Consider the following 42570-nt stretch of genomic DNA (forward strand, 5'->3'; position numbering starts at 1 on the left):
TTCGACTGCGCCGGAAGTGGTGCGAATTATAGACATCTGAAATTCGCCGTCAACCCCTATTTTCATAAATCTGTCATATCGGTCAAAAAAGTCCGAAAACGCAAAGGCCGACCTTAATAGGTCGGCCTTCGTTGCACGGCACTACTTACAAGCTAGGGAATGCAAACTGCGAAGCCTCATGACTCGCACGCTGCGGCCAGCGCTGGGTGATTGCCTTGCGACGGGTATAGAAGCGTACACCGTCCGGGCCATAAGCATGCAGGTCGCCAAACAGCGAACGCTTCCAGCCACCGAAGCTGTGGTAAGCCACCGGCACCGGCAACGGCACGTTGACGCCGACCATGCCGACTTCGATCTCGTCACAGAACAGACGCGCTGCTTCACCGTCACGGGTAAAGATACAGGTACCGTTGCCGTATTCATGATCGTTGATCAGTTGCATCGCCTCTTCCAGGCTGTTCACTCGGACGACGCACAGCACCGGCCCGAAGATCTCTTCTTTATAGATGCGCATCTCTGGGGTGACGTTGTCGAACAGGCAGCCGCCGAGGAAGAAGCCTTCTTCATGCCCTGTCACGCTCAGACCCCGACCGTCGACTACCAGGGTCGCGCCCGCTGCCACGCCGTCATCAACATAACCGCTGACTTTGTCGCGTGCCTGACCGGTTACCAGTGGGCCCATGTCCAGACCACACGAAGTGCCTGCGCCGATTTTCAGCGCCTTGATCTGTGGAACCAGTTTGGCCACCAGCGCATCCGCAACCTGATCGCCGACACACACAGCAACCGAAATCGCCATGCAGCGTTCGCCGCAGGATCCGTACGCCGCGCCCATCAGTGCGCTGACCGCGTTGTCCAGATCGGCATCCGGCATCAGCACCGCGTGGTTCTTCGCGCCACCCAGTGCCTGAACGCGTTTGCCGCGCTTGGTGCCTTCGGCATAGATGTATTCGGCAATCGGCGTCGAGCCAACGAAGCTCAGCGCTTTGACTTCCGGCGCTTCGATCAGTGCGTCCACCGCTGTCTTGTCGCCATGCACGACGCTCATCACGCCTTTCGGCAGACCAGCCTCCAGCAACAGTTGGGCAATCAGCAGTGTGGAACTTGGATCACGCTCGGACGGTTTGAGGATAAAGCAGTTGCCACAGACGATTGCCAGCGGGTACATCCACAGCGGCACCATGGCCGGGAAGTTGAACGGCGTGATGCCGGCAACAATGCCCAACGGCTGGAAGTCCGACCATGCATCAATGTTCGGGCCGACGTTGCGGCTGTACTCGCCCTTGAGGATTTCCGGGGCGGCGCAGGCGAACTCGACGTTCTCGATACCGCGTTTCAGTTCACCGGCGGCATCTTCCAGCGTCTTGCCGTGCTCTTCGCTGATCAATTGCGAGATGCGCGCTTCGTTCTGCTCCAGCAGTTGCTTGAAGCGGAACATTACCTGTGCACGTTTGGCCGGCGGGGTATTGCGCCATGCCGGGAACGCAGCCTTGGCAGCATCGATCGCTTTCTGGATGGTTGCCTGACTGGCGAGTGGCAGTTTGTGGATAGCCTGACCGGTGGACGGGTTGAACACATCAACCGCGCGACCGTTCTCGGTCACCAGTTCGCCATTGATCAAATGCGGGATAACGCTCATCGAAAACTCCTGAATTCTTGTCCGCCGACGCCCGCGAGGGCCGTCGGCTGTTTGTACTTATATATAGAGGGAAAAATCAGTCGAGCTTGTTCAGCACTTCGCCGACCGCGTCGAACAGACGATCAAGGTCTTGTGGCTTGCTGTTGAAGGTTGGGCCGAACTGCAGGGTGTCTCCGCCGAAGCGCACGTAGAATCCGGCTTTCCACAGGGCCATGCCCGCTTCGAACGGACGCACGATCGCATCGCCGTCACGACCGGCAATCTGGATCGCACCGGCCAGACCGTAGTTGCGAATGTCGATCACGTTCTTCGCACCTTTCAGGCCGTGCAGGGCGTTTTCGAAATGCGGCGCGACTTCGGCCACGCTCTGCACCAGGTTTTCCTTTTGCAGCAGGTCGAGTGCCGCCAGGCCAGCAGCGCAAGCCACCGGATGCGCCGAGTAGGTGTAGCCGTGCGGGAATTCCACGGCGTACTCAGGTGTCGCCTGATTCATGAAGGTCTGGTAGATCTCGGAGCTGGCAATCACCGCGCCCATCGGGATCGCGCCGTTGGTGACTTGCTTGGCGATGCACATCAGATCCGGAGTCACGCCGAAAGTGGTGGCGCCGAACATGGTGCCGGTACGGCCGAAACCGGTGATCACTTCGTCGAACACCAGCAGGATGTTGTGCTGATCGCAGATCTCGCGCAGACGTTTCAGATAACCCTGTGGTGGGACCAGTACGCCAGCTGAACCGGCCAGAGGCTCGACGAACACGGCGGCGATGTTCGACGCATCATGCAGCTCGATCAGTTTGAGCAGTTCGTCAGCCAGGGCGATACCGCCCTGCTCCGGCATGCCACGGGAAAATGCGTTGCTGGCAAGCAGAGTGTGCGGCAGGTGATCGACGTCCATCATCGACTGGCCGAACAACTTGCGGTTGCCGTTGACGCCACCGAGGCTGGTGCCGGCGATGTTCACACCGTGGTAACCACGGGCGCGGCCGATCATTTTGGTCTTGGTCGACTGACCTTTCAGACGCCAGTAGGCACGCACCATTTTCACCGCGGTATCGGCGCACTCGGAGCCCGAGTCGGTGAAGAACACGTGGTTCAGGTTACCCGGAGTCAGATCAGTGATCTTTTCCGCAAGCTGAAACGACAACGGATGGCCGTACTGGAAGCCCGGCGAGTAGTCCAGCGTGCCCAGTTGTTTCGAGACCGCTTCCTGAATTTCCTTGCGGGTATGCCCGGCGCCACATGTCCACAGACCGGACAGCGAGTCGTACACCTTGCGCCCCTTGTCGTCGATCAGCCAACTGCCTTCGGCGCCAACGATCAGGCGCGGGTCGCGCTGGAAGTTACGGTTGGCGGTGTACGGCATCCAGTGCGCGTCCAGCTTCAGTTGGCTGGCCAGTGGCGACGACGCGTTTTCAGGCATGTTCATCGGGCAAAACCTCGCAGGGCATAAGCTTCAGGGAGATAGAAAGCGTTGTTGCAGCTAAATTGCCACGGCGATAAAGTCGGTGAAATTCAACTTTTCTAACCTTTAGTTAGAAACCTGCTAAACATTGAGAATAAAAACATGAGCAGCCGCCGCCCCGATCCGCTGGCCCAGGTAAGTGACTTTGATATTCGCCTGCTGCGGATTTTTCGCAGCGTGGTGGAATGCGGCGGCTTCTCGGCGGCGGAAACCGTGCTGGGTGTCGGTCGCTCGGCGATCAGCCAGCAGATGAGCGATCTGGAGCAGCGCCTGGGCCTGCGCTTGTGTCAGCGTGGCCGTGCGGGCTTTTCGCTGACCGAAGAAGGTCGCGAGGTCTATCAATCAGCGCTGCAACTATTGAGTGCGCTGGAAAGTTTTCGCACCGAGGTCAACGGCCTGCACCAGCATTTGCGTGGCGAACTGATCATCGGCCTGACCGACAACCTCGTCACCCTGCCCCACATGCGCATCACCCACGCCCTCGCCCAATTGAAGGAGCGCGGGCCGGATGTGCAGATTCAGATTCGCATGATCGCGCCGAATGAAGTCGAGCAAGGTGTACTCGACGGGCGCCTGCATGTCGGCGTGGTGCCGCAGGCCAGTGCCTTGTCAGGCCTGGAGTATCAGCCGTTGTATAGCGAACGCTCACTGCTTTACTGCGCGGTCGGCCATCCACTGTTTTATGTCGATGACAAACAACTCGATGACGAACGCCTGAACAGTCAGGACGCAATCGCGCCGACATTCCGTTTGCCAGCCGATATCCAGGCGCATTACCAGGCGCTCAATTGCACCGCCAGTGCTTCCGACCGCGAAGGCATGGCGTTTCTGATTCTGACCGGGCGCTACATCGGTTATCTGCCGGATCACTACGCCAGTCTGTGGGTGCAGCAGGGACGCCTGCGTGCACTGAAAGCATCGACGCGGTTTTATGACCTCAGCCTCGCATCGGTCACGCGCAAGGGCCGGCGCCCCCATTTGGTGCTGGAAAGCTTTCTCGAAAGCCTGGCGGCGACACGCTGAAAAACCCTGAAGACCTCAGCCACATTGGGCCTCACAGACAAAACAGCGAAATAACCTGAGCAAGTGGACAGCTTTTTGCAAAGCAGGAACGACCCCGATCCTTCAACAAGAAGTCCATGCCCATGCAGCCAGATTCCGCACCGTCCAGCGACCTGATCTACGGCCTCGATGACCGCCCCAAACCCCTCGCCGCAATACTCGCGGCACTGCAACACGTGCTCGCCAGTTTCGTCGGCATCATTACACCGCCGCTGGTGATTGGCTCGGCGCTCGGGCTGACCGCGCATTTACCCTACCTGATCAGCATGGCGTTGATGGTCTCGGGCGTCGGCACGTTTATACAGGCGCGACGGCCGTTCGGCATTGGCGCCGGAATGATCTGTTTGCAGGGCACCAGTTTCGCCTTTCTCGGTGCAGTGCTGTCGGCCGGGTTTCTGGTCAAGCAGCGCGGCGGCAGCCCGGAAGACATTCTGGCGATGATCTTCGGCGTGTGTTTTTTCGGTGCAATCGTGCAGATCGTCCTCAGCCGCTTCATCGGTCAATTGCGCCGAGTGGTTACGCCGTTGGTGACCGGGATTGTCATCACGCTGATCGGCATCAGCCTGATCAAGGTTGGCATCACCGATCTGGGCGGCGGTTTCAATGCGCCGGACTTCGGCGCGCCGGGCAATCTGGCGTTGGGTGTGTTCGTGTTGCTGACGATCATTCTGCTCAATCGCTCGAACACGCCGTGGGTGCGGCTGTCGGCGATCATCATAGGCCTGCTGCTCGGCAGCCTGGCGGCTTGGTTCAGCGGCAAACTCGTGCCGCAGCCATTGCCTGACCTACCGCTGATGAGTCTTCCTACACCGTTCAAGTTCGGATTCAGCTTCGACTGGACGGCTTTCCTACCCGTCGCGCTGATTTATCTGATCAGCACCATCGAAACCGTCGGTGACCTCACCGCCAACTGCATGCTCGCTCGCCAACCGATCAGCGGCCCTTCTTATATAAGTCGCTTGCGTGGCGGCGTGCTCGGTGATGGCGTGAGCTGCATGATCGCCGCCACCTTCAGCGCCTTTCCCAACACAACCTTTGCGCAGAATAACGGCGTGATCCAGTTGACCGGGGTCGCCAGCCGTTACGTTGGCCTATACATCGGCGCGATTCTGTTCTGCCTCGGCCTGTTCCCCATGATCGGCGCTGTTCTGCAACAGATCCCGAAACCGGTGCTCGGTGGTGCCACGTTGGTGATGTTCGGCGCGGTGGCGGCGGCAGGGGTGCGCATTCTCGCGCAGTCGCCGCTGGACCGGCGCAGCATGTTGATCATCGCCACCTCGTTCGGCGTCGGCCTGGGCATCGCCGCGCAACCGAACCTGCTGCACCTGCTGCCGAAACTGGTGCAAAACCTGTTCGACTCGGCAATCACCAGCGGCGGGTTGACCGCAATCGTGCTCTGCCTACTGCTGCCCGAGGCCAAAGCAGACACCGTGGAATCGCATGCGCCACTGAACAAGATCGAACAGGCGTAACGGTTTATTGCTTCAGGGCTTGCCGGATGCCTGTGGGTGCGTTATCAACGCAACTGGTTGCACCCACAGACAAACCCGGAAGTGCCTATGACCTTTGAAGTCCCAGCTCATGGCGGCAAACCCGCCAGCCGCATTCGTCAAAAGAACGAAGAGACCATCCTCAAAGCCGCCGAAGACGAATTCGCCCGTCACGGGTACAAAGGCACCAGCATGAACACCATCGCCCAGAATGCCGGGTTGCCCAAGGCTAACCTGCATTACTACTTCACCAACAAGTTGGGGCTATACATAGCGGTGCTGAGCAACATCATCGAATTGTGGGACAGCACCTTCAACACCCTCACTGCCGAGGACGATCCGGCCGAAGCGCTGACCCGCTACATCCGCGCCAAAATGGAATTCTCCCGACGTCAGCCACAGGCCTCGCGGATCTTCGCGATGGAAGTGATCAGCGGTGGCGAATGCCTGACCGAGTATTTCAACCAGGACTATCGCGCCTGGTTCCAGGGCCGCGCGGCGGTGTTTCAAGCCTGGATTGATGCGGGCAAAATGGACCCGGTCGACCCGGTGCACCTGATCTTTCTGTTGTGGGGCAGCACCCAGCACTACGCCGACTTCGCCACGCAGATCTGCCGGGTCAGCGGTCGCAGCAAGTTGACCAAGCAGGACATGGAAGACGCCGGCAACAACCTGATCCGTATCATTCTCAAAGGCTGCGGCCTCACTCCTTCTATTTAAGACGTCTATGCCTTTCACCCTCAGCGACTTTTGCGAGTACCGCGAAGAGATTCGCAAAAGCCGCTTCATCACCTTCGCCACGCCAATCGGCAGCCCCGCCGACGCGCAGGCGTTCTTCGAACAACACAGCGACTTGAACGCCTCGCACAATTGCTGGGCGTGGAAACTCGGCGATCAATATCGCAGCAACGATGACGGCGAACCCGGCGGTACGGCCGGGCGACCGATTCTGGCCGCGATCGAAGCGCAGGATTGCGATCAGGTCGCGGTGCTGGTGATCCGCTGGTACGGCGGTATCCAGTTGGGCACCGGCGGTTTGGCCCGGGCCTACGGTGGCGGCGCGAACAAGTGCCTGCAAACGGCGGCGAAAGTCGAGTTGATCAGCCGGGTGCCGCTGCGTTGCGCCTGCGGTTTTGCGGAGTTGGCGCTGGTGAAATTGCGCGTAGCAGATCTCGGCGGCCTGGTTGTGGAGGAACACTTCACCGCCAATGGCGTCGAGTTACAGCTTGCGGTGGCAGAAGCGCAAATAGAACGGCTGCAAAACCAACTGGCGGATTTGAGTCGCGGGCGAATTCTGCTGCAGCGCTAATGGCTGCAATGTTTTGGGGCAATCGCGGTTTTGCTTATTCCCGTCACTTGCCCACATCTGCTGTGCACCCGACTGTGGATAACCTGAGTACATAACGCTGTAACCCTTCTGTCACGCGGGTTTGCGCGGTTTGCTCACTTTTCGTTCAATTCATCCTTTCTCACAATAATTTCAAGCAGAAACAATCAGTTAGCTTGGTTTATCACCATTAGTAGAAAGCACTAGGATGCTTATGCCCATGCGGGTGGCTTGCGCACAATAACTGTGGAGCAACCTGTGGATAACCCGTTCATGGCTGGCGCAGTTGCAGGTGCTGCCTAGGCCGTGACGCTTTGTGCATTTTTTGATCAGTTGCCGACGGGCAAAACTGGAGCCCGATCAACGGCTTTGCTCTGAATTGGTGCCGTGGATTAGCCCGGTTTCTGCGCAACGTCTCTGGATTGCGCGCCGCCATGCCCGGCAGTTGAAGGTTCCTGACTCAATGGCCAGGAAATTGCTTTATCCACAGGCACAACTTCAAGTCAGTCGAGCCTGTCATGCCCATCCCGTCTCCCACCCCGCGCCTGCAACTGCGCCATATCAGCAAACGCTACCCCGGTTGTCTGGCCAACGACGCCATCGACCTGAGCATCGCGCCCGGAGAAATTCACGCCTTGCTCGGTGAGAACGGTGCGGGCAAGAGCACATTGATGAAGATCATCTACGGCGTCACTCAAGCCGATGCGGGCGAGATGCTCTGGCAAGGTCAGCGTGTAAACATGCGCAATCCGGCGCAGGCACGGCAGTTGGGCATCGGCATGGTGTTTCAGCATTTCTCGCTGTTCGAAACCCTGACCGTGGCGCAGAACATTGCCCTGGCGATGGGCGCAAAGGCCGGCACACCGACACAGCTGGAGCCGAAAATTCGCGAGGTGTCGCAACGCTACGCAATGGCGCTGGAGCCTGCACGACTTGTCCACAGCCTGTCGATTGGCGAGCGCCAGCGGGTGGAAATCATCCGCTGCCTGATGCAGGACATTCGCCTGCTGATCCTCGATGAACCCACTTCGGTGCTGACGCCGCAGGAGGCAGACGAATTGTTCGTTACCCTGCGCCGCCTCGCCGCCGAAGGCTGCAGCATTTTGTTTATCAGCCACAAACTCGCCGAGGTGCGCGCGTTGTGCCACAGCGCCACGGTGTTACGGGGCGGGCGCGTGGCCGGGCATTGCCTGCCGGCGCAATGCTCGGATCAACAACTGGCGCAAATGATGGTCGGCGAAGCGGCGGCGTTGATTGGCGATTATCCGAAGGTCAGCGGTGGCACGGCGTTTTTGCGGGTGCGCGGTTTGAGCTGGCACAACCCGGATCCGTTCGGCTGCTCGCTGAGCGACATAAACCTGCAGGTGCGCAGCGGTGAAATCGTCGGCATCGCCGGGGTGGCGGGCAATGGTCAAGATGAATTGCTCGCGCTGCTCAGTGGTGAACAAACCCTGCCCCGCCCCGAGGCTGCAACCCTACGATTCGGCGAAATAAACGTCGCCGATTTGCGTCCCGATGCCCGACGCAAACTTGGTCTGGCGTTCGTACCCGCCGAGCGACTGGGTCACGGTGCGGTGCCAGAGTTGAGTCTGGCGGACAACACTCTGCTCACTGCCTTCCAACAAGGATTGGTCAGCAACGGCTTGATCGAACGCAGCAAAGTCGAAGCCCTCGCCGAGACAATCATTCAGCGCTTCGGCGTGAAAACCCAAAGCACACAAACCGCCGCGCGCAGCCTGTCCGGCGGCAATCTGCAGAAATTCATTCTCGGCCGGGAGATTCTGCAACAGCCGAAACTGCTGATTGCCGCGCACCCGACCTGGGGCGTGGACGTCGGCGCCGCCGCGACCATTCATCGTGCGCTGATCGCGTTGCGCGATGCCGGCGCGGCGATCCTGGTGATTTCCGAAGACCTCGACGAACTGTTCCAGATCAGCGATCGCCTCGGTGCCTTGTGCGGCGGGCGTCTGTCAGCGCTGCAGAACACTGCGGATACACAACTCAGCGATGTCGGCGGCTGGATGGCCGGTCAGTTCGACGCCCCTCAACAACACGCCACGGTTTAACGGAGTTCTCAACATGCTGCTTTCCCTCGAACCCCGTGGCCAGCAATCGCAGCTGATGCTGTGGTGCTCGCCGTTACTGGCGGCGGTGCTGACACTCGGCTGCGGCTCGCTGCTGTTTATCGCCCTCGGCCACGACCCGCTGCAAACCCTGCACACGTTGCTGATCGCGCCGGTCAGCGACGTGTATGGCGTCTCCGAGTTGCTGGTCAAGGCCCTGCCGATTCTGCTTTGCGCCCTCGGTCTGGCGGTGGCTTATCAGGCGCGCATCTGGAACATCGGCGCCGAAGGCCAGTTGCTCCTCGGCGCCCTGGCCGGCAGCGCGTTGGCGGTGAACATCATCGACATCCAGAGCCGTTGGGCGCTGCTGTTGATTCTGCTCACCGGCACACTCGCCGGTGCGGCGTGGGCCGGGTTGACGGCGTGGCTGCGCACGCGTTTCAACGCCAACGAAATTCTCACAAGCATCATGCTCAATTACATCGCGCTGAACCTGCTGCTGTTCTGCGTGCATGGTCCGTTGAAAGATCCGGCCGGGTTCAACTTTCCCGAGTCGGCGATGTTCGGCGACGCCAGCCGTTTGCCGTTGTTGCTGGAGGATGGCCGCGTGCATGCCGGGGTGTATTTCGCCCTGCTCGCACTGGTCGCGGTGTGGGTGTTGCTGCAGAAAAGCTTTGTCGGTTTCCAGATCAAAGTGTTGGGGCTGGACAAGCGCGCGGCAGGTTTTGTCGGCTTTCGCGAGAAGCGTCTGATCTGGCTGGCGCTGTTGATCAGTGGCGGGCTTGCCGGGTTGGCCGGGGTCTGTGAAGTCACCGGGCCAATTGGCCAATTGGTGCCGCAGGTGTCGCCGGGTTATGGCTACGCGGCGATTACTGTGGCGTTTCTCGGGCGCCTGAATCCGCTCGGGATTCTGTTTTCCAGTCTGTTGATGGCGCTGCTGTACATCGGTGGCGAGAGCGCGCAAATGACCCTGAATCTGCCGCAGGCGATCACCCAGTTGTTTCAAGGAATGATGCTGTTCTTCCTGCTCGCCTGCGACGTGCTGATTCTCTATCGGCCACGCCTGAAACTGCGCTGGACACGGCGTACTTCGACCACCGCCGTAACCGCCGGAGCGCTGTGATGGATATCGATCTGCTGAGCAATATTTTCTACGCCATGGTGCGTTGCGGTACGCCGCTGCTGTTGGTGGCGCTGGGGGAACTGATCTGCGAGAAGAGCGGTGTGCTCAATCTCGGGCAGGAAGGGATGATGCTGTTTGGCGCGGTGACCGGTTTTATCGTTGCCTTCAGCACCGGCGATCTGTGGCTCGGCGTTGTGCTCGCAATGCTCGCCGGGATGCTGCTGTCGTCGCTGTTTGCTCTGGTGGCGCTGGTGTTCAATGCCAATCAGGTGGCGACCGGGTTGGCGCTGACGATTTTTGGCGTGGGGCTGTCGACCTTCGTTGGCGCGGCGTGGGTCGGTAAACCATTGGCCGGGTTCGAGCCGTTGGCTATTCCGTACTTGAGTGAAATCCCGCTGATCGGGCGGATGCTGTTTGCTCAGGATCTGCTGGTGTATCTGTCGTTCGCACTGTTTACGCTGGTGGCGTGGGTGATCGTCAAAAGCCGTGTCGGCTTGATCATTCAAGCGGTTGGCGAGAACCCCGATGCGGCCAGTGCGATGGGCTTGCCGGTGTTGACCGTGCGCACGCTGGCCGTGTTGTTCGGCGGCGCGATGGCCGGACTGGCCGGGGCATATCTGTCGCTGGCGTACACGCCGATGTGGGCAGAAAACATGACCGCCGGGCGCGGCTGGATTGCACTGGCATTGGTGGTGTTCGCCAGTTGGCGCGTGTGGCGGTTGTTGCTCGGCGCCTACCTGTTCGGGCTCGCCAGTATCCTGCACCTGGTGGCGCAGGGACTGGGGCTGGCGATTCCGTCGAGTCTGCTGGCGATGCTGCCATACGTGGCAACCATTGTGGTGCTGGTGTTGTTGTCGCGCGATGCGGTGCGTACGCGGTTGTACGCGCCGGTTTCGCTGGGGCAGCCGTGGCAGTCAGGGCATTAAAGGGTTGCTGAGCGGGCCTCTTCGCGAGCAGGCTCTTGAACAGGCAACACTTGTGCAAAGCCCCACGCCAGCTCGAAGACCAGAAAAACCAGCAAGATCGAACTGGTACCGTGCATCAGCGCATAGCCCTGCCAAGCCGCAAACAGAAACCGCGCCACCGCGTCATAACGGCCATAAAGCGCCTGCGGATCGCGAATCCGCAGCACCGCCCACACGCACACCACTGATCCCAACAGGTTCGCCATCAGCACATGCGCAGGCTGGAATTCCGGCAAGTCACCCGGCAAATTCAGCGCGGTCAAAAAACCATGCAGTGCGGCAAAACTCCACGGTGTGGCAAAGGCTGCCGTCACGATCAGGTCATACCAGGCACTGCCGCGCACCACGTTTCGATACTGCTGCGAAGTCCACATCATCCATGCTCCAGAAATTTGAGGAGCAGGCACGGTAAAGCCTGGAGTATGCTCCAGGGTCAAGACCTCTTTTGTGAGCCAGCATGCGCATCGGTGAATTGGCCCAGGCCAGCGCAGTCAGCCGCGACACTTTGCGTTTCTACGAGCAGCGCGGGTTGATCGCGGCGCAACGCAGCGCCAACGGTTATCGCGACTATCCGCCGGAGATGGTGCAACTGGTGCTCTACATCAAGACCGCGCAACGGCTGGGCTTTACCCTCGGCGAGATTGGCAACAGCGTCGCCGCCCTGTGGAATGCACCCGACCCGGATAACGCCGTGGCGCAGTTGCTGCGCGACAAATTGCAACTGATCGAAACCCGCATGAGCGAACTCGACGACTTGCGTCATGATTTGCAACAACGGCTCGGTCAGGCGTGTCCATTGAATCCGTGAACCGTAACTTTCAAGGAATCCCATCATGTCCCAGGCAAAAAACGCACTGATCATTGGCGCCTCCCGTGGCTTGGGCCTCGGGTTGGTGAAAACCCTGCTGGCTGACGGCTGGCAAGTGACGGCCACCGTGCGCAATCCACAAAAGGCCGAGGCGCTGCAAGCGCTGGGCAAGGTGCGCATCGAGAAGCTGGACATGGACGACCAGCAAGCAGTAATCGCCTTGAGCCAGCAGCTCAAGGGCGAAACCTTCGACCTGCTGTTCGTCAACGCCGGGGTCAAAGGCCCGGACGTGCAGACGCCGGGCGGGGCGACGCTGGCCGAAGTCGGACAGCTGTTTTTCACCAACGCCGTGGCACCGATCAATCTGGCCCAGCGTTTTGTCGGGCAGATCCGCGATGGCAGCGGCGTGCTGGCGTTCATGAGTTCTGTGCTGGGCAGCGTAACCATGCCGGACGCGCCGGAACTGGCGTTGTACAAAGCGAGCAAGGCTGCGCTGAACTCGATGACCAACAGTTTCGTCACTCAGTTGGGTGAGCAGAAACTGACTGTGCTGTCGCTGCACCCGGGTTGGGTGAAGACCGACATGGGTGGCGAAAATGCCGAGATCGATGTCGAGACCAGCACGCGCGGTTTGATTGATCAGGTCGAAGCGTTTGCCGGCAAGGGCGGCCATCACTTCGTCAACTACAAGGGTGAAACCATTCCCTGGTAAACCCACAAATCCCCTGTAGGAGTGAGCCTGCTCGCGATAGCGGTTTGTCAGATACAAATCATTCGACTGACACACCGCTATCGCGAGCAGGCTCACTCCTACAAGGGCATTGTGTTGTCCGGTCGGGCGGGGCTTGCCCGATGCGGCGTTTTGTTTGAAACTGCGCACCTCGTCCTTCGCGGCGACCCTGGATCAGCAGACAGGGCATCACTGAGCTGGCAACCCTGAACCCCACTTTCAGAGGAGCCGGCAAAATGCCCGCGACCCGTACCTGGTTAAAAAATCCCCTCGCTATTTTCACCTCCAACGAGCTTGATGCCCGTGGCGGTCTTGTGGTGCAAGACGGTGTCATCGTCGAAGTCCTCGCTGCCGGTCAACAGCCGTCCGCGCCATGCAATGAAGTGTTCGATGCCCGCGAACACGTGATCCTGCCGGGCCTGATCAACACCCACCATCATTTTTATCAAACCCTGACTCGCGCCTGGGCGCCGGTGGTCAATCAGCCGTTGTTCCCGTGGCTGAAAACCCTGTATCCGGTGTGGGCACGCCTGACCCCCGAGAAACTCGCCCTCGCCACCAAAGTCGCGCTGGCAGAACTGCTGCTCTCCGGTTGCACCACCGCTGCCGACCACCACTACCTGTTCCCGGACGGCCTGGAAAACGCCATCGACGTGCAAGTCGAGACCGTGCGTGAACTGGGCATGCGTGCCATGCTCACTCGCGGCTCGATGAGCCTCGGCGAGAAGGACGGCGGTCTGCCGCCGCAGCAGACCGTGCAGGAAGGTCAGGTGATTCTCGACGACAGTCAGCGCCTGATTCACGAGTACCACGAACGTGGCGATGGTGCGCAGATCCAGATCGCGCTGGCGCCTTGCTCGCCGTTCTCGGTAACCCCGGAAATCATGTCGGCCAGCGCCGAACTGGCGAACAAACTCGATGTGCGCCTGCACACGCACCTCGCCGAAACCCTCGATGAAGAAGACTTCTGCCTGCAGCGTTTCGGCCTGCGCACCGTGGATTATCTGGACAGTGTCGGCTGGCTCGGCCCGCGCACCTGGCTGGCTCACGGCATCCACTTCAACCCGGACGAAATCGCCCGCCTCGGTCAGGCCGGCACCGGTATTTGCCATTGCCCAAGTTCGAACATGCGCCTGGCCTCCGGCATCTGCCCGAGCGTCGATCTGACCGACGCTGGCGCTCTGTTTGGCCTGGGCGTGGACGGTTCGGCGTCCAACGATGCCTCGAACATGATTCTTGAAGCGCGTCAGGCCCTGTACATCCAGCGCTTGCGTTACGGCGCCGAGAAGATCACCCCGGAGCGTGTACTCGGCTGGGCAACCAAGGGTTCGGCGAGCCTGTTGGGGCGTACCGACATTGGTGAACTGGCGGTCGGCAAGCAGGCGGATCTGGCGTTGTTCAAGCTCGATGAACTGCGCTTCTCCGGCAGCCACGACCCGATCTCGGCATTGCTGTTGTGCGGCGCGGACCGGGCGGATCGGGTGATGGTCGGCGGCAAGTGGCGTGTGGTTGACGGGCAGGTTGAAGGTCTTGACCTCAAGGGGCTGATCGCCGATCACAGCCAGGCGGCTCGCCAACTGATCGCCGGCACCTGATCCAACACCATCCCTGTAGGAGTGAGCCTGCTCGCTCCTACATTAGCTTTGTGGTGGCATCAAAGGCCCAGCAGCGACAGCATGATGAACGTCGCGAACAGCACAAAGTGCGTCATGCCCTCAATGGCATTGGTCTCGCCGTCATTCAGGTTGATCGCGCTGACGATCAGCGTGATGAAGATCATCACCGTCTGCACCGGTGTCATCGCCATCTGAAATGGCTGGCCGGTGTAGAGCGCCATCGCCTCCATCACCGGCACGGTCAGGATCACCGTCGACAGTGACGCGCCCATCGCAATGTTGACCACCGACTGCATGCGGTTGGCCAGCGCCGCGCGCAACGCGGTCAGAATCTCCGGCGCTGCAGATATCGCCGCCACCAGAATCGCCGTGATTACCGGCGGTGCGCCCGTCCCTTCCAGACCCAGATCGAGGGTTTTCGACATCACCTCGGCCAGTGCGCCGATCACCACCACACCGAACACCAGAATGCCGATAGACAACGCCAGGCTGACCGGTTTCGGCTCCTCTTGCGCGGGCTCTTTCTTGCGGCGTTTGTCCGGGTAGCTGTAGCTGAAAAAGTAACTGTGCGGGCCGACCTGCATGCGCAGGAACAACGCATAAAGCACCACCATCGCGCCGATGGTAAATGCTGAATAAACCTTCCAGTTGGCCTCTGGAATAAACTCCGGCACCACCATCGACACGCCCATCGCGGTGAGGATCATCACACTGTAACTGCGCGCCGAGTCGTCGTTGTAGGACTGCTCGCCGTGCTTGATCCCGCCCATCAGTGCGGCGAGGCCGAGGATGCCGTTGATGTCGAGCATCACCGCCGAATAAATCGTGTCGCGCACCAGCGTCGGCGAGGCTTCGTTGCTCATCATGATCGCCAGGATCACCACTTCCACCAACACGGCGGCCAGCGTGAGAATCATCGTGCCGTAGGGGTCGCCGACTTTTTCCGCGAGCAACTCCGCCTGATGGGCGACGCGCATCGAGGCAGCGACGATGAAAGCGATCAGCACCAAACCAGAGATCAGCGCAACGATCTGGCCGCTGTGCAGCATCCAGTGTTCCAGCGGCCAGGCGACGCACGTGGCAATGACGGCCAGCAGCAGAAAGCTTTCTTGCTTGAGAATTGAGAGCATGGCGGGCCTTTTGCCGAGAGAGTCGAATGAGCTACTGACTGCGGGGCGGCGCTAACGTTTCGTTACACCTTAGCGCACCAGTGGATGGCAGCCGCTTTCAGGCCTGCACTTTTATTGGCCTTGAGGGCGTTATCGCGAGCAGGCTCACTCCTACAGGGGAACGCGTTCCCCTGTAGGAGTGAGCCTGCTCGCGATGGCCGTTACGCGGTTTTGGAAGGTTTGTTGTCCTGTTGGTCAGCAATTTGCATTGACCCTGACCACACACAACAAAATGGAGCTCCAATTCATGCAAATACGTCCGCTGCACAAACTGCTGTGCGCCGCCATCGGCCTGGGGATCAGCCTGAGCGCCAGCGCTGCCGATCCGTTGAAGGTCGGTTTCGTCTACATCGGCCCGATTGGCGACCACGGCTGGACGTATCAGCATGAACAGGGACGCAAGGCACTCGCGGAAAAATTCGGCAATCAGATCACCACCAATTACGTGGAGAACGTCGCCGAGGGCGCCGACGCCGAGCGGGTGATCCGCAACATGGCCAAGGACAAGTACGACCTGATCTTCACCACGTCCTTCGGCTACATGAACCCAACGGTGAAAGTCGCCAAGCAGTTTCCCAAGGTGACCTTCGAGCACGCCACCGGCTACAAGCAGGACAAGAACCTCGGCACCTATCTGGCGCGCACCTATGAGGGCCGCTACGTCGGCGGTTTCCTCGCGGCGAAGATGACCAAAACCAAAAAGATCGGCTACGTCGCTTCGTTCCCGATCCCTGAAGTGATCCGCGACATCAACGCCATTCAACTGGCCCTGAACAAGTACAACCCGGGCACCGAGATCAAAGTGGTGTGGGTCAATTCCTGGTTCGATCCGGGCAAAGAGGCCGATGCCGCGAACGCGCTGATCGATCAGGGCGTCGACGTGGTGTTCCAGCACACTGACAGTCCAGCGCCGATTCAGGCGGCCGAGCGTCGTGGCGTATATGCCGTGGGTTACGCCTCGGACATGGCGCACTTCGGCCCGAAAGCGGTGCTGACTTCGATCGTCAACGACTGGGCGCCGCATTACATTCAGGCGACGCAAAGCGTGATCGACCACACCTGGAAACCCCAGGATTACTGGGGCGGGTTGAAGGAAGGCACGGTTGAACTGCCGATCAGCGATCTGGTGCCGGCACCGGTGAAAGCCGAGGCCGAGCAGATCATTGCCGATATCAAGAGCGGCGCGTTGCAGCCATTTACCGGGCCGATCAAGGATCAGAGCGGCGTGGAGAAGATCCCCGCAGGCGTTAGCGCTACCACGGCAGAACTGGCGTCGATGAACTATTACGTTGAAGGCATGAAGGCCGAGATGCCGAAGTAATCCCGGGCCAATCTCCTTCCCCTGTAGGAGTGAGCCTGCTCGCGATAGCGGTGTGTCAGTCGACGTATCTGCATCTGACACACCGCTATCGCGAGCAGGCTCACTCCTACATTTGATCTTCAGCGCTCTCAAGGATTGTGTATGGATCAGCTTCCGATCATCGACATCTCACCGCTCTACTCCGACAACGAAAACGCCTGGCCCGCCGTCGCCGAACAGATCGACCACGCCTGCCGCGAATGGGGCTTTTTCTACATCAAGGGCCACCCGGTTTCGCCGCTGCGCATCGCCGAACTGCTGGATCACGCGCAACGTTTCTTTGCCCTGCCCGCCGCCGAAAAACTCAAGATCGACATCACCCGGACTCGCCACCACCGCGGCTACGGCGCCATCGCCACGGAACAACTCGACCCGAGCAAACCCAGCGACCTCAAGGAAACGTTCGACATGGGCCTGCACCTGCCGGCCAACCATCCCGAGGTGCTCGCAGAAAAACCTTTGCGCGGGCCGAACCGTCACCCTGCGCAAGCAGGATGGGAAGCGTTGATGGAGCAGCATTACCTTGACATGCAGGCTCTCGCACAAACCCTGCTGCGCGCCATGACGCTTGCGCTGGGCATCGAACGGGATTTCTTCGACAGCCGCTTTCATGAGCCGGTCAGCGTGTTGCGCATGATCCATTACCCGCCTCGCCACACCGCCAGTTCCGCCGAGCAGCAAGGTGCCGGCGCACATACCGATTACGGCTGCATCACTCTGCTGTATCAGGACGCCGCTGGCGGCTTGCAGGTGAAAAACGTAAAAGGCCAGTGGATCGACGCACCGCCCATCGACGGCACGTTCGTGGTCAACCTCGGCGACATGATGGCGCGCTGGAGCAATGACCGTTATCGCTCGACACCGCACCGGGTGATCAGCCCGCTCGGGGTGGATCGCTACTCGATGCCGTTCTTCGCCGAGCCACACCCGGACACCCGTATCGAATGCCTGCCAGGATGTCAGGACGCACAGCATCCGGCGAAATATCCGACGACCACCTGCGCCGAATTCCTGCTGTCGCGCTTCGCCGATACCTACGCTTATCGACGCGAACAAGAAGTAGTGTGATGGATCGCTTGGTCAGGTTTTGCCAATTGTTTCGGCGAGCATCTGTAGAATGCCGTCATTGCACCTGATGAGAAAAAAATATGTACGACTGGCTCAACGCCTTGCCCAAGGCTGAACTGCACCTGCATCTGGAAGGCTCGCTGGAGCCCGAGCTGCTGTTCGCCCTGGCCGAACGCAACAAGATCGCCCTGCCGTGGAACGACGTCGAAACCCTGCGCAAGGCCTACGCCTTCAACAATTTGCAGGAATTCCTCGACCTGTATTACCAGGGCGCCGATGTGCTGCGTACCTCGCAGGACTTCTACGACCTGACCTGGGCCTACCTGCTGCGTTGCAAAGAACAGAACGTGATTCACACCGAACCGTTTTTCGACCCGCAGACCCACACCGACCGGGGCATCCCGTTCGAAGTGGTGCTCAACGGCATCGCCGCCGCGCTGAAGGATGGCGAGCAACAACTGGGCATCACCAGCGGTTTGATCCTCAGTTTCCTGCGCCACCTCAGCGAAGACGAAGCGCAGAAAACCCTCGATCAGGCGCTGCCGTTCCGTGACGCGTTTGTCGCGGTGGGTCTGGATAGCTCCGAAATGGGTCACCCGCCGAGCAAGTTCCAGCGCGTGTTCGACCGTGCTCGCCACGAAGGTTTCCTGACCGTCGCCCACGCTGGCGAAGAAGGCCCGCCGGAGTACATCTGGGAAGCCATCGACCTGCTGAAAATCCAGCGCATCGACCATGGCGTGCGCGCCATCGAAGACGAGCGCCTGATGCAGCGGATCATCGACGAGCAGATCCCGCTGACCGTGTGCCCGTTGTCGAACACCAAACTCTGCGTGTTCGATCACATGTCGCAGCACAACATCCTCGACATGCTCGAGCGCGGCGTGAAGGTCACGGTGAACTCCGATGACCCGGCGTACTTCGGGGGTTACGTGACCGAGAACTTCCATGCGCTGCACGAACACCTGGGCATGACTCAGGATCAGGCCAAGCGCCTGGCGCAGAACAGCCTGGATGCGCGCCTGGTAAAACCGTAAGCCTCAGCGCATAACCCTTTGTAGGAGTGAGCCTGCTCGCGATAGCGGTGTGTCAGTTGGAACATTTGTATCTGACACTCCGCTATCGCGAGCAGGCTCACTCCTACAATTGGATCTGTGTTTAGCCTGAGATATCGGTTTCAGTCAGCTCTTCCAGGGTTTTCCCGCGCGTCTCCATCCCGAACAGCCACACCACACCCGCCGCAATCGCAAAGCACATCGCCCCCAGCGCAAACACTCCGCCCTGCCCGGTTATCGGGAACACCAGCCCGGTCACCAACGGCCCGAGCAGCGAACCCACGCGGCCAATCGCCGAGGCGAATCCCGAGCCAGTCGCCCGTGCCGACGTTGGATACAACTCCGGCGTGTAGGTGTAGAGCACCGCCCACATACCGAAGAGGAAGAACTGCATCAGCAGCCCCGTGCCGATCAACAAGGCAACGTTGCCGCCGAACACTGCGCTTTGCCCGTAGAGAAACGCCATCACCCCGCCGCCGAGTAACGTGACAATGCACACCGGTTTGCGCCCCCAAAGCTCAACCAGCCACGCCGCCATCAAGAATCCGGGGATCCCGCCCAGGGAAATCAGCACCGTGTAGTACACCGACTGGGTCACGGCGAAGCCCGACTGTTGCAGCAACGCACTCAACCACGACGTCAGCCCGTAAAAACCCAGCAACGCAAAGAACCACAGGCTCCAGATCATCGTTGTGCGCTGGCGATACTGTGGCGACCAGATCTGTTTGAGCGCCGAGAAGAAGTTACCCGGTGGCGTCACGGTTCGGGGCAAACGCACCGGCGCGGGCAACGCGGCACCGCCGAGTGACGCACGCACGCGGTTTTCGATGCCGTTGAGGACTTTGTCCGCCGCCTCATGCCGCCCGGCCTGCTCCAGCCAGCGCGGAGATTCGGGAATGAAAAAACGGATCGCCAACACGAACACCGCCGGCACCGCCAGCACCAGAAAGATGTCGCGCCAGCCAATTACCGGCAGCAAAAAGTACGAAAGCACACCCGCCGCAACGAAACCCAGCGGCCAGAAGCCATCCATCAAGGCGATGTAGCGCCCACGTCGCTGCGCCGGGATCAACTCCGAGAGCATCGACTGCGCAATGGGAAACTCCATGCCCATGCCGATCCCCAGCAAAATACGAAACAGCGTCAGCGCCTCGACCGTTTGCGCCGTCGAACACAAGTAGCTGGCCACGCCCCACAACACGATGCTCCACTGGAACACCGGCTTGCGTCCGAAGCGGTCGGCGAGCATGCCCGACAGCGAGGCGCCGAGCACCATGCCGAAAAAACTCGAACTGGCGAGCAAACCGGCCTCGGCACTGCTCAGACCGAACTCGGTTTTGATCGAGCCGAGCAGAAAAGTCATCATCGCCAGATCCATGGAGTCGAAGAAAAACGCCAGGGCGATGATGATGAAAATGACCCGGTGATACCCGCTCACAGGCAGCCGTTCCAGGCGTTCCGCCGCACTGAAGCCTTGCGTGTCCATGCCACCTCCCCATCCGGAAACAATCCGCGGATCGAGTGTGCGTGATCGCGCTCAAGGTCTCATGCTGGATGCGACCTGTTCGCAGTCGTGGACGACGCCAACCCCGCGCATGCTGCAGGGAAACGCTCTGTTACGCCATTTCCAGCTCGGTTTCCTTGGCAAACCGATGGATTTCCCGCTGCCCGGCCGGCGTCAATTGCAATGCGCGGGAGTCGCCGGGCAACGTCAGCCAGCCCGACTGCATGAACAACTGCAACAGCGCCGCCCCCAGCGAGCCGCCCATGTGCGGGCGGCGTTCGCTCCAGTCCGGACAGGCGCAGGCCACCTGCACATTGCGGTGCGCCAACGCCTGAATGAACACCCCACGACTTGCCAACTGTCGGGATCCCTTGAGGGTCACCACCACCCGTTGCTCAAGCTGTTCGACCCAGCCGGCATCGAGCAACCGCTGATACAGATCGGCCGCCAGCGTACCGCCAAGGTGGTCATCACAAAAACGCGCACGCAACAGTGACGAAGGTGCGGTCTGAGGTTTGGCAATGGGTGTGGTGCGCTTGAATACTTCGGGAACCTCACGCGGGGCGCTGGCGATGGTGGCACTGGCCAGGGCTTCGATTGCCGCGCCGACTTCCGGTGCCGACAGGCGAAAAAAGCGTTTGCGGCCACGCACTTCGACCTTCAACAGACCGCCAGTGGACAACCGGGCCAGATGCGCGCTCGCCGATGACGGCGACAATCCCGCCAGCAATGCCAGCTCTTCGGTGTGCCGGGCCGAGCCATCCATCAGCGCCCACATCATCGCGCTGCGCTTGGGGTCGGCCAGCAGCGTGGCGATCTGGCTGATGCAAGGTGCATGTTCCATGTATTCACTCCCTGTTGAATCGTATCGTCTACTGCTCGCAGACATCTTGACCAGTAATGGGTCGTCGGCCAAGACGCGGAAAACGCCGTGACCCGGGGCAAGGCAGGCCACTGACACAGCCTGCACCAAAGAAAAATCCGCAGCCGTTGCACAACCTTCACCAAAGCCCCGGTACGCGATGTGATGGTCAGCGGGCCGGGTTGTCGGTGCAGGCTTGGGGCGGGCGCTAGTATAAGCGGGTTGCACGTCTCGTCCCGCGCCGGGGGCTGCACAGGTGGTGATTGTTCCTGACAGAAATTTCTCTATTTACCTGCGACTAATGATCGATTTTCGGGAAAGCGGGAAATTGACTACTCAGTTCAGCGCAACGGCTGGCGAGCATTTCCCTTAAAAGGTTCACCGGCTTACTCAATTGAGCGCGATGTGCGCACAAAAGATTCAGCGGAGCGCGCTCGCAGATCAGCTCCGGCAGCAGCACTTCGAGGCGCCCGGCCAGCACGTCGGCGCCCACGTCGAGCCAGGATTTATAGGCGATCCCCGCCCCTGCCACGGCCCACAGGCGCACGACGTCGGCGTCATCGCTGAAGCGGTCGCCGCTCACTGTCAGGCCGACCTCACGCTTGCCATCGTGGAAACTCCAATGGTCGTGCACCCGACTGCCGAGCATGTAGAGCAAGCAGTTGTGTTGCGTCAGCTGCTCCAGTTGCTGCGGTTTGCCGTGCCGCGCCAGATACGCCGGCGATGCGCATAACACGCGGCGGTTGTGCGGGGCGATGGGCAGCGCCACCAGACTGGAATCCTCCGGCTCGCCATAACGCAGGGCGATATCCACAGGCTGGCGGAACAGGTCGGCGATGCGGTCACCGAGCAGTAGCCGCACGGTCAGCTTCGGGTGTTCGCGCTGGAAATCGTCGAGCCACGGCAGCAGCAGGTTGCGTCCGAAATCCGAGGGTGCCGACAACTGCAGAATGCCGCTGACCTGATCCTGCCCACTGGCGAGCAAACGCCGACCTTCGTCGAGGTTGCTCAGGGCCGCACGCGCGTATTCGAGAAAACCCTCACCCTCGGCAGTCAGGCGCAGACTGCGGGTCGAGCGTGCCAGCAGGCGCGCACCCAGTTGCTGTTCGATCCGTTTAAGCGCGGCACTGGCCACGGCGGCGGACATGTCCATAACCCGCGCCGCTGCCGATAAGCTACCCAGATCGGCAGCACGAACGAACAACTGCAAGTCATCGAAACGGAGCATTTCAGCCTCGATTATCAAAAAAATATTGAAAGAGACTGCTCTTTTAGCCGGTTTTATCTTCCAGAGAAATAGCCAATCATCTGCTCCAACGCATTCATCCTGTTCCGGAGCCGCGCATGTCACAGCCATTCACCGCTATCGCCACCCTGATCGCCAAACCTGGCCAGCAGGACACCCTTGAGCACGCCTTGCGCGCACTGGTCGAACCGAGCCGCGCCGAAGAGGGCTGCAGCCAGTACGACCTGCACCGCGACCTCGCCGACCCGCAGGTGTTCTACGTGATCGAGCATTGGGCCAGCGAGGCGATCCTCCAGGCACACAACGCCAGCGCACACTTTCAGCACTTTCAGGCCAGCGCCGGTCAGTGCATCGAACACTTCGAACTCAAGCGCCTCGGCGCCATTGTCTGATCCCTTCTTCTATTACCTGTACGGAGCCATCCATGAAAGCCATCGCCTATTACGCGTCCCTGCCGATCAGCGACGCAAAATCCCTGCAAGACATCGAACTGCCGGAGCCCGTCGCCGGCCCGCGTGACCTGCTGGTGGAAGTCAAAGCCATCTCGGTCAACCCGGTCGACACCAAGGTGCGGCAAAACGTGGCGCCGGAAAACGGCGCCGCGAAAGTGCTGGGCTGGGATGTCGCCGGTGTGGTCAAGGCTGTCGGCAGCGACGTGACTCTGTTCAAGGCCGGTGACAAAGTCTTCTACGCCGGCTCCATCGCCCGCGCGGGTGGCAACAGCGAGTTGCACGTCGTCGATGAGCGGATCGTCGGCCACATGCCCAAATCCCTCGGTTTCGCCGAAGCCGCCGCCCTGCCGCTGACCGCTATCACCGCGTGGGAGTTGCTGTTCGAACGCCTGCAAATCCGCGAAGGGCAAACCGACGAAGGCCAGAGCCTGTTGATTGTTGGTGCGGCGGGCGGCGTCGGTTCGATCCTGACGCAACTGGCCAAACAGTTGACCGGCCTCAACGTCATCGGCACCGCCTCCCGTGCACAGACCCGCGACTGGGTCAGCGAACTGGGCGCCGACCTGGTCATCGACCACAGCCAGCCGCTGAGCGAAGAACTGAAACGCGCCGGCATCGCCTCGGTCACCCACATTGCCAGCCTGACCCAGACCGATCAGCACCTCGATCAACTGGTCGAGGCACTGGCGCCGCAAGGCAAACTGGCGTTGATCGACGATCCGAAGTCGCTGGACGTGACCAAGCTCAAGCGCAAGAGCCTGTCGCTGCACTGGGAGTTCATGTACACCCGCTCGCTGTTCGAAACAGCGGACATGATCGAACAGCACAAACTCCTCAACCGCGTGGCCGAGCTGATTGATGCCGGGACATTGAAAACCACGGTGGGCGAACACTTCGGCACGATCAATGCCGCCAACCTGCGCCGCGCGCACGAATTGCTCGAAAGCGGCAAAGCCAAGGGGAAAATTGTTTTAGAAAGTTTCTAAAAACACGGGAATTCGCAGCCAGCGTCAGCGCCGACTCATGGCTGACGCGGGCTGCGATGGTTTTTTGCCGTCAGTCAGATGCTTGACCTTTGTCACAATTGCGATCGTATTCAGGACTAGAATCGAAGCCTCTGCGGTACATCTTTTACGCAAGGGAGGTCAGCAATGAAGATCCTGATAAAAGAAGTGGCAAAGTCCCAATGGCAGGTTCGCCTCGACCAGCACGCCGTGACATTCCGCACCGAAGCCGAAGCGCTGGCTTTCACCCGTACCCTCGAAGCGCGACTTTGCGCGCCCCATCAGTTCCCCGACCGCAGCCAGCAGCGCGCTGCCGGCTGAGTCAGTTCAGACAGCGACTTGCGCCAGCGCCCGGGCATTCTGCAAACGCCGGGTGAGCAACGCGACGCTGACCACCAACAAACCGCACAGACTGATGACCATGGCCATCGGTACGGCGGTGCCATCGTGCAGAATTCCCACCAGTGCCGATGCCCCGGCCGCGACGCTGAACTGCATGCACCCGAGCAGCGCCGAGGCACTGCCGGCGCGTTCGCGCTGGCCGTTCATGGCGCAGGCTGCGGCATTCGGGCTGATGCAGCCGAGACTGGCCACACAGACGAACAACGGAATCAGCAACGGCCACAGCGCCTCGGAGTGCAAGGCGCTGACCGCGAGCAATGTCAGCCCGGCACACAGATAAACCCAGACCGCACGCGACAGCAGAAACGCCGGCCCACGTTTGGCCAACAGCCGCGCATTGATCTGCGCCACCAGAATGAACCCCGCCGCGTTGGTGCCGAACAGCCAGCCGAAATGCTCGGCGGGCACGCCGTACAACTTGATGAAGATAAAGGGCGAACCGGCGATGTAGGCAAACATCCCGGCGATGGCGATGCCACCGGTCAGCGCATGGCCGAGGTAAATCGGATCTTTCAACAGGCGGCCGTACTGGCGCAGGGCGCCGGACAATGGCTGGCGCGGCATATGCGCAGGCATGCTTTCCGGCAAACCGAGCGCCACCGCGAGCCCTGCCAACGCACTGAAACCGGTCAGCACCAGAAAGATCGACTGCCAACCCGTGGTGTTGACCAGCAGCCCGCCCAGCATTGGCGCCAGAATCGGCGCCAGCCCCATCACCAGCATCAATTGCGAGAAGACCTTCGCCGAACCCACCGCGTCGCATTTGTCGCTGACCACAGCCCGGGAAATCACCATCCCCGCGCAACCGCCCAGCGCCTGCACGAAGCGCGCGCCGATCAGCCATTCGAGATTCGGCGCATAAGCGCAGGCCAGAGATGCAACGGTGAACAGTGCCAGACCGGTCAGCAGCGGAATGCGTCGTCCGAAGCGATCCGCGACCGGGCCGTACAGCAATTGACCGATGGACAAACCGAGGAAATACGCGGCCAGGGTCATCTGCACGTGTTTTTCGTCGGTGCCGAACGCCAGCGCCATGGACGGAAAGGCAGGCAGATAAAAGTCGATGGCCAGCGGCCCGAAGGCAGTCAAGGCACCGAGAATCAGAATGGTACGGAAGTTCATCAGGCATCCAGGTTGGCAAGTCGGCAGCCCGACAGTCTAGCCGCGCCCGGACGCCTTGAACATTCCGATAGCTCGCTAACAATTAAAAATCAGACGACTTGATGCAAACCTGTGGAGATTTGTATCAGGCGAGTTTGACGACGTAGCCTTCTTCGCTGATGACTTCGATCACCTGTTCGGCACTCAGCGCACTCTCGACGCCGACTTCCTTTGCCGCCAGATCGACACGAACACTGGCCGCCGGATCCCTGGCTTGCACGGCGTTGGTGATGGCTTTGACGCAGTGACCGCAGGACATGCCTTGAACGTTGAACACTTGCATGGAGCGACTCCTTTGAGTGAGGTTGCCGGCAGTCTCGAGCTTGCCACGATGGCAAGGTCAAGTTCTGCAATAAACTGCCGGGCTGGCAATCAGCGCCGCGCTCGGCCAAGCTGCGTGCATCAATGACATAAATTCAGGAGATTCAGCCATGCGCTGGTCAGCTTTCAGCCTGTTTGGCTTCCTCGGCCTGTTTGCCGCCATGCCGTCGGTGCAAGCCGCTGGTGAAGATTACGGCGTGCTGATCATTTCCCGCGAGCGCCTGGAAGTGGCGACGTCCTGCGAGATCGGCGTTTACATTCAGGATCAACTGTCGGCGCGACTGTTTCAGGAGCAAAGCACCTCGTTCAATCTGCCGCCGGGCAATGTCTCGCTGCGGTTGAAACTGCTGCCGGGGCAAATGCCGGGCTGCAACCCGGGCATGCTCGCGCCAGGTTCGCAGGAGATCAAACTGCATGCCGGCGATATCCTGAAGTTCCGGATCGCGATGAACCAGGAAGGCATGTACTTGAAGCGCACCGATCTCGGCTATTGAGCAAATCCCAATGTGGGAGCGGGCTTGCTCGCGAATGCGGTCATTCAGCAAAGGTGTTGAATATTGCGCCCCTTCGCGAGCAAACCCGCTCCCGCATTTGATTTATGGCGCTCCAAAGATTGGCGCTTGACCTTGCCCGCGTGGCAAGGTTGATCCTGTAGGCAACTTCTACAGGGAGCGTGACCGATGTCCGAATCCATCACTTTCGATCTGCCGATTGCCGGCATGACCTGCGCCAGTTGTGCCGGGCGTGTCGAGCGGGCCTTGAGCAAAGTCAGCGGCGCCAGTGCCGTCAGCGTCAACCTCGCCACCGAGCAGGCTCGCGTGCAGGCACCCGGCGACAGCTTGCCGGCGCTGATGGACGCAGTCGAACGCGCCGGATACAGCGTGCCGCAACAAACCCTCGAATTGAAAATCGACGGCATGACCTGCGCCTCCTGCGTCGGTCGCGTCGAGCGCGCCCTGAACAAAGTCGCCGGGGTGAAAAGCGTCAGCGTCAACCTCGCCAACGAACGTGCGCACCTCGAACTGCTCGGGCAGGTCGAGGCGCAACTCCTGCTTGATGCTGTCAGCAAGGCCGGTTATTCCGCCAGCGTCTGGCAAGCCGAAAACCCACCCACCGATAACCAGCAACAGCACCTGCAACATGAGCGTTGGGCGTTGATCTGCGCGATCGCCCTCGCCCTGCCGCTGGTGTTGCCGATGTTGCTTCAGCCATTCGGCATTCACTGGATGCTCCCGGCCTGGGCGCAATTCGTCCTCGCCACGCCAGTGCAGTTCATTTTCGGTGCGCGGTTTTATGTGGCTGCCTGGAAAGCCGTGCGTGCCGGCGCCGGCAACATGGACTTGCTCGTCGCCCTCGGCACCAGTGCCGGTTATGGCTTGAGTCTCTACGAGTGGGCCACCGCGGCCGGGCGCATGCCGCATCTGTATTTCGAAGCCTCGGCGGTGGTGATCGCCTTGGTGCTGCTCGGCAAATACCTCGAAAGCCGCGCCAAACGCCAGACCGCCAGCGCCATTCGCGCGCTCGAAGCGTTGCGTCCGGAACGGGCCATTCAAGTGATCGACGGGCGCGAGCAAGACGTCGCCATCAGCGCTCTGCGCCTCAATGATCTCGTGCTGGTCAAACCCGGAGAACGCTTTCCGGTGGACGGCGAAGTGCTGGAAGGCCAGAGCCACGCCGACGAAGCGTTGATCAGTGGCGAGAGCCTGCCGGTGCCGAAACAACCCGGCGACCAGGTCATCGGCGGCGCGATCAACGGTGAAGGCCGCTTGCTGGTACGCACCACTGCACTCGGTGCGGAAAGCGTGCTGGCGCGGATCATTCGCTTGGTGGAAGACGCTCAGGCCGCGAAAGCGCCGATCCAGAAACTGGTGGATAAAGTCAGTCAGGTGTTCGTGCCGACCGTGTTGGTGCTGGCACTGGCCACATTGATCGGCTGGTGGCTCTACGGGGCGCCGCTGGAAACGGCGCTGATCAACGCCGTGGCGGTATTGGTGATCGCTTGCCCTTGCGCCCTCGGTCTCGCCACGCCGACGGCGATCATGGCCGGCACTGGCGTGGCAGCACGTCACGGCATTCTGATCAAGGACGCCGAAGCACTGGAACGCGCCCATGAAGTCAGCAGCGTGGTCTTCGACAAGACCGGCACCCTGACCTCCGGCACTCCGCGCATCGCGCATTTCAGTGCCGTCGAGGGTGACGAAAATACGCTGTTGAAACTGGCCGCTGCGCTGCAACGCGGCAGCGAGCATCCATTGGCCAAAGCAGTGCTGGATGCCGCCGTCGATCGCGAGCTGCAGGTGCCAGACGTCAGCGACAGCCAATCACTGACCGGTCGCGGCATCGCCGGCACGCTGGACGGTCGGCGTCTGGCCCTCGGCAACCGACGGATGCTGGAAGAAAGTGGTTTGAGCGCCGGCAATCTGAGCGAATCGGCCAAAGCATGGGAGGCCGAAGGGCGCACGCTGTCGTGGCTGATCGAGCAAAGCCCTGAGCCCAAGGTGCTCGGTTTGTTCGCTTTTGGTGACACCCTCAAACCCGGTGCGCTGCAAGCCGTACAACAACTCGCCGCACGAGATATCCACAGCCATTTGCTGACCGGCGACAACCGAGGCAGTGCGCGCGTGGTCGCCGAGGCGCTGGGCATTGAACATGTTCACGCCGAAGTCCTCCCGGCCGAAAAAGCCGCCACCGTTGCCGAGCTGAAGAAAACCGGCGTGGTCGCCATGGTTGGCGACGGCATCAACGACGCCCCCGCACTCGCGGCGGCGGACATCGGCATCGCCATGGGCGGCGGCACTGATGTGGCCATGCACGCGGCGGGCATCACCCTGATGCGTGGTGATCCACGGCTGGTGCCGGCGGCGCTGGAAATCAGCCGCAAGACCTACGCGAAGATTCGCCAGAATCTGTTCTGGGCCTTCGTCTATAACCTGATCGGCATTCCGCTGGCAGCGTTCGGTTTCCTCAACCCGGTGCTGGCCGGTGCAGCGATGGCGCTGTCGAGCGTCAGCGTAGTGAGCAATGCGCTACTGTTGAAAACCTGGAAACCCGAGGATCTGGAGGAGCACCGATGAACATCGGCCAAGCGGCCCGGCACAGTGGCCTGAGCGCGAAAATGATCCGCTATTACGAGTCGATCGGTTTGCTTAAAGCGGCCCATCGCACCGACAGCGGTTATCGGGTCTACGGCGACGACGATCTGCACACCCTGGCGTTCATCAAGCGTTCGCGGGATCTTGGCTTTTCACTGGAGGAAGTCGGCAAATTGCTGACTCTCTGGCAGGATCGCCAACGGGCGAGCGCCGATGTGAAGGCGCTGGCCCGTCAGCACATCGATGAGCTGAACCAGAAAATCCGCGAACTCGCAGAGCTGCGTGACACTCTGCAAGACCTGGTCGAGCACTGTAACGGCGACCATCGCCCCGACTGCCCGATCCTCAAGGAGCTGGCGTCGGGCTGCTGCGCACAACCCGCCCGCGCCTGAGCGCCAGCCCTTTCACCGCCAGCAACGTGCCGAGGGGAATGCCGTGGAACAGCATGACCACGGCACCCGGCGTCCACCATTGGTAGAACGGCGCGGCGATCAGCATGCCGACGCCGAACCCGGTCATTTGCAGCAACGTCAGGAAACTGAAGATCGGCAGACGAAGGTGTTCAGGCTCCCGTTGCAGACGCGACATCAAGCCAACTTCAGAGAAGCCGTCGCCCAGCCCGGCCGGCAAGGCAAACAGCAACAACCCGTAAAGACTGTGCTGCTGGAACATCAGAATGAAACCGCAGGACATCAGCGCCACGCCGAAGAAAAAGCGCCGCTCAAGATTGATATTGTCCGAGCCCTTCAAGCGACTGGCGATCCGTGCGCCGAGCAGTTTGCCGCTGGCCCACACCGCCAGCATCAGGCCCAGCGTGGTGCTCGCCGATTCCGGCGAGAGCAGTTTCGAGATGATCGGAAATCCGACATTGTGCGCGGCGCTGCCCAAGGTGTCGGCCATCGTCACCGCGAGCATCGCGGCAATCACCTGCGCGCTGCGCAGGCCTTGCCTGAGGGCCGACCACTCGCCGCGCTCAGGCTTTGCGATGACGTCGGGTTTGTCGAAGCGCAGCGGCACAATCAGCAACGCCGCCAGCAAATAGGTCACGGCGTTCAGCGCGAACACCGTTTCAAAACCGAATGCCGCGACCAGCAAGCCTGAGACCAGGCTGCCACCGACCATCGCCGCCGAAGAGGCCGAAGTGATCCACGCATTGGTCTTGAGCAGTTGCGCCGGCTCAATCAATCGCGGCAACTGACTGTTGAGGCCGATGGCGAACATCGAATTGCCAAAACCCAGGCCAAAGGCAATCACCGGCAACAGCAGCGCCTGCGCGGAAACCGGCACGATCAACAGCAACCCGAGCAGGCCGGCGCGCAACAGATCGAAGACGATCAGGGGCGCTCGTCCACTCCAGCGTCGATAGAATCTTGTGCCGATCAGGCTGGCGAAGATCCCGCCGCCGACCCGGCTGGCGAGAAAAATGCCGACGCTCATCGCGCTGTTGCTCAGCAGATAGACGTAGGTGGCGAGCGCGACCATGTTGAGGAAGGCGCCGAAATCGGAGATCAGTCGGGCAGTTATGATCAGGCGGGCGTTCACATTCAGTCCTTGAGTGTGCGGAGGGCGGCCAGATTCCCACACAATTTTCAGCAACACCACACTTCCCTGTGGGAGCGGGCTTGCTCGCGAATGGGCCGCGTCAGACACCCTGATTGTTGGCTGACACACCGCTTTCGCGAGCAAGCCCGCGCCCCTAGGGGACCTACGGTGTGCCAGGAAATCGGGCAGGCACAAAAAACCCGGCCGAAGCCGGGTTTTTCTTTAAGCGATCACTGCATCCACGGCGGTGGAGGCGGCTCGTCGGATTTGCCCTTGGGCTCGTCGTCCGCTGCACGGATTGCCTGTTTGCGTTCCTCATCCAGACGCGCCGCTTCGATTTCGCGCAAGACCCCGCCGACATCGGCCAGATCTTCCGGATCATCGAACTCGCCGGTCAGCACGCTGGCCGGGTGCAAGGTGCCGGCTTCGTACAGCGCCCACATTTCCTTGGCGTATTTCGTCTGTTTCAACTCCGGCGCAAAACGACCGAAGTACGAGGCCATGTTTCCGACATCCCGTTCGAGCATGCTGAACGCGTGGTTGTTGCCCGCCGCGTCCACCGCTTGCGGCAGGTCGATGATGACCGGGCCGGTCGGCGTCAACAGCACGTTGAACTCCGAAAGGTCACCGTGCACCAGGCCGGTACACAACATCAGAACGATCTGCGAAATCAGGAACGCGTGATACTCGCGCGCCTGATCCGGCTCCAGCACCACGTCGTTCAGACGCGGTGCGGCGTCGCCGTACTCGTCGGCCACCAGCTCCATCAGCAGCACGCCGTCGAGGAAATCATACGGCTTGGGTACGCGCACACCGGCGCCCGCCAGACGGAACAACGCCGCGACTTCGGCGTTCTGCCAGGCATCTTCGGTCTCTTTGCGACCGAATTTCGAGCCTTTGGCCATCGCCCGCGCCTGTCGGCTGTTGCGAACCTTGCGGCCTTCCTGGTACTCGGCCGCTTGGCGGAAACTGCGTTTGTTCGCCTCCTTGTAGACCTTGGCGCAACGTAACTGATTGCCGCAGCGCACCACATAAACAGCTGCTTCTTTACCACTCATGAGTGGGCGCAGCACTTCGTCAACCAGACCGTCCTCGATCAGGGGTTCAATGCGTTTTGGAGTCTTCATCAGCTTTTATTGTGGGTCCTTTATTACCAAACACGCGAATGTCACTCGTTATACGGCAATCCTCGCTTCACGGGGAGGGGTTGCCGACCTGTGAACCTTGTGGATGCACACACTGTGCCGGATCAATCGAGGCCAACTCTGCGCTCGCGCATCGACCGTGGCGAATCATAGCCGAGCCCGCCGCACTTGTTGGCACTGGGCGTTGAGGGCATTTGCGACAGAATCTGACATCCATGGCGTTACCCTTCGCAAGATTTTTCCCCGAGCGCCTGAATTTCCCGGTTTTGCGGGCTATGTCCTCAATGACAGAGGGAGTTGTCCGACAATCGTTCCGTACTTGAGAAAAACAAAAGCCTGCTCTGCCGAAAGGAGAGGGGGCTGATTCTGGCGCTTCAGCGCTCGATGATAGCGGTGACGCCCTGCCCGCCGGCGGCGCAGATCGAAATCAACCCGCGGCCCTTGCCCGCCGCATCCAGCAACTTCGCCAAATTCGCCACGATGCGCCCACCGGTCGCGGCAAACGGATGCCCCGCCGCCAGCGAACTGCCTTTCACGTTCAACCGACTGCGGTCAATCGAGCCCAGCGGCGAATCCAGGCCCAAGCGGGTTTTGCAGTATTCGGGGTCTTCCCAGGCCTTCAGCGTGCAGAGCACTTGCGCGGCAAACGCTTCGTGAATTTCGTAGTAATCGAAGTCCTGCAGTGTCAGGCCGTTGCGCGCCAGCAGACGCGGCACCGCGTAGACCGGCGCCATCAACAAGCCTTCGGCACCGTTAACGAAATCCACGGCTGCGGCTTCGCCATCGCGCAAGTAAGCAAGGATCGGCAGACCGCGTTCTTTCGCCCATTCCTCACTGCCCAGCAGCACCACCGAAGCACCATCGGTGAGCGGCGTCGAGTTACCTGCCGTCAGCGTGCCCTTGGCACTTTTCTCGAACGCCGGTTTCAGCGTGGCGAGTTTTTCCAGGGTCAGGTCCGGGCGCAGGTTGTTGTCGCGGTTCAGGCCGAGGAACGGCGTCATCAAATCGTTGTGCCAACCCTCGCTGTAAGACGCGGCGAGTTTGTGATGGCTTTCGAGCGCCAATTGATCTTGCTCTTCACGCGGGATGTTCCAGGTCTGCGCCATCAGTTCGCAGTGCTGGCCCATCGACAGGCCCGTGCGCGGTTCGCCGTTGCGCGGGAATTCCGGGATCAGGTGTCTGGGGCGCAATTGCACAAAGGCCTTGAGCTTGTCGGCCGTGGTCTTGCCGCGATTGGCTTGCAGAAGAATTTTGCGCAGGCCTTCGCTGACACTGATCGGTGCGTCCGAGGTGGTATCGACGCCGCCGGCAATGCCGCAATCGATCTGGCCAAGGGCGATTTTATTGGCCACCAGCAACGCCGCTTCGAGACCGGTGCCGCACGCTTGCTGAATGTCATAGGCAGGCGTGGCCGGCGACAGGCGCGAGCCGAGCACGCATTCGCGGGTCAGATTCATATCCCGTGACAATTTAAGCACCGCGCCCGCGACCACTTCGCCGATGCGCTGGCCATGCAGGTTGTAGCGTTCGATCAGGCCTTCGAGGGCAGCCGTGAGCATCACCTGATTGCTGGCGGTGGCGTACGGCCCGTTGGAACGGGCAAAAGGAATACGGTTACCGCCGATGATCGCGACGCGGCGCAGCTGACTCATGAAATGCTCCTTTTCAAATTGACCGGATTTTTTTGCAGCTTCCATCTGTTCCCTGTGGCGAGGGGATTCATCCCCGTTCGGTTGCGCAGCAGCCGCGAAACAATTATTCGCGGTGTGACAGATGCGCCGCAGCTGTCGGTTTCAGGGCCGCTTCGCGACCCAACGGGGATGAATCCCCTCGCCACAGGGTTCCACACAGAACCGCAGCTATCGCCAAGACCTGCTAAACCTCAGTGTTCTAGCGTAGGCCTTATTGCGTGGATCGAACGATTGATTGCCGATTGCAGTCCACACTTTGAACCCCATCTTCTGGAGAGCGTTCCATGTCTGACCGCTATATCGACTTCGCCAACTCGTCCATCGGCCATCGTCTGGTCGGGGCTTTGGGCCTGCCGTCGCCGGTGCGACTGGAACGCTGGCAAGCCGGACGCCTGCGCCCCGTGGAAGGTGCGCTGCTGATCGGTGGCGGGCCGCTGGCCGAGCGCGTCAGTGCGTTTGCCAACCGTTTGACCGACGGGATTTATCGCTACGGCGAACAACCGGCGGCGGCGACCGAATGGATCCCGGGCCTGGGCCCGAAACTCAAAGCCGTGGTGTTCGACGCCAGCGATCTGCAGCACACCGACCAGCTCAAACAGCTGCGCGAGTTCTTTCAGCCCCTGATGAAAAACCTTGAGCACAGCGCTCATCTGGTGATCCTCGGCCGCGCACCCGAGACCCTGCGCGAGCCATTCGCGGCCAGTGCCCAGCGAGCGCTCGAAGGCTTTTCCCGGTCGCTGGCCAAGGAGTTGCGCAGCGGCGGCACGCTGCAACTGATCTACATCGGTGACGGTGCCGAAGATCAACTGGAAGGCCCGTTGCGCTTCTTCCTCTCGCCGAAAAGCGCGTTTGTCTCCGGGCAAGTGATTCGCCTGACCGCGTGTGCGACGCCGGTGACGGACTGGACACGACCGCTGGCCGGGCGCAAAGCGCTGGTCACCGGTGCCGCACGCGGCATCGGCGCCTCCATCGCCGAAACCCTCGCACGGGATGGCGCGGAGGTGATTCTGCTTGACGTGCCTCCGGCCAAAACCGACCTCGAAGCGCTGGCCGCACGACTCGGCGGACGCAGTATCACCCTCGACATCTGCGCCGAAGACGCCGCCGCGCAACTGATCGGGCAATTGCCCGATGGCCTCGACATTCTGGTGCACAACGCCGGGATCACCCGCGACAAGACCCTCGCCAACATGACCCCGGAATTCTGGGACGCGGTGCTCGCGGTCAATCTCAACGCCCCGCAAGTGCTGAGCAAAGCCTTGCTCGACAGCGGCACCCTGCACGACAACGCGCGGATCGTTTTGCTGGCTTCGATCAGCGGCATCGCCGGTAATCGCGGGCAGACCAACTATGCGGCGAGCAAGGCAGGCCTGATCGGGCTGGCGCAAGCCTGGGCGCCGACGCTACTGGAACGCGGCATCAGCATCAATGCGGTCGCACCCGGTTTTATCGAAACGCAAATGACCGCACACATCCCCTTCGGCCTGCGTGAAGCGGGACGGCGCATGAGTTCGCTGGGGCAAGGTGGCTTGCCGCAGGACGTCGCCGAAGCGGTGGCGTGGCTTGCGCAACCGGGCACCGGCGCCTTCACCGGGCAAGCGCTGCGCGTCTGTGGACAAAGTGTTCTGGGGGCTTAGGCATGAGCATCGAATGGCACACACTGGATCGCGAACCGAGCCTGCCGGGGCTGTATGCGCGGGCGGCGACGCGACGCAAAATCACCGGTACGCGACTGCCCGACAGCGGTTTGCGCTGCTGGGTCGACGTCGAGAGTCAGCGGCTGGCGGCTTATCGCAAGGTTTGCGGATTTGCCGATGACGGCCTGCTGCCAGCGACTTATCCACACATCCTCGCGTTTGCCTTGCAGATGCAATTGCTCACGGCCAAAGACTTTCCGTTCCCGTTACTGGGGCTGATTCACTTGAGCAATTCGATCCGGGTGTTGCGCCCCATGGGCGGCATCAGTCGGGCGCAGGTCAGTGTGCGCGTGCACAACCTGCAGCCGCATGCCAAAGGCGCGACCTTTGATTTGCTGACCACCCTGGACGATCAACTCGGGCCGTTATGGGAAGCGCAAAGCCGCATGCTCTGTCGCGGGGTAAAATTTGAGGGCGAGCCGGAAGATCAGGATTGGCAGCCGTCGCAAGCGCTGAGCCAGGTTGCGCACTGGAAAGCGCCGGCCGACATCGGTCGGCAGTACGCGAAGGTCTCGGGCGACTACAACCCGATTCACCTCAGCGCCGCCAGCGCAAAACTGTTCGGTTTTCCCACCGCCATCGCCCATGGTTTATGGAACAAGGCGCGCACGCTCGCAGCACTGGCGGATCACCTGCCCAAAGCCAATCTGGAGATCACCGTGCACTTTCGCAAACCGGTGCGGTTGCCCAGTGAAGTGACGCTGTTCGCCAGTGCGGCGGGCTCCAGTGGCGAGTTGCGACTGGTGGGTGCAGGGGATCTGGAGCATATGGTTGGTAACTGGCAGCCGATGGCGTGATTCCAAAAATGGTGGATGAACACCGCAAACGTGTGAAGAAAAACTCTGTGGCGAGGGGATTTAGCGAACGTCGCACCGCCCCGTTCGGCTGCGCAGCAGCCGCAAACCATCCGACACGGTTTAACAGAAAGACCGAGATCGCAGGTTTTGGGGCGGCTGCGCCACCCAACGGTGATAACTCCCCTCGCCACAGGTAATCTCCACAGGCTGGATGTTCTGAATGATGCAGCACTACAAGCCTGTTAATTGTGTATATATCACTTAAGTTCTCCCGCCTCTCTCCTCCTCATCTGCAAAACCCCAGGCCTTGATTCTCAAGGCTTTTTTTTGCGCGTCTATTTCCTCGGTATTAGTCCTTAGGCGCTGCGTATCGCCTTTTATATAAAGGCGTTAATACCAACTTGAGAATGGTGTGTTTCCTGCCCCGGGTCGAGATTGCAATCACGGACGAGGCATCACCGGCGACAGATCGGCGAGCCCTCGAAGGCAACGTTACGTTGTGACAGGTGCAAGGAATCTCGATCATGAAAACTCAAGACGTGTGGTGCAAATCAGCAATTGCTCTGGCATTGATTCTCTCCCTCGGCCTCGCCGGTTGCAGCAGCGGCGGTGGCGGCCATCACAGCAGTTCCGGCAGTTCTTCGCCGGACAGCAGCACCGCAGGAACCGGTGGCACCGGCGGCACAGGCAATACTGTCGGCACTGGCGGAGCCGGTGGTACGGGCGGAACCGGCGGCACTGATCCGACCAACCCGACCAATCCTACGGATCCGACTGACCCGACCAATCCAACCAACCCGACCGTTACCCCGCTGGTGACTACCACGCTGATACAGGATGTCGGCAAAACCGTAAGCGGCGTCGGTGATGGTGTCGGTCAGGTCGGTGATTCACTGAGCACGGTTCCTGTCGTCGGCGGCGTGGTGCAAAGCGCCGTCAACACGACCGGCAATGTCGTCAGCACATTGGGAGACGGTGTGGCCAATGGCATCGGCAAACTGTCCACTGACCCTAAAGGCCTGACCACGACGGTGGCCTCGGTCGGCGGTGTTGTAACGGATGTCGGCAACGGCGTGTCCGACCTCAGCGCCAAACTGGCGACCGCCACCGGCAGCGTTCCCGTGGTCGGCGGGGTGGTCACCAAAGTGGCACCATTGCTCGACGGTGTGGGTGAGAAAGTCACCATGCTCGGCGACACCCTCAACACGACATTGACCAATGGCCCGACCAGCCAATTGACCGATAAAGTTGGTGCTGGTCTGGTGCCGGTGATCGCCATGGTGGAAAGCACCACCGACAAAATCGGCAGCGCAACAGGTCTGGGTGATCCGCTCAAAGGCGTGATCCAGAAAGTCGGCAGCACCGTGGACGGTGTCGGCGACAAGGTGACTGACGCTGGCAACGGCAACGCGTTGACCAACACCCTCGGCGGCGCGCTGAGCAATACCGGCACCGCAGTTGGCAAAGCGGGCGGTCTGGTGTCCAACGGCACCGGTTCAGGCACTGGCGGCGGGATCGGCGGTGGCCTGGGTGGCGGCCTCGGCGGTACCGGTCTGCTGCAAACAGTGGGCGGCGCCGTGGCCAACGTCGGCGCAGGCTTGAACGACGGCAATACCAACGGCTTGGTCAGTGCCGGTGGCGTCACCGCAGGCGGACTGGGCAACACCGTCGCTTCGCTCAACACCGTGCTCGGCGGTTCTGGCACACCGATCACCAGCACCACCGCGCCGCTGGCAGCCTTGGGCAATAACGTCGGTGCGGCGATCAACCCCGTCACCAGTGCTGTCACCAGCCTGACCCAGAATGTCGGCGCCACCACCGGTCTCGGCTCACCCGTCGCCGGGCTCACCAGTCAAGTCGGCGGAGCAGTCGGTAGCCTGGGCGGCGCGATTGCCGCCACCAACAACCCTGTGACCACTGCGGTCGGTGGCCTGGTCAGCAACGTCGGCAGCACCGTCGGAGCGGTTGGCGGTCTGGTCAACGGAGGCACCGCAACCGGTGCCGGCACCACGGGCGGTCTGGGCGGAGTACTCGGCGGCCTGACCGGCGCACTGGGAGGCAACAAACGCTAACTAAATTGCACCTGGCCGATTCGACGGCCTCACCTACAGCGCCTACGCTTGGTTGAGGGCGGAAGATTCCCACGAGTCTTCCGCTTTTTTCTTAGGAAAAAACAGCCTTGAGCTGCGACCTGACCACGGAGTGTCCTATGCGCGTTATGGCGTCCTTGCTGTTCCTCAGCCTCAGTTCCGCTGCCCTCGCCGACACCCTCCCCAGCTTTCTCAACAGCAACGAAACCATCCGCAACCTGCCCGTGCCGAACCTGCCAGCCGATGCCTATCGTCCGGCCGCCGCGCCGCTGCAAGTGCCGGAGCCCGGAGCGACGGCCGCGCAACCGTTGATGATGAGCACCAAGGTCAATCTGAAAACCGTGCAGATCGAAGGCGGCACGATCTATCCGCTGAACGAGCTGGCCGACCAATACAAACCGCTGATCGGCCATCAAACCAGTCTCGCTGAATTGATCGAAGCAACACGCAACATCACCCGCCGCTATCAGCAGGACGGCTACCTGCTGTCCTACGCGTTCTTGCCGCAACAGAACTTCGAGGACGGCGTCGCCCGCGTGGTGCTGGTCGAAGGTTATGTGCGCGACGTGCAGATGCAGGGCGATGTCGGCCGGGTCAAAGGTCTGCTCGATGAGCTGGCGGCAAAAATCCAGGCCGAACGGCCGTTGACCCGCAAGACCTTCGAACGCTACACGACGCTGATGACGCGCATCCCCGGCGTGACGATCCAGGCACAAGTGCCACCGCCGGGCACCACCGACGGTGCAACGACACTGGTTGCCCAGGCCAGCCGCAAACCATTCACCAGCACCCTGAGCACCACCGAAGACAACCGCAACGGCACGCAGGCTTTGCTCGGCGTCAGCAGCAATTCACAGACCTCGATGGGCGAGCAAGTGACCCTCAGCGGCCTGTTCCCGCCGGGTGACGACCACGAACATTACTACCGCCTCGACTACAACCAGTTCCTTGATGCCGAAGGCACACAACTCGCGCTGTCCGCTTCACGCTACCGCGCCGACCCGGGCACCAATGTGCTGCTGGACAACGGCCTGCAGCTCAAACCGCACCGCGAGAACGACCGTTACTCGATCGGTTTCACCCTGCCGCTGATCGCGGCGTCCAACGAACTGCTCACCGCCGGATCGCGGCTGTACGCGGTCAACGACAAGACTCGCTACAACGTCATCGGCTTGCCGCTGAGCGTCGAAGAACGCACCGACATCCGCGCCCTCGCCTTCGAGAGCGACTGGCGCAAGGCCGACACCCGCCAACTGCGGATCCTCAGCGGCGGCGTGTACCAAGGCCTCGACAGCATGGGCGCGAAGAGCAACAACAACGCCATCGACCTCGACTTCTTCCGTGTGCGCCTGTCCGGCGTGCAGAGCGACAAGTTCTTAGATAACTGGCAAGGCGTGTTGTCGGCGGCGCTGTACTGGAGCGACGACACCTTGCCCGACAGCGAACGTGCGGTGTTCGGCGGGCAGAATTTCGGCCGTGGTTACCCCGATGATCAGGCGTCGGGCGACAAGGGTTGGGGGGTGGCTTACGAGGTCAACTACAGCTTCAACCGCGACGGCAACTGGGTGCGCATCCTGCAACCGTACGTGGTGCTCGATCGCTCGCGCAGCTGGTTCAATGAATTGCCGGTGCAGGCCAACAACCTGTCATCGGCGGCGGTGGGATTGCGATTCGGCGACGCCAAGTACTACAACATTGCGCTGGAGGCGGCGAAGGCAATGTCGGATGAAGCGCTGGACACGTTCAATCGGCGGGCGCGTTACAGCATCAGTTTCAGTTATCAGTTGTAGAAGCTGCGACGCTTGTCAGACCGTTTTCGCGAGCAGGCTCGCTCCCACATTTGAAATGCATTCGCCTGTGGGAGCGAGCCTGCTCGCGATGAACGATTACGCGTGTCGAAGCTGAATCAGAACGCGTAACGCACCTTCGCCGTGAAGCCATCGGCATCGAATCCGCTGGCCGTCACGTAGTTGTACGAACCGCCGACACTCCACGCGCCCATGCGGTAATTGGCGCCCAGGCCCAGTTCATAGCTGTCACGAACCGGCGTGGTGCCACGGCTGGTGAACGCATCGCCACCCAGAACAAACGAAGACTGCGTGGCCACTTTGTCGCCGATCACGTCATGCCAGGCCATGAGTTTTGCTTCAGGCTCAAGACTGCCAGCACCCACCACAAATGCGGCGGCCAATCGCGCGCCCATACCCAACTCACCGACCTCGTACCGCTGACTGCCGACATTCAACGAAGCTGCACTGCCCTTCTCGCGGTAGCTGTCCATCCCGACATTGGCGTAACGCGCGCCGACTTGCGGCTCAAGCACCATATCCGGCATCAGCCGCAAGCTGTAACCGGCCAAGGCACTGACACCGAACACATCACTGTCGTAATCACCCTTGGCGCGAGTGCCGGCGATGTAGCGTTTCGATTCGTTGTCGTTCCAGCCGTACATCAACGAGGTGTCGACAAACCAGTTGTCGTGAACCCAGTTGCCATACACGGTCAGCGCATGGCCGGTCACTTTGGTTTTGTTGCCCGGATCCGACTTCACATCGCTATCGAGGTAGCTGTAAGCCAGACCTAACGTCGTATCGGCATTCAACTGACCGTCGGCCCCCACGGCGATCCCGTGGCTGTCGGCGTCATAACCCGACACACCGCGACGCTCGTCCTGATTGGCATCGCTGCTCAGGGCTTGCAACCACACGCCTTTTTCCGGCGAACCGGTTGCGTTGCGCGCGCGACTGGAGCGTTCGTTGATCACACCCGACACCAGCGTCTGACTGTTGGTGGCCGCGTGCAGGACACCACGGCTGACATCCGGGCTAAGGTTTTCGGACAGCCGCGCCAGTTGCGCATCGGTGCTGGCATTGGCGAAAGCCTGGAACAGCGGATCCTGCTCATCGATACGCGACATCACCACCGACAGACGCCCCACCGCCGTCGCCGCGTTACGGCTGCCGCCGACGGCCAGGGTATTGTCGGCCAACGTCTGACCGGACTTGGCCGTGACAACCGTGGTGATGTCATTACCTTGCGCAGCGAAGCTCTTCACATCCAGCAACGCCGATGACGACGTCACGGTCAGGTTGCTGCCGCCGACCAGATTGCCCGAGCTGATCAACGTGTACCGAGTGCCACCCGGGGTCACGCGAAAATCACTGGAACGCGCCAGCAATCGCAACTGCGCGCCCGGCGCAATATCGGTCGTCCCCGTGACCTTCAACACCGGTAGCGCCGGGTTGGTGTCATTGCCCAGGTACATCTCCAGTACCGAGTTGGCTTCTTCCATATCGAAGTCACCGATGATCGTGGTGTGCGGTCGCACCAAGGTCAGCGTGCCCTCTTCAATCGTGACGTAGCCGGACTTGATGACCGAGCCGTCGAAGGTGACCTCGCCATCGACTTTCACGCCGGTCAATCCGAGCAGATCACCCTTTACGGAGCCGCCAAAGAAGTTGAAATAGCTTTCACCATCGTCAATCTGAATGGCGGCCTTGCCCCCCTCGATCTGACCGGTCAATTGGTAAAGGGTAAAGGGAGTGCCGCCAACCGGCTGACCACTGACGTGCAAACCAATCGATTCACCGGAAATCGTGCCGTCGTTGGTCATCACCAGACTCCCGGAACCCGACGCACGATCAAACGTCACCCCCTCCAGTACAACCGCCTCGGCATTGGTTCCGGAAGCGCGCACAGTGCCGGGATTGAAGATCCCGCCCTTGAGCGTAACGCCGTCGAGAAACAACCCCATTGCATCTGTGCCACTGGCACTGATCGTGCCGGTGTTGCTGATCCCCGTCAGACTCGTCTGCACCAGCATCACACCGGTGGACGTCGCCCCGCTGACGTCGATGCTGCCGGTATTGGACAGGTAATTGCCCAGCTCACCGTTGATCACGGAAAGACCCGTTGAAGAGCCCTCCCTCGCCAATCCGTGGACAGCAATCGAGCCATCGTTGATCAGCGCGAATTGAATTTTACTGTGCACCGCCCCGGAATCCCCGAGACTGATACCGACGCCATGCGTGGCGCCGTCAATGCGAATACTGTCGTTGTTGCGTAACTGCCGAGCACTCAACCCCTTGAACTGCGCCCCAAACGTCAACCCCGGCGCCGCAACAGGCGTGGCATTCAAATTGCCGCGCAAATCAACCAGGCCAGTAGTGTTGAGCAGATTGCTGTCCAACGGAGCGCTACTGATGTCGTAATCGATATCAGCGAGAGCAGTGGAAATGTGCAAAACGGCAGCAGTAACAGACAGCGCCAGCAACGAGCGGCGCAAACGAGCGGTATTCACGAGAGATTCCCTTCCAAAACAGCGAAAACAGTTTCAGCAGGGTTCACACATCAACACAGGCATCCCTACCGGCCCACCAGATTGACTGGTCAGAGCGCGGCGAAAGGTACACGAGCCATCATTTAGACACCATTGAAAAATCAAAGCGATGACGTCGATTTCACGGTGAAATCCAGGGAATGGAAATGACACAGCTGCCAACGGATTGGCCGATTTTCAGGTCGCCTTCGGGAGCAAGCCCCCTCCCACCGTTTGAGCCAGGTTCACCCTTCAGAGATTGGTCGGCTGTCAGGTCGCGTTCGAGAGCAAGCCCCTCCCACAGTTTGAATC

36 protein-coding genes are annotated in these 42570 nt (G+C 60.7%); 23 read left to right on the forward strand and 13 right to left on the reverse strand.

Translation table 11 applies throughout. The features are described from left to right. Positions 1 to 145: 145 nt before the first annotated feature. The gene (locus F2P67_RS13825) at positions 146 to 1639 is read right to left on the reverse strand and encodes a CoA-acylating methylmalonate-semialdehyde dehydrogenase (protein ID WP_166221006.1); all 1494 of its coding nucleotides are present in this window, start codon (positions 1637 to 1639) and stop codon (positions 146 to 148) included. A 76-nt stretch (positions 1640 to 1715) separates the two neighbouring features. Continuing rightward, positions 1716 to 3065 (reverse strand): omega-aminotransferase AptA, encoded by a 1350-nt coding sequence (gene aptA / locus F2P67_RS13830; protein WP_166221007.1) that lies wholly within the window; start codon positions 3063 to 3065, stop codon positions 1716 to 1718. A gap of 138 nt (positions 3066 to 3203) precedes the next feature. Between aptA and F2P67_RS13835 the strand changes: the two genes are divergently transcribed. The 7 genes from F2P67_RS13835 (at position 3204) to F2P67_RS13865 (ending at position 11092) form a co-directional block, all read left to right on the forward strand. After that, a complete protein-coding gene (locus F2P67_RS13835; protein ID WP_166221008.1) occupies positions 3204 to 4124 on the forward strand; it encodes a LysR family transcriptional regulator in 921 nt (306 codons plus the stop codon). Between the two features lie 122 nt (positions 4125 to 4246). Beyond that, the gene (locus F2P67_RS13840) at positions 4247 to 5635 is read left to right on the forward strand and encodes a uracil-xanthine permease family protein (protein WP_166221009.1); all 1389 of its coding nucleotides are present in this window, start codon (positions 4247 to 4249) and stop codon (positions 5633 to 5635) included. Positions 5636 to 5722: 87 nt separating this feature from the next. Beyond that, entirely contained in the window at positions 5723 to 6373 is a 651-nt protein-coding gene (locus F2P67_RS13845) for a TetR/AcrR family transcriptional regulator (protein ID WP_166221010.1), read from the forward strand. A 7-nt stretch (positions 6374 to 6380) separates the two neighbouring features. Further along, a complete protein-coding gene (locus F2P67_RS13850; protein ID WP_166221011.1) occupies positions 6381 to 6962 on the forward strand; it encodes an IMPACT family protein in 582 nt (193 codons plus the stop codon). 536 nt (positions 6963 to 7498) lie between these two features. Next, complete coding sequence (locus F2P67_RS13855) at positions 7499 to 9046, forward strand: ABC transporter ATP-binding protein (protein WP_166221012.1); 1548 nt, start codon at positions 7499 to 7501, stop codon at positions 9044 to 9046. Between the two features lie 13 nt (positions 9047 to 9059). Continuing rightward, the gene (locus F2P67_RS13860) at positions 9060 to 10166 is read left to right on the forward strand and encodes an ABC transporter permease (protein WP_166221013.1); all 1107 of its coding nucleotides are present in this window, start codon (positions 9060 to 9062) and stop codon (positions 10164 to 10166) included. Next, the gene (locus tag F2P67_RS13865; protein ID WP_166221014.1) at positions 10166 to 11092 is read left to right on the forward strand and encodes an ABC transporter permease; all 927 of its coding nucleotides are present in this window, start codon (positions 10166 to 10168) and stop codon (positions 11090 to 11092) included. The genes F2P67_RS13860 and F2P67_RS13865 overlap by 1 nt, the downstream gene beginning before the upstream one ends. Here the strand turns inward: F2P67_RS13865 and F2P67_RS13870 are convergent. Next, the gene (locus F2P67_RS13870; protein ID WP_166221040.1) at positions 11089 to 11505 is read right to left on the reverse strand and encodes a hypothetical protein; all 417 of its coding nucleotides are present in this window, start codon (positions 11503 to 11505) and stop codon (positions 11089 to 11091) included. The genes F2P67_RS13865 and F2P67_RS13870 overlap by 4 nt on opposite strands. An 83-nt stretch (positions 11506 to 11588) precedes the next feature. On the opposite strand from F2P67_RS13870, the gene F2P67_RS13875 reads away from it, so the two are divergent. The 3 genes from F2P67_RS13875 (at position 11589) to F2P67_RS13885 (ending at position 14264) form a co-directional block, all read left to right on the forward strand. Next, positions 11589 to 11939: a MerR family transcriptional regulator gene (locus tag F2P67_RS13875; protein ID WP_166221015.1), complete on the forward strand. Its 351-nt coding sequence runs from the start codon at positions 11589 to 11591 to the stop codon at positions 11937 to 11939. A 25-nt stretch (positions 11940 to 11964) separates the two neighbouring features. After that, the gene (locus F2P67_RS13880) at positions 11965 to 12651 is read left to right on the forward strand and encodes an SDR family oxidoreductase (protein ID WP_166221016.1); all 687 of its coding nucleotides are present in this window, start codon (positions 11965 to 11967) and stop codon (positions 12649 to 12651) included. 254 nt (positions 12652 to 12905) lie between these two features. Continuing rightward, the gene (locus tag F2P67_RS13885; protein ID WP_166221017.1) at positions 12906 to 14264 is read left to right on the forward strand and encodes an 8-oxoguanine deaminase; all 1359 of its coding nucleotides are present in this window, start codon (positions 12906 to 12908) and stop codon (positions 14262 to 14264) included. A 59-nt stretch (positions 14265 to 14323) separates the two neighbouring features. Here F2P67_RS13885 and F2P67_RS13890 read toward each other — a convergent pair whose 3' ends face one another. Continuing rightward, positions 14324 to 15415, reverse strand: coding sequence for a calcium:cation antiporter (locus F2P67_RS13890; protein ID WP_166221018.1), 1092 nt, complete (start codon positions 15413 to 15415; stop codon positions 14324 to 14326). Positions 15416 to 15701: 286 nt separating this feature from the next. Between F2P67_RS13890 and F2P67_RS13895 the strand changes: the two genes are divergently transcribed. From F2P67_RS13895 to F2P67_RS13905, 3 genes are all read left to right on the forward strand, one after another. Further along, entirely contained in the window at positions 15702 to 16775 is a 1074-nt protein-coding gene (locus tag F2P67_RS13895; protein ID WP_166221019.1) for a BMP family ABC transporter substrate-binding protein, read from the forward strand. Positions 16776 to 16916: 141 nt separating this feature from the next. After that, entirely contained in the window at positions 16917 to 17882 is a 966-nt protein-coding gene (locus F2P67_RS13900) for a 2-oxoglutarate and iron-dependent oxygenase domain-containing protein (protein ID WP_166221020.1), read from the forward strand. An 80-nt stretch (positions 17883 to 17962) separates the two neighbouring features. Continuing rightward, positions 17963 to 18916: an adenosine deaminase gene (locus F2P67_RS13905; protein ID WP_095188152.1), complete on the forward strand. Its 954-nt coding sequence runs from the start codon at positions 17963 to 17965 to the stop codon at positions 18914 to 18916. A 121-nt stretch (positions 18917 to 19037) separates the two neighbouring features. Here F2P67_RS13905 and F2P67_RS13910 read toward each other — a convergent pair whose 3' ends face one another. The 3 genes from F2P67_RS13910 to F2P67_RS13920 form a co-directional block, all read right to left on the reverse strand. Then, positions 19038 to 20420 (reverse strand): MFS transporter, encoded by a 1383-nt coding sequence (locus tag F2P67_RS13910; protein ID WP_166221021.1) that lies wholly within the window; start codon positions 20418 to 20420, stop codon positions 19038 to 19040. 130 nt (positions 20421 to 20550) lie between these two features. Next, entirely contained in the window at positions 20551 to 21282 is a 732-nt protein-coding gene (locus F2P67_RS13915) for an ArsR/SmtB family transcription factor (protein ID WP_166221022.1), read from the reverse strand. A gap of 316 nt (positions 21283 to 21598) precedes the next feature. Further along, entirely contained in the window at positions 21599 to 22528 is a 930-nt protein-coding gene (locus tag F2P67_RS13920; protein WP_166221023.1) for a LysR family transcriptional regulator, read from the reverse strand. 116 nt (positions 22529 to 22644) lie between these two features. Between F2P67_RS13920 and F2P67_RS13925 the strand changes: the two genes are divergently transcribed. The 3 genes from F2P67_RS13925 to F2P67_RS13935 all read left to right on the forward strand — a co-directional run bounded on the left by F2P67_RS13925 (position 22645) and on the right by F2P67_RS13935 (position 24323). Next, positions 22645 to 22938 carry a putative quinol monooxygenase gene (locus tag F2P67_RS13925; protein WP_166221024.1) on the forward strand — a complete coding sequence of 98 codons (294 nt, stop codon included), beginning with the start codon at positions 22645 to 22647 and terminating at the stop codon, positions 22936 to 22938. A 32-nt stretch (positions 22939 to 22970) separates the two neighbouring features. Beyond that, positions 22971 to 23984 carry a zinc-binding alcohol dehydrogenase family protein gene (locus F2P67_RS13930; RefSeq protein WP_166221025.1) on the forward strand — a complete coding sequence of 338 codons (1014 nt, stop codon included), beginning with the start codon at positions 22971 to 22973 and terminating at the stop codon, positions 23982 to 23984. A gap of 165 nt (positions 23985 to 24149) precedes the next feature. Then, positions 24150 to 24323, forward strand: coding sequence for a hypothetical protein (locus tag F2P67_RS13935; RefSeq protein WP_166221026.1), 174 nt, complete (start codon positions 24150 to 24152; stop codon positions 24321 to 24323). Positions 24324 to 24329: 6 nt separating this feature from the next. Here the strand turns inward: F2P67_RS13935 and F2P67_RS13940 are convergent, their stop codons facing one another. Next, positions 24330 to 25526: a multidrug effflux MFS transporter gene (locus tag F2P67_RS13940; protein ID WP_166221027.1), complete on the reverse strand. Its 1197-nt coding sequence runs from the start codon at positions 25524 to 25526 to the stop codon at positions 24330 to 24332. Positions 25527 to 25650: 124 nt separating this feature from the next. Beyond that, positions 25651 to 25848 (reverse strand): cation transporter, encoded by a 198-nt coding sequence (locus F2P67_RS13945; RefSeq protein WP_166221028.1) that lies wholly within the window; start codon positions 25846 to 25848, stop codon positions 25651 to 25653. A gap of 148 nt (positions 25849 to 25996) precedes the next feature. Between F2P67_RS13945 and F2P67_RS13950 the strand changes: the two genes are divergently transcribed. The 3 genes from F2P67_RS13950 to cueR all read left to right on the forward strand — a co-directional run bounded on the left by F2P67_RS13950 (position 25997) and on the right by cueR (position 29370). Then, positions 25997 to 26380, forward strand: coding sequence for a hypothetical protein (locus tag F2P67_RS13950; protein WP_166221029.1), 384 nt, complete (start codon positions 25997 to 25999; stop codon positions 26378 to 26380). 186 nt (positions 26381 to 26566) lie between these two features. Beyond that, positions 26567 to 28960: a heavy metal translocating P-type ATPase gene (locus F2P67_RS13955; protein WP_166221030.1), complete on the forward strand. Its 2394-nt coding sequence runs from the start codon at positions 26567 to 26569 to the stop codon at positions 28958 to 28960. Next, positions 28957 to 29370 carry a Cu(I)-responsive transcriptional regulator gene (gene cueR, locus F2P67_RS13960; protein WP_166221031.1) on the forward strand — a complete coding sequence of 138 codons (414 nt, stop codon included), beginning with the start codon at positions 28957 to 28959 and terminating at the stop codon, positions 29368 to 29370. Before F2P67_RS13955 ends, cueR begins: the two co-directional genes overlap by 4 nt. Here cueR and F2P67_RS13965 read toward each other — a convergent pair. The 3 genes from F2P67_RS13965 to F2P67_RS13975 all read right to left on the reverse strand — a co-directional run bounded on the left by F2P67_RS13965 (position 29324) and on the right by F2P67_RS13975 (position 33317). Next, positions 29324 to 30520 (reverse strand): MFS transporter, encoded by a 1197-nt coding sequence (locus tag F2P67_RS13965; protein ID WP_166221032.1) that lies wholly within the window; start codon positions 30518 to 30520, stop codon positions 29324 to 29326. The genes cueR and F2P67_RS13965 overlap by 47 nt on opposite strands. Before the next feature lie 230 nt (positions 30521 to 30750). After that, complete coding sequence (locus tag F2P67_RS13970) at positions 30751 to 31647, reverse strand: PA4780 family RIO1-like protein kinase (RefSeq protein WP_166221033.1); 897 nt, start codon at positions 31645 to 31647, stop codon at positions 30751 to 30753. A gap of 392 nt (positions 31648 to 32039) precedes the next feature. Continuing rightward, on the reverse strand, positions 32040 to 33317 hold the full coding sequence (locus tag F2P67_RS13975; RefSeq protein ID WP_166221034.1) for an acetyl-CoA C-acetyltransferase: 1278 nt from the start codon (positions 33315 to 33317) through the stop codon (positions 32040 to 32042). 323 nt (positions 33318 to 33640) lie between these two features. Here F2P67_RS13975 and F2P67_RS13980 point away from each other — a divergent pair, with 323 nt between their 5' ends. The 4 genes from F2P67_RS13980 to F2P67_RS13995 all read left to right on the forward strand — a co-directional run bounded on the left by F2P67_RS13980 (position 33641) and on the right by F2P67_RS13995 (position 39730). Then, a complete protein-coding gene (locus F2P67_RS13980) occupies positions 33641 to 34993 on the forward strand; it encodes a 3-oxoacyl-ACP reductase (protein WP_166221035.1) in 1353 nt (450 codons plus the stop codon). A gap of 2 nt (positions 34994 to 34995) precedes the next feature. Further along, the gene (locus F2P67_RS13985; protein WP_166221036.1) at positions 34996 to 35850 is read left to right on the forward strand and encodes a MaoC family dehydratase; all 855 of its coding nucleotides are present in this window, start codon (positions 34996 to 34998) and stop codon (positions 35848 to 35850) included. Between the two features lie 524 nt (positions 35851 to 36374). After that, complete coding sequence (locus F2P67_RS13990) at positions 36375 to 37922, forward strand: collagen-like triple helix repeat-containing protein (RefSeq protein WP_166221037.1); 1548 nt, start codon at positions 36375 to 36377, stop codon at positions 37920 to 37922. 137 nt (positions 37923 to 38059) lie between these two features. Further along, positions 38060 to 39730: a ShlB/FhaC/HecB family hemolysin secretion/activation protein gene (locus F2P67_RS13995; RefSeq protein ID WP_166221038.1), complete on the forward strand. Its 1671-nt coding sequence runs from the start codon at positions 38060 to 38062 to the stop codon at positions 39728 to 39730. Positions 39731 to 39846: 116 nt separating this feature from the next. Here the strand turns inward: F2P67_RS13995 and F2P67_RS14000 are convergent, their stop codons facing one another. Beyond that, positions 39847 to 42240, reverse strand: coding sequence for an autotransporter domain-containing protein (locus tag F2P67_RS14000; protein WP_166221039.1), 2394 nt, complete (start codon positions 42238 to 42240; stop codon positions 39847 to 39849). Positions 42241 to 42570 lie beyond the last annotated feature (330 nt).

This window comes from Pseudomonas atagonensis (assembly GCF_011369485.1).
Classification (GTDB): Bacteria; Pseudomonadota; Gammaproteobacteria; order Pseudomonadales; family Pseudomonadaceae; genus Aquipseudomonas; species Aquipseudomonas atagonensis.

What these genes read in the sequence shown, in the direction of transcription:
- F2P67_RS13825 (WP_166221006.1), bottom strand. Translation starts at nt 1,639, where the DNA reads ATGAGCGTTATCCCGCATTTGATCAATGGCGAACTGGTGACCGAGAAC.
- aptA (WP_166221007.1), bottom strand. Translation starts at nt 3,065, where the DNA reads ATGAACATGCCTGAAAACGCGTCGTCGCCACTGGCCAGCCAACTGAAG.
- F2P67_RS13835 (WP_166221008.1), top strand. Translation starts at nt 3,204, where the DNA reads ATGAGCAGCCGCCGCCCCGATCCGCTGGCCCAGGTAAGTGACTTTGAT.
- F2P67_RS13840 (WP_166221009.1), top strand. Translation starts at nt 4,247, where the DNA reads ATGCAGCCAGATTCCGCACCGTCCAGCGACCTGATCTACGGCCTCGAT.
- F2P67_RS13845 (WP_166221010.1), top strand. Translation starts at nt 5,723, where the DNA reads ATGACCTTTGAAGTCCCAGCTCATGGCGGCAAACCCGCCAGCCGCATT.
- F2P67_RS13850 (WP_166221011.1), top strand. Translation starts at nt 6,381, where the DNA reads ATGCCTTTCACCCTCAGCGACTTTTGCGAGTACCGCGAAGAGATTCGC.
- F2P67_RS13855 (WP_166221012.1), top strand. Translation starts at nt 7,499, where the DNA reads ATGCCCATCCCGTCTCCCACCCCGCGCCTGCAACTGCGCCATATCAGC.
- F2P67_RS13860 (WP_166221013.1), top strand. Translation starts at nt 9,060, where the DNA reads ATGCTGCTTTCCCTCGAACCCCGTGGCCAGCAATCGCAGCTGATGCTG.
- F2P67_RS13865 (WP_166221014.1), top strand. Translation starts at nt 10,166, where the DNA reads ATGGATATCGATCTGCTGAGCAATATTTTCTACGCCATGGTGCGTTGC.
- F2P67_RS13870 (WP_166221040.1), bottom strand. Translation starts at nt 11,505, where the DNA reads ATGTGGACTTCGCAGCAGTATCGAAACGTGGTGCGCGGCAGTGCCTGG.
- F2P67_RS13875 (WP_166221015.1), top strand. Translation starts at nt 11,589, where the DNA reads ATGCGCATCGGTGAATTGGCCCAGGCCAGCGCAGTCAGCCGCGACACT.
- F2P67_RS13880 (WP_166221016.1), top strand. Translation starts at nt 11,965, where the DNA reads ATGTCCCAGGCAAAAAACGCACTGATCATTGGCGCCTCCCGTGGCTTG.
- F2P67_RS13885 (WP_166221017.1), top strand. Translation starts at nt 12,906, where the DNA reads ATGCCCGCGACCCGTACCTGGTTAAAAAATCCCCTCGCTATTTTCACC.
- F2P67_RS13890 (WP_166221018.1), bottom strand. Translation starts at nt 15,415, where the DNA reads ATGCTCTCAATTCTCAAGCAAGAAAGCTTTCTGCTGCTGGCCGTCATT.
- F2P67_RS13895 (WP_166221019.1), top strand. Translation starts at nt 15,702, where the DNA reads ATGCAAATACGTCCGCTGCACAAACTGCTGTGCGCCGCCATCGGCCTG.
- F2P67_RS13900 (WP_166221020.1), top strand. Translation starts at nt 16,917, where the DNA reads ATGGATCAGCTTCCGATCATCGACATCTCACCGCTCTACTCCGACAAC.
- F2P67_RS13905 (WP_095188152.1), top strand. Translation starts at nt 17,963, where the DNA reads ATGTACGACTGGCTCAACGCCTTGCCCAAGGCTGAACTGCACCTGCAT.
- F2P67_RS13910 (WP_166221021.1), bottom strand. Translation starts at nt 20,420, where the DNA reads ATGGACACGCAAGGCTTCAGTGCGGCGGAACGCCTGGAACGGCTGCCT.
- F2P67_RS13915 (WP_166221022.1), bottom strand. Translation starts at nt 21,282, where the DNA reads ATGGAACATGCACCTTGCATCAGCCAGATCGCCACGCTGCTGGCCGAC.
- F2P67_RS13920 (WP_166221023.1), bottom strand. Translation starts at nt 22,528, where the DNA reads ATGCTCCGTTTCGATGACTTGCAGTTGTTCGTTCGTGCTGCCGATCTG.
- F2P67_RS13925 (WP_166221024.1), top strand. Translation starts at nt 22,645, where the DNA reads ATGTCACAGCCATTCACCGCTATCGCCACCCTGATCGCCAAACCTGGC.
- F2P67_RS13930 (WP_166221025.1), top strand. Translation starts at nt 22,971, where the DNA reads ATGAAAGCCATCGCCTATTACGCGTCCCTGCCGATCAGCGACGCAAAA.
- F2P67_RS13935 (WP_166221026.1), top strand. Translation starts at nt 24,150, where the DNA reads ATGAAGATCCTGATAAAAGAAGTGGCAAAGTCCCAATGGCAGGTTCGC.
- F2P67_RS13940 (WP_166221027.1), bottom strand. Translation starts at nt 25,526, where the DNA reads ATGAACTTCCGTACCATTCTGATTCTCGGTGCCTTGACTGCCTTCGGG.
- F2P67_RS13945 (WP_166221028.1), bottom strand. Translation starts at nt 25,848, where the DNA reads ATGCAAGTGTTCAACGTTCAAGGCATGTCCTGCGGTCACTGCGTCAAA.
- F2P67_RS13950 (WP_166221029.1), top strand. Translation starts at nt 25,997, where the DNA reads ATGCGCTGGTCAGCTTTCAGCCTGTTTGGCTTCCTCGGCCTGTTTGCC.
- F2P67_RS13955 (WP_166221030.1), top strand. Translation starts at nt 26,567, where the DNA reads ATGTCCGAATCCATCACTTTCGATCTGCCGATTGCCGGCATGACCTGC.
- cueR (WP_166221031.1), top strand. Translation starts at nt 28,957, where the DNA reads ATGAACATCGGCCAAGCGGCCCGGCACAGTGGCCTGAGCGCGAAAATG.
- F2P67_RS13970 (WP_166221033.1), bottom strand. Translation starts at nt 31,647, where the DNA reads ATGAAGACTCCAAAACGCATTGAACCCCTGATCGAGGACGGTCTGGTT.
- F2P67_RS13975 (WP_166221034.1), bottom strand. Translation starts at nt 33,317, where the DNA reads ATGAGTCAGCTGCGCCGCGTCGCGATCATCGGCGGTAACCGTATTCCT.
- F2P67_RS13980 (WP_166221035.1), top strand. Translation starts at nt 33,641, where the DNA reads ATGTCTGACCGCTATATCGACTTCGCCAACTCGTCCATCGGCCATCGT.
- F2P67_RS13985 (WP_166221036.1), top strand. Translation starts at nt 34,996, where the DNA reads ATGAGCATCGAATGGCACACACTGGATCGCGAACCGAGCCTGCCGGGG.
- F2P67_RS13990 (WP_166221037.1), top strand. Translation starts at nt 36,375, where the DNA reads ATGAAAACTCAAGACGTGTGGTGCAAATCAGCAATTGCTCTGGCATTG.
- F2P67_RS13995 (WP_166221038.1), top strand. Translation starts at nt 38,060, where the DNA reads ATGCGCGTTATGGCGTCCTTGCTGTTCCTCAGCCTCAGTTCCGCTGCC.